This window comes from Palleronia sp. (assembly GCF_042089775.1).
Classification (GTDB): domain Bacteria; phylum Pseudomonadota; class Alphaproteobacteria; order Rhodobacterales; family Rhodobacteraceae; genus Palleronia.
Genome location: NZ_JBELKF010000006.1, coordinates 1 through 57206, shown reverse-complemented (window position 1 = coordinate 57206; position 57206 = coordinate 1). Strand labels below are relative to the sequence as shown.

The 57206-nt window shown below is 66.5% G+C and carries 48 protein-coding genes and 2 pseudogenes (1 of these 50 running past the window's edge); 19 read left to right on the top strand and 31 right to left on the bottom strand.

Annotated elements, in window-relative coordinates; all coding sequences use genetic code 11:
* From cobT to ACFDS3_RS03165, 3 genes are all read left to right on the top strand, one after another.
* On the top strand, window positions 1-98 hold the end of the coding sequence (gene cobT, locus ACFDS3_RS03175; RefSeq protein WP_375260886.1) for a cobaltochelatase subunit CobT. It extends 1783 nt beyond the left edge of the window; 98 of the gene's 1881 nt are visible here — the last part of the coding sequence; the start codon falls outside the window, past its left edge; it ends in the stop codon at window positions 96-98.
* Window positions 99-125: 27 nt separating this feature from the next.
* Entirely contained in the window at window positions 126-1928 is a 1803-nt protein-coding gene (locus ACFDS3_RS03170) for an aminopeptidase P family protein (RefSeq protein ID WP_375260885.1), read from the top strand.
* Window positions 1929-1994: 66 nt separating this feature from the next.
* Window positions 1995-2336: a DUF427 domain-containing protein gene (locus tag ACFDS3_RS03165; protein ID WP_375260884.1), complete on the top strand. Its 342-nt coding sequence runs from the start codon at window positions 1995-1997 to the stop codon at window positions 2334-2336.
* Window positions 2337-2345: 9 nt separating this feature from the next.
* Here ACFDS3_RS03165 and ACFDS3_RS03160 read toward each other — a convergent pair whose 3' ends face one another.
* Window positions 2346-4034, bottom strand: coding sequence for a chloride channel protein (locus ACFDS3_RS03160; RefSeq protein ID WP_375260883.1), 1689 nt, complete (start codon window positions 4032-4034; stop codon window positions 2346-2348).
* A 94-nt stretch (window positions 4035-4128) separates the two neighbouring features.
* Between ACFDS3_RS03160 and ACFDS3_RS03155 the strand changes: the two genes are divergently transcribed.
* Complete coding sequence (locus tag ACFDS3_RS03155) at window positions 4129-4575, top strand: SgcJ/EcaC family oxidoreductase (protein WP_375260882.1); 447 nt, start codon at window positions 4129-4131, stop codon at window positions 4573-4575.
* A gap of 48 nt (window positions 4576-4623) precedes the next feature.
* Here ACFDS3_RS03155 and recN read toward each other — a convergent pair whose 3' ends face one another.
* From recN to murB, 8 genes are all read right to left on the bottom strand, one after another.
* Window positions 4624-6270, bottom strand: coding sequence for a DNA repair protein RecN (gene recN / locus ACFDS3_RS03150; RefSeq protein ID WP_375260881.1), 1647 nt, complete (start codon window positions 6268-6270; stop codon window positions 4624-4626).
* A gap of 65 nt (window positions 6271-6335) precedes the next feature.
* The gene (locus ACFDS3_RS03145) at window positions 6336-7181 is read right to left on the bottom strand and encodes an outer membrane protein assembly factor BamD (protein ID WP_375260880.1); all 846 of its coding nucleotides are present in this window, start codon (window positions 7179-7181) and stop codon (window positions 6336-6338) included.
* A gap of 86 nt (window positions 7182-7267) precedes the next feature.
* On the bottom strand, window positions 7268-8191 hold the full coding sequence (gene lpxC, locus ACFDS3_RS03140) for a UDP-3-O-acyl-N-acetylglucosamine deacetylase (RefSeq protein ID WP_375260879.1): 924 nt from the start codon (window positions 8189-8191) through the stop codon (window positions 7268-7270).
* Window positions 8192-8407: 216 nt separating this feature from the next.
* Complete coding sequence (ftsZ, locus tag ACFDS3_RS03135; protein WP_375260878.1) at window positions 8408-10021, bottom strand: cell division protein FtsZ; 1614 nt, start codon at window positions 10019-10021, stop codon at window positions 8408-8410.
* 163 nt (window positions 10022-10184) lie between these two features.
* Window positions 10185-11513, bottom strand: coding sequence for a cell division protein FtsA (ftsA, locus tag ACFDS3_RS03130; RefSeq protein WP_375260877.1), 1329 nt, complete (start codon window positions 11511-11513; stop codon window positions 10185-10187).
* A 2-nt stretch (window positions 11514-11515) separates the two neighbouring features.
* Window positions 11516-12403 (bottom strand): cell division protein FtsQ/DivIB, encoded by an 888-nt coding sequence (locus tag ACFDS3_RS03125; RefSeq protein WP_375260876.1) that lies wholly within the window; start codon window positions 12401-12403, stop codon window positions 11516-11518.
* Window positions 12391-13305: a D-alanine--D-alanine ligase gene (locus ACFDS3_RS03120; RefSeq protein ID WP_375260875.1), complete on the bottom strand. Its 915-nt coding sequence runs from the start codon at window positions 13303-13305 to the stop codon at window positions 12391-12393. Before ACFDS3_RS03120 ends, ACFDS3_RS03125 begins: the two co-directional genes overlap by 13 nt.
* Window positions 13306-13377: 72 nt before the next feature.
* Window positions 13378-14304, bottom strand: coding sequence for a UDP-N-acetylmuramate dehydrogenase (gene murB, locus ACFDS3_RS03115; protein ID WP_375260874.1), 927 nt, complete (start codon window positions 14302-14304; stop codon window positions 13378-13380).
* A gap of 235 nt (window positions 14305-14539) precedes the next feature.
* On the opposite strand from murB, the gene ACFDS3_RS03110 reads away from it, so the two are divergent.
* A complete protein-coding gene (locus ACFDS3_RS03110; protein WP_375260873.1) occupies window positions 14540-15505 on the top strand; it encodes a L,D-transpeptidase in 966 nt (321 codons plus the stop codon).
* Window positions 15502-16290, top strand: a complete 789-nt coding sequence (locus ACFDS3_RS03105; protein ID WP_375260872.1) for an extensin family protein — start codon at window positions 15502-15504, stop codon at window positions 16288-16290. The genes ACFDS3_RS03110 and ACFDS3_RS03105 overlap by 4 nt, the downstream gene beginning before the upstream one ends.
* A 15-nt stretch (window positions 16291-16305) precedes the next feature.
* On the opposite strand, the gene purU is transcribed toward ACFDS3_RS03105, so the two are convergent.
* From purU to ftsW, 5 genes are all read right to left on the bottom strand, one after another.
* Complete coding sequence (gene purU, locus ACFDS3_RS03100; RefSeq protein WP_375260871.1) at window positions 16306-17190, bottom strand: formyltetrahydrofolate deformylase; 885 nt, start codon at window positions 17188-17190, stop codon at window positions 16306-16308.
* Between the two features lie 190 nt (window positions 17191-17380).
* Entirely contained in the window at window positions 17381-17509 is a 129-nt protein-coding gene (locus ACFDS3_RS03095) for a DUF2484 family protein (RefSeq protein WP_375260870.1), read from the bottom strand.
* A complete protein-coding gene (gene murC, locus ACFDS3_RS03090) occupies window positions 17506-18903 on the bottom strand; it encodes a UDP-N-acetylmuramate--L-alanine ligase (RefSeq protein WP_375260910.1) in 1398 nt (465 codons plus the stop codon). Before murC ends, ACFDS3_RS03095 begins: the two co-directional genes overlap by 4 nt.
* Window positions 18904-18932: 29 nt before the next feature.
* Window positions 18933-20054, bottom strand: a complete 1122-nt coding sequence (murG, locus tag ACFDS3_RS03085) for an undecaprenyldiphospho-muramoylpentapeptide beta-N-acetylglucosaminyltransferase (protein ID WP_375260869.1) — start codon at window positions 20052-20054, stop codon at window positions 18933-18935.
* A gap of 86 nt (window positions 20055-20140) precedes the next feature.
* Window positions 20141-21304: a putative lipid II flippase FtsW gene (gene ftsW, locus ACFDS3_RS03080; protein ID WP_375260868.1), complete on the bottom strand. Its 1164-nt coding sequence runs from the start codon at window positions 21302-21304 to the stop codon at window positions 20141-20143.
* 131 nt (window positions 21305-21435) lie between these two features.
* Between ftsW and ACFDS3_RS03075 the strand changes: the two genes are divergently transcribed.
* A complete protein-coding gene (locus ACFDS3_RS03075; RefSeq protein WP_375260867.1) occupies window positions 21436-22614 on the top strand; it encodes an NAD(P)/FAD-dependent oxidoreductase in 1179 nt (392 codons plus the stop codon).
* 3 nt (window positions 22615-22617) lie between these two features.
* On the opposite strand, the gene murD is transcribed toward ACFDS3_RS03075, so the two are convergent.
* From murD to ACFDS3_RS03035, 8 genes are read right to left on the bottom strand one after another with little or no spacing between them, the layout of a single operon-like run.
* Window positions 22618-24000 carry a UDP-N-acetylmuramoyl-L-alanine--D-glutamate ligase gene (gene murD / locus ACFDS3_RS03070; protein ID WP_375260866.1) on the bottom strand — a complete coding sequence of 461 codons (1383 nt, stop codon included), beginning with the start codon at window positions 23998-24000 and terminating at the stop codon, window positions 22618-22620.
* 37 nt (window positions 24001-24037) lie between these two features.
* Window positions 24038-25123: a phospho-N-acetylmuramoyl-pentapeptide-transferase gene (gene mraY, locus ACFDS3_RS03065; protein WP_375260865.1), complete on the bottom strand. Its 1086-nt coding sequence runs from the start codon at window positions 25121-25123 to the stop codon at window positions 24038-24040.
* Window positions 25124-26539 (bottom strand): UDP-N-acetylmuramoyl-tripeptide--D-alanyl-D-alanine ligase, encoded by a 1416-nt coding sequence (murF, locus tag ACFDS3_RS03060; protein ID WP_375260864.1) that lies wholly within the window; start codon window positions 26537-26539, stop codon window positions 25124-25126.
* Window positions 26536-28020 carry a UDP-N-acetylmuramoyl-L-alanyl-D-glutamate--2,6-diaminopimelate ligase gene (locus ACFDS3_RS03055; protein ID WP_375260863.1) on the bottom strand — a complete coding sequence of 495 codons (1485 nt, stop codon included), beginning with the start codon at window positions 28018-28020 and terminating at the stop codon, window positions 26536-26538. Before ACFDS3_RS03055 ends, murF begins: the two co-directional genes overlap by 4 nt.
* Window positions 28021-28032: 12 nt before the next feature.
* Window positions 28033-29823 carry a peptidoglycan D,D-transpeptidase FtsI family protein gene (locus ACFDS3_RS03050; protein WP_375260862.1) on the bottom strand — a complete coding sequence of 597 codons (1791 nt, stop codon included), beginning with the start codon at window positions 29821-29823 and terminating at the stop codon, window positions 28033-28035.
* Window positions 29823-30161, bottom strand: coding sequence for a cell division protein FtsL (locus ACFDS3_RS03045; protein WP_375260861.1), 339 nt, complete (start codon window positions 30159-30161; stop codon window positions 29823-29825). The genes ACFDS3_RS03050 and ACFDS3_RS03045 overlap by 1 nt, the downstream gene beginning before the upstream one ends.
* Entirely contained in the window at window positions 30162-31130 is a 969-nt protein-coding gene (rsmH, locus tag ACFDS3_RS03040) for a 16S rRNA (cytosine(1402)-N(4))-methyltransferase RsmH (RefSeq protein WP_375260860.1), read from the bottom strand.
* Window positions 31131-31133: 3 nt separating this feature from the next.
* Entirely contained in the window at window positions 31134-31640 is a 507-nt protein-coding gene (locus ACFDS3_RS03035; protein WP_375260909.1) for a division/cell wall cluster transcriptional repressor MraZ, read from the bottom strand.
* 807 nt (window positions 31641-32447) lie between these two features.
* Here ACFDS3_RS03035 and ACFDS3_RS03030 point away from each other — a divergent pair.
* On the top strand, window positions 32448-32663 hold the full coding sequence (locus ACFDS3_RS03030) for a DUF1127 domain-containing protein (RefSeq protein WP_375260859.1): 216 nt from the start codon (window positions 32448-32450) through the stop codon (window positions 32661-32663).
* A gap of 607 nt (window positions 32664-33270) precedes the next feature.
* Here ACFDS3_RS03030 and ACFDS3_RS03025 read toward each other — a convergent pair.
* Window positions 33271-35661, bottom strand: coding sequence for an ATP-dependent helicase (locus ACFDS3_RS03025; RefSeq protein ID WP_375260858.1), 2391 nt, complete (start codon window positions 35659-35661; stop codon window positions 33271-33273).
* Window positions 35662-35818: 157 nt separating this feature from the next.
* On the opposite strand from ACFDS3_RS03025, the gene ACFDS3_RS03020 reads away from it, so the two are divergent.
* The 8 genes from ACFDS3_RS03020 (at window position 35819) to ACFDS3_RS02985 (ending at window position 46950) form a co-directional block, all read left to right on the top strand.
* Window positions 35819-36943, top strand: a complete 1125-nt coding sequence (locus ACFDS3_RS03020) for an alpha-hydroxy acid oxidase (RefSeq protein ID WP_375260857.1) — start codon at window positions 35819-35821, stop codon at window positions 36941-36943.
* 71 nt (window positions 36944-37014) lie between these two features.
* Window positions 37015-40461, top strand: coding sequence for a pyruvate carboxylase (locus ACFDS3_RS03015; RefSeq protein WP_375260856.1), 3447 nt, complete (start codon window positions 37015-37017; stop codon window positions 40459-40461).
* A 162-nt stretch (window positions 40462-40623) separates the two neighbouring features.
* Window positions 40624-40890 (top strand): hypothetical protein, encoded by a 267-nt coding sequence (locus tag ACFDS3_RS03010; protein WP_375260855.1) that lies wholly within the window; start codon window positions 40624-40626, stop codon window positions 40888-40890.
* Window positions 40891-40994: 104 nt separating this feature from the next.
* Window positions 40995-41585: an exopolysaccharide biosynthesis protein gene (locus ACFDS3_RS03005; RefSeq protein ID WP_375260854.1), complete on the top strand. Its 591-nt coding sequence runs from the start codon at window positions 40995-40997 to the stop codon at window positions 41583-41585.
* Window positions 41586-41675: 90 nt separating this feature from the next.
* Window positions 41676-43262 carry an ABC transporter substrate-binding protein gene (locus ACFDS3_RS03000; RefSeq protein WP_375260853.1) on the top strand — a complete coding sequence of 529 codons (1587 nt, stop codon included), beginning with the start codon at window positions 41676-41678 and terminating at the stop codon, window positions 43260-43262.
* 60 nt (window positions 43263-43322) lie between these two features.
* The gene (locus tag ACFDS3_RS02995; protein ID WP_375260852.1) at window positions 43323-44288 is read left to right on the top strand and encodes an ABC transporter permease; all 966 of its coding nucleotides are present in this window, start codon (window positions 43323-43325) and stop codon (window positions 44286-44288) included.
* Between the two features lie 77 nt (window positions 44289-44365).
* The gene (locus ACFDS3_RS02990) at window positions 44366-45262 is read left to right on the top strand and encodes an ABC transporter permease (RefSeq protein ID WP_375260908.1); all 897 of its coding nucleotides are present in this window, start codon (window positions 44366-44368) and stop codon (window positions 45260-45262) included.
* Window positions 45259-46950, top strand: coding sequence for an ABC transporter ATP-binding protein (locus tag ACFDS3_RS02985; RefSeq protein ID WP_375260851.1), 1692 nt, complete (start codon window positions 45259-45261; stop codon window positions 46948-46950). Before ACFDS3_RS02990 ends, ACFDS3_RS02985 begins: the two co-directional genes overlap by 4 nt.
* Before the next feature lie 62 nt (window positions 46951-47012).
* Here the strand turns inward: ACFDS3_RS02985 and ACFDS3_RS02980 are convergent, their stop codons facing one another.
* On the bottom strand, window positions 47013-48011 hold the full coding sequence (locus tag ACFDS3_RS02980; RefSeq protein WP_375260850.1) for an ion channel: 999 nt from the start codon (window positions 48009-48011) through the stop codon (window positions 47013-47015).
* Window positions 48012-48418: 407 nt separating this feature from the next.
* On the opposite strand from ACFDS3_RS02980, the pseudogene ACFDS3_RS02975 reads away from it, so the two are divergent.
* A pseudogene (locus ACFDS3_RS02975) lies at window positions 48419-49461 on the top strand (cytochrome-c peroxidase).
* Between the two features lie 146 nt (window positions 49462-49607).
* Here ACFDS3_RS02975 and ACFDS3_RS02970 read toward each other — a convergent pair.
* The 3 genes from ACFDS3_RS02970 to ACFDS3_RS02960 form a co-directional block, all read right to left on the bottom strand.
* Window positions 49608-50588 carry a DNA topoisomerase IB gene (locus ACFDS3_RS02970; protein ID WP_375260849.1) on the bottom strand — a complete coding sequence of 327 codons (981 nt, stop codon included), beginning with the start codon at window positions 50586-50588 and terminating at the stop codon, window positions 49608-49610.
* A gap of 181 nt (window positions 50589-50769) precedes the next feature.
* Window positions 50770-51885, bottom strand: coding sequence for a S1C family serine protease (locus tag ACFDS3_RS02965; protein ID WP_375260848.1), 1116 nt, complete (start codon window positions 51883-51885; stop codon window positions 50770-50772).
* A gap of 567 nt (window positions 51886-52452) precedes the next feature.
* Window positions 52453-52620: a hypothetical protein gene (locus tag ACFDS3_RS02960; RefSeq protein ID WP_375260847.1), complete on the bottom strand. Its 168-nt coding sequence runs from the start codon at window positions 52618-52620 to the stop codon at window positions 52453-52455.
* Between the two features lie 765 nt (window positions 52621-53385).
* On the opposite strand from ACFDS3_RS02960, the gene ACFDS3_RS02955 reads away from it, so the two are divergent.
* Window positions 53386-54084, top strand: coding sequence for a spermidine synthase (locus ACFDS3_RS02955; RefSeq protein WP_375260846.1), 699 nt, complete (start codon window positions 53386-53388; stop codon window positions 54082-54084).
* Window positions 54085-54109: 25 nt separating this feature from the next.
* Here ACFDS3_RS02955 and ACFDS3_RS02950 read toward each other — a convergent pair.
* Window positions 54110-54704, bottom strand: a pseudogene (locus ACFDS3_RS02950) (transposase).
* A gap of 346 nt (window positions 54705-55050) precedes the next feature.
* On the opposite strand from ACFDS3_RS02950, the gene ACFDS3_RS02945 reads away from it, so the two are divergent.
* The gene (locus ACFDS3_RS02945) at window positions 55051-55182 is read left to right on the top strand and encodes a hypothetical protein (RefSeq protein ID WP_375260845.1); all 132 of its coding nucleotides are present in this window, start codon (window positions 55051-55053) and stop codon (window positions 55180-55182) included.
* Between the two features lie 46 nt (window positions 55183-55228).
* Here ACFDS3_RS02945 and ACFDS3_RS02940 read toward each other — a convergent pair whose 3' ends face one another.
* Genes ACFDS3_RS02940 through ACFDS3_RS02930 form a run of 3 tightly spaced genes read right to left on the bottom strand, consistent with a single transcriptional unit; the run spans window position 55229 to window position 57139 of the window.
* Window positions 55229-56557 (bottom strand): alpha-amylase family glycosyl hydrolase, encoded by a 1329-nt coding sequence (locus tag ACFDS3_RS02940; protein WP_375260844.1) that lies wholly within the window; start codon window positions 56555-56557, stop codon window positions 55229-55231.
* Between the two features lie 26 nt (window positions 56558-56583).
* A complete protein-coding gene (locus ACFDS3_RS02935) occupies window positions 56584-56718 on the bottom strand; it encodes a hypothetical protein (protein WP_375260907.1) in 135 nt (44 codons plus the stop codon).
* Window positions 56678-57139: a sensor histidine kinase gene (locus ACFDS3_RS02930; protein WP_375260843.1), complete on the bottom strand. Its 462-nt coding sequence runs from the start codon at window positions 57137-57139 to the stop codon at window positions 56678-56680. The genes ACFDS3_RS02935 and ACFDS3_RS02930 overlap by 41 nt, the downstream gene beginning before the upstream one ends.
* Window positions 57140-57206: the final 67 nt, after the last annotated feature.

The following is a 57206-nucleotide window of genomic DNA, read 5'->3' as shown; positions in this document are numbered from 1 at the left end:
AGCAGCTTGCGGGTGCGATCACCGACCAGCTTGCCGCGCTGTTCGAGGTCGACAAGCGCAAGCGCGACCGCTGGATGGGCCGCCGCCGGGTCGCCTGAAGACACACGCAATAAAGAGGGAACGCGATGTTCCAGACCTTCGAGACCGCGGGCGAGCGTGACAAGGGCCCCGAGCGGCTGGCGGCGGTCCGCGCCGCGATGGAAAAAGTGGAGATTGACGCGCTTCTGGTGCCACGCGCCGACGCGCACCAGGGCGAATACGTGGCCGACCGGGATGCGCGTCTGCGCTGGTTGACCGGATTCACCGGCTCGGCCGGGTTCTGCGTCGTGACCCGCGACGAGGCCGGCATCTTCGTGGACGGGCGCTACGCGGTGCAGGTCAAGGACCAGGTGTCCGCCTGCTTCACCCCCGTACCCTTCCCGAAGGTCAAGGCGGGCGACTGGCTTGCGGACCGGCTGGGCCAGGGGGCGCGCGTCGGCTTCGACCCGTGGCTTCACACCCGGGCCGAGATCGACGCCCTGCGCGAGCGCCTGGGCCCGGGCATCGGGGTCCTCCCGGTCGGGCCGAACCCCGTCAATGCCGTCTGGACCGACCAGCCCGCCCCACCGCAAGGGCCGGTCCGCCTGTTCCCAGACGAAATCGCCGGCAAGAGTCGGAGCCAGAAGATCGAGGAGATCTGCACCACGCTCGAGGCCGCAGGCCAGCATTTCTGCGTCCTGTCCCTGCCCGACTCGATCGCGTGGCTGCTGAACATCCGCGGCAGCGATATCCCCCGCACCCCCGTCCCCCACGCCTTCGCGCTGATCGAGGCCGCGGCCCGCGACGTGCGCCTCTTCATCGACGCGGCAAAGCTCGACGGGGTAGACCTCGGCCTGCCCGTCTTCGCGCCCGAATCCATCGTGCAGGCGCTGTCGCAAGTGTCGGGACCGGTGCGGGTGGACCGCGACACGGCGCCCTACATCTTCGGCCACGCGCTCGAGGAAGGCAGGGTCGAGATCGCGTGGGCCGCCGACCCGGTGCTCTTGCCCAAGGCCCGCAAGACCGAGCCCGAGATCGCCGCCACCCGCGCGGCCCACCTGCGCGACGGGGCCGCGATGTGCACCTTCCTGCACTGGCTGTCCGGGGCCGAGGCCCGCGTCCTACAGGGCGAGCGCGTGACCGAGATCGACGTGGTCCGCGCCCTCGAAGAGTTCCGCACGGCGACGGGCACGCTGCAGGACATCTCGTTCGAGACGATCGCCGGCAGCGGCCCCCACGGCGCCATCGTGCACTACCGGGTGACCCAAGACACCGACCGTGCCCTTGTCCCCGGCCAGCCGTTGCTGGTCGATTCGGGTGCGCAGTACGAGGACGGCACCACCGACATCACGCGCACCGTCGCCATCGGTGAGCCGACCGAGGACCAGATCACTGCCTTCACGCGGGTGCTGAAGGGCCTGATCGCCGTCAGCCGTGCCCGCTGGCCCGAGGGGCTGGCAGGGCGCGACCTCGACGCGCTCGCGCGCGCGCCGCTCTGGCTGCACGGGCAGGACTACGACCACGGGACCGGCCACGGCGTCGGCGTCAACCTGTCGGTCCACGAAGGCCCGCAGAGGCTTTCGCGCACATCGATGGTGCCGCTCGAGCCGGGGATGATCCTGTCGAACGAGCCGGGCTACTACCGCGAGGGCGCGTTTGGCATCCGGCTCGAGAACCTCATCGTGGTCGAACCCGCTCCCACCCTGCCCGGGCAGGACGACCGCAGGATGCTCTCCTTCGAGACGCTGACCTGGGTGCCCATCGACCGCCGCCTGATCGACACAGGCGCCCTGTCGGCCGAGGAACGCGCCTGGGTCGACACCTACCACGAGGGGGTCGCCACCCGCATGGCCGGCCGCCTGTCGCCCGAGGTGACCGAATGGCTGGGTCGCGCGACGGCGCCGCTCTGACCCGAGGAAAGTCTTGTGAGGACGGCCGCGGCTGCTAAGGTCGCCGCGCCTGAGAGAGGGACGATCATGGCTGCTGACATCACCATTCGAAACGCCGAAGGCACTTGGGTCGTGCGCGCCGGCGGCGCCGTGCTGGGCGAATCTTCGCGTGCGCTGCGCCTTGAAGAGGACGGCTACGACCCCGTCATCTACTTTCCACGCGAGGATCTGGCGATGGCCTTTCTCGACCCCACCGACACGCGGACGCACTGTCCGCACAAGGGCGAAGCGAGCTACTTCGCGATCCAGACCAAGTCGCTGATCATCCCCGACGCCGCCTGGTCCTACGAGGACCCGAAGGCCGGGGTCGCCCAGATCGCCGGCCACATCGCATTCGCGTCGGACGACGTCACCGTCGAACAGGTCTGATCCTGCGGGTCAGCTATGCTCTTCGGCGGCGGTGGCGGTGAGCGCCTTGTTGTACCGCGCAAGCGCGTCGACATGGTGCAGCGTCCCGAGGATCTGCGGCGGCTCGCCCTCGTCCCCGATGCGCACGACCGGTAGCCACATCCGGGCGGTCTGCTCGAACATCGGCATCGCCTTTTCCAGCGTCGCGTTCGGGTCAATGAAGACGCCGGCCTCCAGCGCCTCCCACACGTCGTCGGTCGGCACGGCGCGCGCATGGTCCGGCGCGCGCATGACGTTCGACACGCGGAACATGCACAGCAAGTAGGCCTGCGGCCCCTTCGACAGGTGGACCCCTCGGCGTTCCAGTTGCGTCAGAAAGAACGACCGGTCGACAAGCCGCGACGCCAGTGCCGTCGAAGTCGAGACCGCGACCATAACGGCAAGCCCGGTCTGCCAGTCCCCGGTCAACTCGAACACGATGAGCGTGGTCGAGATCGGCGCTCCCAGCACCGCGGCCGCAACAGCACCCATCCCCGCAAGGGCATAGAGGGTCGGGCTGCCCGACACCGTGGGAAAGGCGGCCGTCGCAATCAGCCCGAACGCCAGCCCGACCAGCGACCCCACCATCAGAGAGGGCGAAAAGATGCCGCCGCCCATCCGCCCGCCCATCGTAATCGCGACGGCCGCGACCTTGACGATGGCGATGACGATCGTCTCGCGCAGCAGAAGCTCTCCGGTCAGGGCAAGCGAGGTCGTCTCGTAGCCAACGCCGATAATCTGCGGAAAGAAGATCGCGATGCAGCCCAACAGCGCGCCGGCCACCGCGGGCCTGATCCACGGCGGCACGCCAAGCCGCGCCCGAAGCGCCTCGGCGCGGTCGTCCGTCCAGAAGATCGACCGCATCAGGATCACGGCGACCACGCCGCAGACGAGGCCGAGCATCAGGAAGGCTGGCAGTTCGACATAGAATTCCAGCGGCGACTGCTGGTTGAGGTCGAACTCGGTTACGCCGCCGAATTCCATGCGGTTGATGACCGTCCCGATCGCCGAGGCAATGACGATGGGCGCGAAGGCGTGGACCGCGAAGTGGCGCAGCACGACCTCGAGCGCGAAAAGCGCCCCCGCGATCGGCGCGTTGAACGAGGCCGACACTGCGGCCGCCACCGCACATCCAAGCAGGTCCCTGGCCGTGATGCCGCGCGCCTGGATCAAATCGTTGAGCCAAGTCGCGATCACCGCGGCAAGGTGGACCACCGGCCCCTCTCGTCCCGATGAACCGCCGGAGCCCAGCGTGATCAACGAAGCCAGCGCCGAGGCGAGGCCCGCTCTCCGCTCGACCCGCCCGTCGCGCAGCGCCGCGCCTTCGATGACCTCTGCCACCGACCTGACCCGACCACCGGGGGACAGCTTGAACAGGAGCAGCCCTACGACGAGGCCGCCCAGTGTCGGCCACAGGATGAACAGGTACCAGGGGAGGTTCCGTGCAGCGGACGCAAGCCGCGTCACATCCTCGACCCGGTATAGCGCGGATTGCAGAAGGTCGATCCCCAGTCGGAAGAACAGCGCCGCAAAGCCCGAAGCTGCACCGATCAAAAGCGCAAGGAACCAGAACTGCACCTGCCCGGGCCCCTGGTCGCGAAGCACCGCCCATCCCTGACGGCCGCGCGCCATGGCGGTGTCGATCAGTGTCCAGTTCTCTGCCGCCTTGTGAACGGCCATCTACGTCAACCTCGTCTTTCGCCTCCTTCTACCGCCGCCCTGCGCGGAGCGAAACCTGTTGGTACACGATCACCGTCCGTGTCACGCTGCCGCCATGATCGCGCACCCCGAGGACATGCCCGCCGCCTTCCGCGCCGCCTGGATGGCGCGGGACGCCTCGATGCTGGGTAGCCTCTTCGCTGAAGATGCAGATTTCGTGAATGTCGTGGGGCTGTGGTGGCAAAAACGCGAACAAATCGAGAAAGCGCACGCCTACGGGTTCGGACGGATCTTTACCGACAGCATTCTGCGCGTCGGACGCACGCGCTTGCGGCGCATGGGCGACGTCGCGGTGGTTCATGCGCGCTTCACGCTTCATGGCCAGCGGGATCCCGACGGAGAACCGCTGGGCGTGAGGCGGACCGTGATGACCTTCGTCATGTCACGGCAGGACGGCGGCTGGCTCTGCGTCGCCGCGCAGAACACGGACATCCACGAAGGTGCCGAGACGATGACCGCCAGCCCGGACGGCCTGACGCCACGCGACTATCGCAAAAATTAGTGACGTTCAGCTTTCGTAAACGCGGCCATGCCAATCTGTCCGCAGAGGTCAGGACAAGAGCGATCTTGCCGCCGCACGCGCCTCGTCCGTAACCGTGTCGCCCGAGATCATGCGCGCGATCTCGTCGACACGCTCCCCTTCGCCCAAGGGGACCACGTGAGAGGTCGTCAGCCCGTCCGCCACGCGCTTTTCGACCCGCCAGTGATGCGCGCCCTTTGCCGCCACCTGCGGCGAGTGTGTAACGACGAGCACCTGCGCCCCTGCGGCCAGCGCCTGGAGGCGCCGCCCAACGGCATCGGCCGTGGCCCCGCCCACGCCCCGGTCGATTTCGTCGAAGATGAGGGTCAGCCCTTCGGCCTCCCCGGTCAGGCAGACCTTCAGGGCCAGAAGAAAGCGCGACAGCTCGCCGCCGCTCGCAATGCGGCCAAGCGGTCCCGCCGGAGCGCCGGGGTTGGTGGCCACGGCGAATTCCACCGCGTCGCGTCCCTCCGGGCCCGGCGCTGCTGGCTCGACCCGCGTGGTGAAGACGGCTCGCTCCATCTTGAGCGGGGCAAGTTCGGCGGCCATGGCGGCATCGAGCCGCCCCGCCGCGTCGCGGCGCAGCGCACTCAGCCGGTCGGCGGCGTCAGAATATGCGGCATCGGCGCGCGCAAGCTCGGCGCGGAGCTCGGCGATGTCCCCCTCGCCCGCGTCGAGCGCGTCGAGCCGCGCCCGCAACTCGGCCGCGTGCGCACCCAGAGCCTCGGGGAGAACGTCGTACTTCCGTGCGAGGCCGCGGATGGCAAACAGGCGCTCTTCGATCCGCTCCAGCTCGGACGGGTCGAAATCCAGCGCATCCAGTGCCCGTGCCACCCCCTGTTCAGCTTCGGCCAGTTCGTTCAAAGCGCGAGCAAGCGCCTCGATCGGGGCGTCGAGCGCACCCTCGGCTCCATCCGCGGCGCCGTCGAGCCAGCGCCCTGCGTCGCCCAAGATTCCCTCGCCCCCTTGAGGCCCGAGCGCTTGGTGCGCCCGCATGATGTCCTCGCGCACCCGCTCGGCCGCCTGCATCCGACGCCGCTGGGTATCGAGCTCGGGCTCTTCGCCGGGCTGCGGGTCGAGGCGATCCAATTCCTCGACTGCATGGCGCAGGAAATCCTCTTCACCCCGAGCGGCCTCGAAAGCCGCTTCGGCCGCTTTCAGCTGGCGGGCAACCGCGGCGCGCGCGTTCCAGGTCTCACGCGTCGCAGCCAAGGCGCCATCCGTTCCCGCAAACGCGTCGAGCAGCACCCGGTGCCCCCGCGCGTCCAGAAGCCCACGATCGTCATGTTGGCCGTGCAGCTCGACTAGGCTTTCGGACACGCGCCGCAGGATATCGCCCGAGACGCGTCGGTCGTTGATCCAGGCGGTCTTTCGCCCGCTTCCGGTGTTGATCCGCCGCAGGATCAGCTCGTCTTCGGCGTCGATCCCGGCTTCGCGTAGCACGTCGCGCGCCGGATGGATCGACGGCAGGTCGAACTCGGCGGTCACCTCGCCCTTCTCGGCGCCCTGACGCACAAGCTCGGCCCGGCCGCGCCAGCCAAGCACGAAGCCAAGGCTGTCCAGAAGGATGGATTTGCCCGCCCCGGTTTCGCCCGTGAGCACGTTCAGCCCCGGCTGGAATTCAAGCTCCAGCCGGTCGATCAGAAGCATGTCCCGGATCGACAATCCGCGCAGCATGGTCGTGCCCTATCCCCTGTTCGGGGGCGGGTATCGCACGGGAGGGCGTGACGGGGAAGACCGCCTCAGAGCCACTCTCCGCGCACGACCTGCCGGTAGACGCTGTTGAGCCAGCTGTCGCCCTGAGGTTCAAGCGTCAGGCCCCGCCCGGTCAGCAGCGCGTAGGCGTCCTGGTACCAAGGCGTGGACTGGTAGTTGTAGCCAAGGATCGCGCCAGCCGTCTGCGCCTCGTCCGTCAGGCCAAGCGCGAGGTAGCTTTCGACCAGCCGCAGCAGCGCCTCTGGCGTGTGGGTCGTGGTCTGGAAATCCTCGACCACGACGCGGAAGCGGTTGATCGCGGCGGTGTAATGGCTGCGCTTGAGGTAGTAGCGCCCGATCTCCATCTCCTTCGCCGCGAGATGGTCGAAGGCGAGGTCGAATTTCAGCACAGCCGACTGCGCATATTCCGTGTCGGGATACTGCTCGATCACGACGCGCAGCGCCTGAAGGGCCTGGAAGGTCAGGCCCTGGTCGCGGCCGACATCGTCGATCTGGTCGTAATAGCTGAGCGCCAGTAGATACTGCGCGTAGGCCGCGTCTTCGCCGTTCGGATAGAACTGCAGGTAGCGTTGCGCGGCACCGCGGGCGGCCTCGTAGTCCTTGTCCCGGTGATAGGCGAGCGCCTGCATCACCAGCGCACGGCGGCCCCATTCTGAATAGGGATACAGTCGCTCGACCTCGCCGAAATACTCGGCGGCAACGTCGGGTTCGTCGGTTTCGAGTTCAAGCTCGGCCCGCTTATAGATGGTCTCGGCGTCCATGTTCTCGAGCGGTACGTCGCGCGAGGCCAATGAGCCCCCCGATCCGCCGCATGCGGTCAGAACCGCGCCCATGATCGCCACAGAGATCAACCGTACCGAAATGCTCGCCATGGACCGCTGCGCCCCATCCTGTTCTACAGACCCGGCCCGGTTAGCACAGTTGTGCGCGAGGCAAAACGGGATATGGCGCCTGCCGCTCATGCCGCGAAGGCGGGGGCGTCCTCGGGGCTGAGTCCGGCGCCGGGCAGCCGGGCCAGCATCGCACTGTCGGCCTCGACCATCCGGATCGCGTCGGGGCGGGCGAACAGCGCACGCAGCAACGCGTTGGTCAACGCGTGGCCTGCCCGGACACCGGTGTACCGCCCCAGGATCGGCGCGCCCGCGAGCGCAAGATCCCCGAGCGCGTCCAGCATCTTGTGCCGCACAGCCTCGTCCGCGTGGCGTAGCCCGCCGGGCGACAGAACGACTGCACCGTCCACGACCACCGCATTCTCGTAAGTGCCGCCAAGCGCGAGGCCGCGGGCATGCATCGCCTCGACATCCGAGGCGCGGCAGAACGTACGGCTGTCGCAGAGTTCATGCACGAAGGTGCCGTTGGCGAGGCTCAGGCGCTTTGCCTGTCGACCGATCGCGGCGTCCGAGAAGTCGATCTGGAAGTCAATCTCGAGCGCCTCGGCCGGTTCGAGCCGGGCATAGGCGGGGCCGTTGCGCACCTCTATCACGTCACGCACCTGGATCGCGCGCAGTCCGCCCGCCTGGTCTTCGAGACCGGCGGCGAGGATCGCTTCGACGAAAGGTGCGGACGACCCATCGAGGATCGGGACCTCGGGGCCGTCGATTTCGATGGTCAGGTTGTGGATGCCGCAGCCGGCAATGGCGGCCATGACATGCTCGATCGTCGAGACTGTCACGCCGGCGGCATTGCGGATACGGGTGCAGAGTTCGACCTGCTCGACCGCGTTCCAGATTGCCGGGATCCACGCAATGTCGGGCGCCACGTCGGTCCGTCGGAACCAGAGACCCCGGCCGCTTTCGGCAGGAACAAGGCGCAGCCGGACCGGCGCACCGGAATGCAGACCCACTCCGTCGAACGAGATCGCGGATCGAAGCGATTTCTGCATAGCTCTGCCCTTCAGCTTTTGTTGACGTTTCTCAGGCAGGCTCAGTTACGCATCAGGTGCCCGCGGCACAAATCACCTGTTGCAACGCTTTGTAACAGCCCAAGCGTCCAGCCGGCATGTCACCGCGCACGGACTCCAGGAGGAGCAGCAAGTTGCTGATCAGAAACGAAAAAGGCCGGCGCGAGGCCGGCCTTCCGTGATAGGGTTCGTGAGGGATCAGTTCGCCTGGCGGCGCAGGAAGGCCGGGATTTCGATCCGATCTTCGGCGGCCTGATCGGCCTCTTCCTCATGGCGGGGCAGCGGGGGCGTGCGGCGACGCGCGGCGGCAGCGGCCGTGGCGCGCTCGGAGCCACCGTCGTTGCCCGATGCGGCCTCTTGTCCGCCCATCCGGTTGATGAGCGAGTTGATCCCGAAGCGCGGCTTCTCGACCGGAGCGGCCTGACGGGGTTCGGGCGCACGCTGCGTCGGCGCGGCTGCGGCCGGACGCTGCGGAGCCGCGGGACGCGGAGCCTCGGGCACATGACGGGCGGCCGTTTCGAGCCGTGCCATCACTTCGGGGGTCGGGCGACCTGGCTGCGGACGAGGCTGCTGCGCTTGCGGCTGGGGCTGGACCGACTTTGCCGGAGCGGTCTCACGCTCACGACGGGCACGCTCCCAATCGCCGAAGAAATCGTCTTCTTCGTCAACGACGTCCGACGCCGCAGGGCGCGTGGTCTGGGGGCGCTGCGCAGCGGCAGCCTGCTGAGTGGTGGGCTCATCAAAGGCCAGCTCGGGCTCTTCCTGCTTGGCCGGCTGCTGGGCGGGCCGCGCGATCGGCTCGGACATGGACCGGCGGGGCATCGGCGTTTCGCCAACATCGTGAGCCGCGTCGATACCGGTCGCGACGACCGAGACGCGCATCCGGCCGTTCATGTCGGGGTCGAGGGTCGAGCCTACGATGATGTTCGCGTCGGGATCGACCTTCTCGCGGATCACGTTGGCGGCCTCGTCCAGTTCGTAGAGCGTCAGGTCCTCGCCGCCGGTGACGTTGATCAGCACGCCCTTCGCGCCGTGGAGCGACACCTCGTCGAGGAGCGGGTTCGCAATGGCCTTCTCGGCCGCCTGCGGCGCGCGATCCTCGCCCTCGGCCTCGCCGGTGCCCATCATCGCCTTGCCCATCTCGTCCATGACGGCGCGGACGTCCGCGAAGTCGAGGTTGATGAGGCCCGGACGGACCATCAAGTCGGTCACGCCCTTCACGCCCTGGTAGAGCACGTCGTCGGCCATCGAGAACGCGTCGGTGCAGGTCGTCTTTTCGTTGGCGAGACGGAAGAGGTTCTGGTTCGGGATGATGATCAGCGTGTCGACCATCTTCTGAAGGTGCTCGATCCCCTCTTCGGCCTGGCGCATGCGACGCGGGCCTTCGAACTGGAAGGGCTTGGTCACGACGCCGACAGTCAGCACGCCCAGCTCGCGCGCGGCCTGCGCAATGATCGGGGTAGCGCCGGTGCCGGTGCCGCCGCCCATGCCGGCGGTGATGAAGCACATGTGCGCGCCGGCCAGGTGGTCCACGATCTCTTCGATCGACTCTTCCGCGGCGGCGGCGCCGATATGGGCCTTGGCCCCCGCCCCGAGCCCCTCGGTCGCCTTGACGCCCATCTGGACGCGGTTCGGCGCGGCGGATTGCGCGAGCGCCTGCGCGTCGGTGTTGGCGACGACGAACTCGACGCCCTCGAGCTGCTTGGCGATCATGTTGTTGACCGCGTTGCCGCCCGCGCCGCCGACACCGAAGACGGTGATCCGCGGCTTCAGTTCGTCGTGCTGGGACGCCATGGTGAGATTCAGAGTCATCGCTTGATTCCGCCTGTCATTTGTGGGCCCGCTATTCATTGCGAGTTGTCTGCTTGGTTTCCCTGACTGTATCCGGGCACATTTCGCGCGTCATCCGAAAAAACGCATTTATGCCACGATCCGCCGAGTGATTCAGGAAAGTCACACGGCAGATGTTCGAATTCTACCAGTTTTCCTTGAACCACCGCATCGCGCGACGGAGCGATTTGGTGCCGTGTCGCTCGGGCAGGATGTCGAAATCCCAGAACTCGTCCTGCGGATGCGCAGCGAAAAGGCAAAGCCCAACGGCGCTGGCAAATGCCGCGCCGGTCGCCTTTTCGGGCAGGCCCGCGACGCGCAACGGGCGGCCGATGCGAACCTGCTGGCCCAGGATGCGGGGCGCCAGCGTATCGAGGCCGGGGATTTGGCTGCCGCCGCCGGTCAGGACGATCTGCTGCGACGGAAGCGCCTCGAACCCGGCGGCATCGAGACGGGCGCGGGCCTCTTCCAGGATCTCTTCGACGCGGGGGCGCATGATGCCGATCAGTTCGGCGCGGCTGACGGTGCGTCGGTCGATTTCGAAATCGCCGGTCTCGCCGCCCAGCTCGATCATGTCGCGGTCGTCGATCGAAGTCGCCACCACCCCGCCGTGCAGGGTCTTGAGACGCTCGGCCGTCGCCAGCGAGACCTGAAGCCCTTTCGAAATATCCGACGTCACATGGTCCCCGCCCATCGCCACGGCATCGGCATAGATCAGGTGCTTGCGCCAGAAGACCGACAGGCCGGTCACGCCGCCACCCATGTCGATGCAGGCCGCGCCCAATTCCTGCTCGTCCTCGACGAGGCTGGAAATCCCCGAGACGTAGGCCGCCGAGGCGAGCCCCGCGAGCTCCAGATCGCAGCGCTTGACCGCGTGGAGCAGGTTCTCGACCACGTGGCCGTCGACGGTCAGCATGTGCATGTCGCAGGCCAGCACGTCGCCCACCTGCCCGCGCGGATCGTTCATCCCCGAGCGGTGGTCGAGCGCGAAGTTCACCGGCTGGGCGTGCAGCACCTCGCGGCCCTGGCCGATATCGGGCATCTCGCAGGCCGACAGGACCTCGGCCACGTCATGCTCGGCCACTTGCGCACCGCGCAGTTCGATCTCGCCCGCCAGCCCGTAGCTGCGTGGCCCGCCGCCCGAGACGGTGGCGATGACGTGGTCCACCCGGACCTGCGCCATCTTCTGCGCGTTCTGGACGGCGGTGCGGATGGCACGTTCGGTCTCGTGCATCGCCTCGATCTCGCCGAAGCGGACGCCGCGAGAGCGGGTCGTCGCCGCGCCGATGATGCGGAAGGCCGATTGCCCCGCCATCGGCCCCACCCCGTCCGTAGGCGCGGGCGCGGGGTCAAACCGCAGGATCAGGCAGGCGATCTTGGACGTCCCCACGTCCAGGATGGCGACCACCCCGCGCTGCATCGCGCTTTGACGCATCGCGCGCATGGCGCGCTGAGACCTGTAGAGGTCGAACATCTTCAGTCGTCTCCCAACTCAGTCATCTTCACCTGCCGCAGCGTCTCAGCCGCCTCTTGCCGGATGCGCACCGTGGGCCGCCGGGGCACCCGCATATCCACGAGGATCACGTCGCGCGCAAAGAGGTCCTGCGCCTCGTCCACCGCCAACACCTGTTCGAGCGCCTGAACAGGGCGCAGCTCGGGCAGCCGGATCTTCTGCCCCTCGTCGAGGATCACGTCCCAGCGCCGTTCTCCGATCCGCACGAGGCCCCGCAGGCGCGGCAGGATCGGGCCGGAGGCACGAATGAGTTCGAGCGCTTCGGGCGCCGCCATGTCGGCGCCGACGCCGGACAGAAGCGGCAGGTCGCCCCGCTCGGCCCGGGTGGCGATGTCGGTCACCGGATGGCCGGCGGCGTCGATCAGCAACAACTCGTCGCCGTTGCGCCAGACGAAATTCGGCACGCGCTCGACGATGCGGATGTCGAGGACACCGCCCGGACGAACCCGCAGGCTGGCATCCTGGACCGCGTCGAGCGTGCGGACGGCATCCTGCATGGCCGCAAGGTCGAGGTCGAAAGACGAGACCGGGAAGTCGATGGGCAGCAGGTCACGAATGTCTGCGGAAAGCCGATCCGACGCGCCCTCAATCGACATGAGGCGGACCATGAATTCTTCGCGGCTTTCGATCTGGGAGCGCATGTTGTCGACCCAGGTGGTGATCTGCGCGCGCCGCGCCTCGTCGGCGAAGGTCAGCGTACCGATCACGGCGACGGCGGCCAATGGCATCCCGAAGGTAAAGCCGCGCCGGACCGCCGGGGTCAGCGCGAGGCGCTGCAGGCGGTAGGACAGCCGCGACGGTGCGGGATCGGTGCCGCGGGGCGAGCGGCGGCGTCGGCTCAACGGTCGCATGAGGCATCCTCCAGGATCCAGCGGCAGAACTGTCCGAAGCTCATTCCGGCATGGGCCGCCTGCTCGGGCGAGAGCGATGTCGGCGTCATGCCGGGCTGGGTGTTCGTCTCGAGCAGGACGAGGCCGCCTGCCCCCCTGCCCTCATCCCAGCGGAAATCGGTGCGGCTGATCCCGCGGCACCCCAGCACCCGATGGGCCGTTAGCGCATGACGCAGGCACAGGTCCTCGATCTCGGCCGGAATGTCGGCGGGAACGACATGGCGCGAGCCCCCGGCCTTGTACTTGGCGTCGTAGTCATACCACCCGTCCGACAGGATGTCGGTCACGCCCAGCGCCCGGTCGCCCATCACGGTCACGGTCAGCTCGCGACCCGGCGCATAGCGTTCGACCATCACCGTCCCAGGCATGTCGGGGGAGAGCTGCGGCGGGCCGTTCGCGGCCTCTTGCACGATGTAGACGCCGACCGAGGAACCTTCGTTGTAGGGCTTCACCACGTAGGGCGGTTCCATCACGTGGGCCGCGCGCACCTCGGCGGACGACGCCAACTGTGAGGGCACCATCGGAAGACCGGCGGCGAGGTAGACAGCCTTGGTCCGCTCCTTGTCCATCGCGGTGGCCGAGGCCAGCACGCCGGAATGGGTGTAGGGGATGCGCAGCCATTCGAGCAGGCCCTGGACGCAGCCATCCTCGCCCCGGCGACCGTGGAGCGCGTTGAAGACGGTACAGGGGGAAAGTTCGGACAGACGCGTGGCGAGATCTGGCCCAGCGTCCAGTTCGACGACCTCGAAACCTTCACCCCGCAGCGCGGCGGCGCATTCGCGCCCGCTCGACAACGACACCTCGCGCTCAGCCGAGGGGCCGCCCATCAAAACCACAACCTTGGGGTCTGTCCTGCTCGACATACCCGCGATCTCTTATGTTTGCCGACCCTTGTGAACGGGTCTTGTGCCTGCCTCGGCGCGGTGTGTTCACCGTCACCCGGCGCGCCGGGTCTTGCCCACGCGCCGTATTTCCCACTCTAACTGAATGCCCGAGTGTTGGAATACCCTTTCGCGCACAAATTCGCCCAGTGTCTCCAAATCCTCAGCGCTGGCGTCCTCTGCGTTGAGCAAAAAGTTCGGGTGTTTCTCGGACATTTGCGCTCCGCCAAGGCGATGGCCGCGCAACCCTGCATCGTCGATCACCTTCCACGCCTTCAACTCATGCGTGTCGTCGGCACGGCCCGTCGAACTGTGACCAGCCGGGTTGCGGAAGGTCGATCCCGCGCTGCGCTCTTTCGTCGGCTGGCTTTCGTCGCGCTTGGCCATCTGTTCGTCCATGCGCGCCTGCAACTCGTCGAGATCGCCCGATTCGGCCGCAAAGACCGCGCGCGTGACGACGCAGCCCTCCGGCAGATCGCTGGAGCGGTAGGCCAGATGCAGGTCGGCGGCGGGGATAGTGATGATCTTGCCGTCGCGCGTGACGGCCTCGACCTCGACCAGGTGGTCCGCAACGTAAGTGCCGTAGCAGCCCGCATTCATCCGGACCGCGCCGCCGATGGCGCCCGGGATCGTGCGCAGGAAAGTCAGGTCCAGCCCGGCCTGCGCCGCCTTGCGCGCCACATGCGCGTCCAGCGCCGCCGCCCCGGCGAGCACCCGGCCGTCGCCACATTCGATGTCGTTGAACCCACGCCCGAGGCGGATCACCACGCCTTCGATCCCGCCGTCCCGCACGATCAGGTTCGATCCCACCCCCATCGGAAAGACCGGCACCTCGGGGTCAAGCGCACCGAGGAAGGCGGCCAGATCCTCGACATCGGCGGGCTGGAACAGAACCTCTGCCGGGCCGCCGATGCGCAGCCACGTCAGTCCCGATAGGTCGTAATCCGGCGTCAGCCGGCCGCGCACTTCAGGCAGATCCATGTCCCCTCCTTCACCCTTGCACAACGATACCGGGGACAGCGAACCCGCGGGCAGCGCACTCCCGTTTCGTTGAATATCCCGTTGCAGCGGTAGCCTGTTCCACCGTTTTTCTCCAGAGGTCCGCTTTCGCCCGCCGCGCCCCCTTGGCCGTGTCCGACTTGGGCATCCATTCAAGGACCTGAAACCGGACCGGCCCCAGGGCGTTGGCTCGTGAAGACGAAAGGAAGACGATCCCGTGCAAATCTCGCGCCTCATCTGCTGCCTCGCCCTCTTGCCCGCCCCGGCTCTCGCCCAATCCGTCCCCTTCGACGCTGCCGCGCTCGACTCGGCCACGTTCGACGGCGGCGACCTTCCCGACGGGCAGAGCGCGCTGACCGTGAAGGTGCAAACGCTGCTCGACCGCGCCGGCACGTCGCCCGGCGTGATCGACGGGTGGAAGGGCGGCATGTCCACCACTGCCCTCAAGTCATTCGAGCGCCGCCACGATCTGACCGTCGACGGCGTGCTGGACCAAGAAGCATGGCAAGAGATGGGCGGACCCGACGCCGCCCCCATCGTCCAAAGCTACACCATTACCGAAGAGGACGCCTCTGGCCTCGTCGACTCGATTCCCGACGATTACTCCGAGCAGGCCAAGATGGACCGTCTCGCCTATCTCCGTGTGACCGAGAAACTGGCCGAGCGCTTCCACATGGCCGAGGAGTTCCTGATCGCCCTGAACGGCGGCGGCTCTTTCGACCCCGGTCGCACCATCACCGTTGTCGATCCCGGCGAGGACGTGCAGGCCAAGGTGGCCCGGGTCGAGGTGGACAAGCCGAACCAGAGAGTTTCGGGCCTGGATGAAGAAGGCAACATCGTCGTCGACTATCCGGTAACCGTGGGGTCCGGGCAGCTCCCGTCGCCCTCGGGCATTCACGAGGTCGAGGCCATCGCGATCGAGCCCACCTACACCTACCGCCCCGACGAGAACTTCCAGCAAGGCGACAATGACGAGCGGCTGATCCTGCCGCCGGGGCCCAACAACCCCGTGGGCCGCGTCTGGATCGACTTGTCGAAGGATACCTACGGGCTTCATGGCTGGCCCCACCCCGCCGAGCTTTTCACGGCCGCCAGCCACGGCTGCGTGCGCATGACCAACTGGGATGCGACCGAACTGGCCCACCTTGTCTCGCAAGGCGTGACCGTGGAGTTCCTGGAATGACCCGCCTGGTCCACGCGGTCTGCCTGGCGATGCTGGCCGCCCCGGCCTTCGCGCAAGAGACACCGATCGCCGAGGCCGCGCCCGCGGCCAGCGCCGCGCCCGAAGCGCGGCCCGACCCCGAGGATCGCGCACCAGAAGTCGCCCCCGATGCGCCCGGCGAAGCCCCCGAACCCGAGACTGCGGAGGCGCAGGACGGTGCGCCGCATTGGCAGTCGCTGCGTGAGACGCCGGACGCCTATTCCACCTGCCTTGCCGCCCTGCGCGACTATGGCACGGTCTTCGAGGAGCGCGAGCCCATGACCGGGCAGAACCCCGACTGCGGCATCGCCAACCCCGTCGAGGTGACCGAGATCCTCCCGGGCGTCGCCCTGCGCCCCGAGGCCGTGATGCGGTGCGAGACCGCCCGCGCGCTTGCCTCGTGGGTCGAAGGCACGGTCGTGCCCGCTGCCGAGCGGGTCGGCATCCTGTCACCGATTGCCGCGATCAACCACGGCTCGACCTATGTCTGCCGCAACCGCGGCGGGGTCGCCTCGGGCAAGGTCAGCGAGCACGCCTATGGCAACGCGGTCGACGTCATGGGCTTCCGGTTCGAGGACGACAGCTCGCTCGCGATCGAGCCGCGTGCCGACGCCGGCACGATCGAGGAAGCGTTCCAGCGGGCCTCTCGCGGCGGCGCCTGCCTCGACTTCACGACGGTGCTGGGGCCGGGCACGAACGCGGCTCATGCCAACCACCTTCACCTCGACATCAAGCAGCGCAACGGCGGCTACCGCATCTGCCAGTGACGGAAGCTTTCCCGCTCAGCCCATGCGGTCCGACGTGTAGGAGCCGGGCGACGGCGGAAAAACCACGGTCTTGTTGCCATTGAGAAAAACGCGGTGGTTGGCGTGGGCGTGGATCGCGCGCGCCAGCACCTGCGCCTCCACGTCGCGACCGAGCGAGACGTAATCGTCGTTCGACTGGGCGTGGGTGACGCGCACGGTGTCCTGTTCGATGATCGGACCTTCGTCGAGGTCGCTCGTTACGTAGTGCGAGGTGGCGCCGATCAGCTTCACACCACGCTCAAAGGCTTGCCTGTATGGATTGGCGCCCTTGAACGAGGGCAGGAACGAGTGGTGAATGTTGATGATCCGGCCGGAATACTCGCGGCACATCCGTTCGGACAGAACCTGCATGTAGCGCGCCAGCACGATCAGCTCAGCGCCCGCTTCCTCGAACACCTCCATCTGCTTGGCCTCGGCCTCGGGCTTGTTCTCCTTCGTCACCCGGATGTGGTGGAAGGGAATGTCGTGGTTCACCACCAGCTTCTGGTAGTCGAGGTGGTTCGACACCACGCCCACGATGTCGATCGGCAATGCGCCGATCCGCCAGCGATAGAGGAGGTCGTTCAGGCAGTGCCCGAAGCGCGACACCATGACCACCGCGCGCATCTTGCGGGCTTCGTCGTGAAAGGCGTAGCCCATGTCGAACCGCTGGGCGACGGGGGCGAAGGCCTCGGAAAGATGCTCGACCGAGGCGCCGGTCTCGGGCTTGAAGCTGAGGCGCATGAAGAAGTTGCCGGTCTTCAGGTCGTCGAACTGCGCCGAGTCCGAGATGTTGCAGCCCTGCTCGGCCAGGAAGGTGGCGATGGCGGCCACGACGCCGCGGGCCGTCGGGCAGGTGACGCGAAGTGCGATGGAAGACATGGGACCCTCGTTCTGTTCTGCCGCCCCGTGTGCCCCGAAACGCGACCCGCGGCGAGACCGGATGCGACCTAACGGCCGCGCCCGCCGACGCCCGCGACGCGGCGGAACAGACGCTTCAGCGGCCAGCGCAGGATCGACGCCGCCGCCAGCGCAAAGGCCGCCCCCAGAGCGGCCCTTCTGTCACGGAGACTCAAGCGTCCAGTGGCGGCGCGGTGAGGATCAGTGCCACCGCCCGGCGGCGGTGTCCGTTGCGCGAGGGGATCATCCCCGCGATGTTGGCCGCGACGAGCCAGAGGCAGGCCGCGACCAGAGCGCTCATTTCATCCGGTCGGGCAGGTTGTTGGCCCAGGTGCTGATCGTGCCGGCGCCGAGGCAGACAACCATGTCGCCCGGCCGCGCCTGTTCGCGCACCAGCCGCTCCAGGTCATCTTCGGACAAGAGCGCGCGGGCGTCGCGGTGGCCGTGGCGGATCAGGCCGGCCACCAGATCGTCGCGCGTGGCGCCCTCGATCGAGTCCTCGCCAGCGGAATAGACCTCGGCGATGGCGACCACGTCGGCCTCGCTGAAGCAGCCGCAGAAATCGTCGAACAACGAGTGCAGGCGCGAATAGCGGTGCGGCTGGTGGACGGCGATGACCCGCCCGGTCGAGGCATGGCGGGCGGCTTTCAGCACGGCCGCGATCTCGACCGGGTGGTGGCCGTAATCGTCGATGATCGTCACGCCGTCGACCTCGCCGACGCGGGTGAAGCGCCGCTTGACGCCGCCGAAATTGGCGAGCGCGGTCCGGATCTCGTCATGGCTCAGGCCAAGGTGGCGGGCGACAGCAACGGCTGCCAGCGCGTTCGACACGTTGTGATCGCCCGGCATCGGCAGCGAGCAGCCCTCGATCCGCGCGTCCTCGTCCCGGAACACGATGTCGAAATGGGCGATGCCCTTGTCGTAGCTGAGGTTCGTCGCGCGCACGTCGGCCTGCGCGTTGAAGCCGAAGGTGACGACGCGGCGGTCGGTGATGCGCCCGACGAGGGTCTGCACTTCGGCATGGTCGGTGCAGCAGACGGCGATCCCGTAGAACGGGATGTTCGACACGAAGTCGTAGAAGCCCTGGCGCAGCTTCTCGAAATCGCCCCAGTGGTCCATGTGCTCGGGATCGATATTCGTCACGATGGCGATGGTCGCGGGCAGGCGGTTGAACGAGCCGTCGCTCTCGTCCGCCTCGACCACCATCCACTCGCCCTGCCCCATCCGGGCGTTCGAGCCGTAGGCCTGGATGATCCCGCCATTGATAACCGTGGGGTCCACGCCGCCGCCGTCTAGCAGGGCTGCGACCATCGTGGTGGTCGTGGTCTTGCCGTGGGTACCGCCGACGGCGACGTTCGACTTCAGACGCATCAGCTCGGCCAGCATCTCGGCGCGGCGGACGATCGGCAGGCGGTTCGCGCGGGCTGCATCAAGCTCGGGGTTGCCGGGCTTGATCGCGGACGAGATCACGACGACCTCGGCTTTCCCGAGGTTCTCGGCCGCCTGACCGACGAATACCTCGGCGCCCAGCTCGACCAGCCGGTCGGTGATCGGAGACGCCTTCAGGTCCGAACCCTGAACCTTGTATCCATGCTCGAGCAGCACTTCCGCGATGCCGGACATGCCGATGCCGCCGATCCCGACGAAATGGATCGGACCCATCTGCGTGGGCAATTTCGTGGGGCGGGCGGCCATAAGCTGCAGCTCCTCGGATGTGTGATCTTTCACTCGGTCTCTCCGTTCACTCGTGAATTGTCCAGTCTGGCCATCTGTTCGACCAGGTCAGCAAGGTCGCGCGCCGCGGCGGGCCGGCCAAGCGCCGCCGCAGCCGCCGCCATTCGAGTTGCCGCCTCGGGTTGTCCCAGGATCGCGGCCACCGTCTCAGCCAGGTTGTCAGGGGTCAGCTTTGTCTCGGGGATTACGGCCGCTGCTTCGGCTTCGGCCAGGGCGCGGGCGTTCGCGGTCTGGTGATCGGCGGTGGCGTGCGGGAACGGAACCAGGATCGATGGACGCCCGATCGCGGTCAGGTCAGCGATCGAGGACGCCCCTGCCCGGCTGATGACCAACTGCGCCTCGGCCATGCGGGCGGGCACGTCGTCGAAGAAGGGGCGAACCTCGGCATCGAGGCCGTTCTCGGCATAGAAGGTCGACACCCGCGCCTCGTCCTCGCCCCGCGCCTGGTGCGAGATGCGCAGGTTGCGGCGCATGTCATCGGGCAAAGCGGCGAGCGCAGGGGGCACGTTGTCCGACAGCGCCCGCGCGCCTTGACTGCCCCCGATCACGAGGATCGACATCGGGTAATCTCCGGGCGGTATGTAACTCGCCCCTGCCCGTGCCTGCACGGCGGCCCGAACCGGATTGCCCAGGTGCAGCCCCTCGACCCCGTCGGGCAGTTCGGTCGGCCAGACGCCGCAGGCGACATGTGTGACGCGGGGCGCGAATAGCTTGTTGACCCGGCCGAGGACGCCGTTCTGTTCATGGATCATGCGCGGCAGCTTCAGGATCGTCGCCGCCGACAGCGCCGGAATCGAGGGGTAGCCGCCAAAGCCCACCACCGCCGCCGGACGATCGCGCCGCATCGCTCGGACCGCCTGCAGCACGCCGCCGCCGATGCGGAACGGCACGCCGACCCTGGCCAATGCCCCGCCGCGGGCGAAGGTGGCGCTGGCGACCTGCGCCACGGGCACCTCGTCCGGGAAACCGCCGGCATAGCGCGCGCCGCGTGCGTCGGTCGACAGCGTCACCCGCCAGCCGCGCGACAGAAGCGTCTCGGCCAGGGCCTGGGCTGGGAACATGTGCCCCCCGGTCCCGCCGGCGGCGATCAGGCAAAGCGGCGCTGTGGTCATCGGTCAGCCTCCGAAGCGTGTGTGACGCGGCACCCGGTGCCCGGTTCCGCGCAGGATCGCCACCCGTTCGTTGCGGACGTGGCGGATCAGCGCCGACCCCGCAGGATGTCGCGAATCTCGCCCTGCGGCCGGGTGCGCGTGAAGGCCAGCAGCATCCCCACCGAAATCCCCATCGCGATGATGGACGAGCCCCCGTAGCTGACGAAGGGCAGCGTCATTCCCTTGGCGGGCAGCAGGCGCACCGCGACGCCCATGTTGATCATCGCCTGAACGCCGAACGTGCAGGCCAGGCCGGTGCCGGCGAGGCGCAGGAACGGGTCGCGCTCGCGCATCAGCCGCACCAGCGACCGCGCCACGATGATCGCGTAGAGCGTAATGATGAAGAGGACGAGGATCAGCCCGTACTCTTCGGCCGCAACCGCGATAATGAAGTCGGTATGCGCGTCGGGAAGCCAGTTCTTCACCTGCCCCTCGCCGACGCCGACACCCAAAAGCCCCCCCTCCTGGATCGCGTTCGCGGCATAGCCAAGCTGGGTGCGGGGGTCGAGATCTGGTGACAGGAAGCCGTCGATCCGGCGGGCGAAGTGTTCGGAATTGGCGTAAGCAAAGCTGCCCCCTGCCAGGACCGCGCCGCCCAGGATCAGCAGGAGCAAAAGCGGCGCGCCGGCCACGAAATACATCACGCCCCACGAGAACAGGACAAGGCAGGCTTGTCCGAAGTCGGGTTGCAGCGCCAGGAAGACGACGATGGTCATGCACAGGACGAAGCTCATCATCTTGCCCGGCGGGCCGTTGATCTCCTGGCTGGCGGCTATCATCCACGCTGCCACGACGACGAAGCCGGGCTTGAGGAATTCGGATGGCTGCAGCGAGGCGAAGCCCAGCGAGTACCACCGGACCGCGCCCTTGCCGAAATCGGTGCCGAAGAACGGCAGGCCCATCAGCGCGACGAACGAGATCAGGAAGCCGATCACCGCAAGGCGCCGCACCAGCTTGGGCGACATCATCGTGGTGATCAGCAGCGCAAGGAAGGCGACGCCGCCAAAGAACCCCTGCCGGATCACGTAATAGAACGGTTCGAACCCGTTGCGCGCGGCCAGCGGCGGAGATGCCGCGAGGCCCAGCAGGATGCCGGTACCGAACAACAGGATCACGCAGGACAGCGACCACTTGTCGATGGTGCGCCACCACTTGGGAAGAATCGGCTCGCCAGGCGCTGCCGGCGCCGCGCCAAAGACCATCTCGGTCATGGGAATACTGCCTCTGCCTCTGGTCGCCCGGTTTGTCCGGGTCTGACCGCGAGCGTAGCGCGCCCGCGGTCACTTGGCCAGTTCGAATACACCCGCTTGCGCTTGCGATGCAGCCGCGCCACGAGGGCCCCATGGATGTGCAGACCCTGATCCTTGGCGCGGGCGCCGCCGGCATGATGTGCGCCGCATTTGCGGGCGCCGACGTGCTGGTCGTGGACCACGCGAAGGCCCCGGGCGAGAAGATCCGCATCTCGGGCGGGGGGCGGTGCAACTTCACCAACATGGGGATCGAGCCCGAGCGGTTCCTGTCCCGCAACCCGCATTTCGCCAAGTCCGCGCTCAGCCGCTACACCCAGTGGGATTTCCTGGGGCTGGTGCAGCAGCACGGGATCGCGTGGCACGAAAAGACGCTGGGGCAGCTGTTTTGCGACGGCAAGGCCACCCAGATCGTCGAGATGCTGCGCAGCGAGATGGGCGAGGCGCGGCTGTGGCTGTCAACCACCGTGGACGAGGTCGGCCATGACGGCGCGGGGTTCCGGGTCCGCCTGACGCGCGAGGGGCGGGTGGTCGACGTGTCGGCGCGCAACCTGGTTCTGGCGACGGGCGGCTTGTCGATCCCGAAGATGGGCGCGACCGGCCTCGCCTACCGGGTCGCACGGCAGTTCGGTCACGCGCTGGTCGAGACGCGGCCGGGCCTGGTCCCCTTCACCTTCAGCGGCACCGTGCTGGACCGCCTTCAGGCGCTCGCGGGGGTGGCGACACCGGCGCGCGTCCGGGCCGGAGGCGCGGCGTTCGACGAGGCGTTGCTGTTCACGCACCGGGGGCTGTCCGGCCCTGCGGTCTTGCAGGCGTCGAGCTACTGGACGGAAGGCAACCCGGTCGCGCTGGACCTCGACCCTAGCGGCGCCCTGCTGCCCGCGTTGAAGGACGCGCGCAGCCGTGAGGGGCGGAAGGCACCCGCCACGCATCTGGCGGCGCACCTGCCCCAGCGGCTTGCGGCGGCGTTGATCCCCGACGGGACACCCCCGCGCCTCGCCGACTGCTCGGACGCGGTGCTCGAGGGGATCGTGGCCGGCCTGCGGGACTGGCGGCTGACCCCCGCGGGAACCGAAGGCTACCGCACGGCCGAGGTCACGTTGGGCGGCATCGACACGGATGGACTGTCGTCGAAGACCATGGAGAGCCGCCACCTGACGGGCCTCTTCGCCATCGGCGAGGCGGTGGACGTGACCGGCTGGCTCGGGGGCTACAACTTCCAATGGGCGTGGTCGTCGGGCTGGGCGGCGGGGACCGCCATCGCCGCCCGCTGAGCGTCAGCCGAAGCGCGCCGTCACCAGCCTCTTGAAGTCCTCGCCGCGCTTTTCGAAGTCGGGATACTGGTCGAAGCTTGCCGCGGCGGGTGCCAGAAGGATGGTCTCGCCCGGTTCGGCCTCGGCCCCGGCGCGTTCGACGGCCGTTGCCATGTCCTCGCAGATTTCGACCGGAATCGAGGTCAGCTGCACCGCGAAATCCCGCGCCGAGTGGCCGATGAGATACGCCTTGGTCACGCTGCCGAGGAACGGTTCCAGCGCGGCCACGCCGCCCTCCTTGCCCAGCCCCCCGGCGATCCAGCGGATCCGCTCGAACGCCTGAAGCCCCTTGGCGGCCGCGTCCACGTTCGTCGCCTTGCTGTCGTTGACCCAACGCACGCCGTCCCGCTCGGCCACGAGTTCGGACCGGTGCGGCAAACCGCCGAAGCTGTGGAAGGCCTCCTCGATGGTCTTGGGGCTGAGGCCCAGGGCGCGCACGGCGGCATAGGCCGCGCAACCGTTCTGGTGGTTGTGGCTGCCCGGAAGCCCCTTGACCGCGCGCAGGTCGATGCTGCCGACCTGCCGGCCCTTGCGCCACTCGGCAAGGTAGCCCTTGCGCGCCACGACCGACCATCCCGGCCCCGGCAGGCGCCGCTCGACGCTGACGCGGATCACGCGGTCGTCGCCTGCGCCTTCGGACATCTGGCCGGCAAGGAACTGCCCCTCGACCTCGTCCACGCCGATCACGGCTCGGTCGGGCCCGCCTTCGGAAAACAGGCGCCGCTTGGCCGCGTAATAGCCGCCCATCCCGCCGTGCCGGTCGAGGTGATCGGGCGAGAGGTTGGTGAACACGGCCACATCGGGTGTCAGCGCGCGCGCCAGCTCGGTCTGGTAGGAGGACAGTTCCAGGACCACCACGTCGCCCTCGCCCGGCATGTCGATGTCCAGCACGCCGCGCCCGATATTGCCCGCGAGTTGCACCGGCCGCCCGGCCTCTTTCAGGATATGGGCAATCAGGGCCGAGGTGGTGGATTTCCCGTTCGAGCCGGTGACCGCGACGATCTTCGGCAGCCCCTCGACCCCGACCGAGCGGAAGAATAGCCCGATATCATTGTCCACCGGCACGCTGGCAGCCAGCGCCGCAGCCACGACCGGGTGCGGGCGCGGGTAGAGATGCGGGATACCGGGCGACACGATCAACTCGGCCACGCCTTCGAAAGCGCCGGATCGCGTCAGGTCGTGGGTCTCGAACCCCTCGGCCTCGGCCCGCGCGCGTCCCTCGGCGCCGTCGTCCCAGCAGATGGGCGTGCCGCCGCCGGCGCGGATCGCGCGCGCCGCCGACAGGCCCGAACGGCCCAGACCCAGAACGGCGATGCGGCGACCTTCGACTCCGGTGACCGGGATCATGCGACCCTCTTTCCTATGCCTGTCTCCGCGCCAGCCATCAGCGCAGCTTCAGCGTGGCAAGGCCGATCAGCGCGAGGATCAGCGAGATGATCCAGAACCGGATCACGATCTGCGCCTCGGGCCAGCCGCGTTTCTCGAAATGGTGGTGGATCGGCGCCATCAGGAAGACCCGCCTTCCGGTCCGCTTGAAATAAAGCACCTGGATGATGACCGAAAGTGCCTCGACCACGAAGAGGCCGCCGACGATGGCCAGCACCAGCTCGTGCTTGATGGCCACCGCGATCGCGCCGAGCGCCCCGCCAAGGGCCAGCGACCCCGTGTCGCCCATGAACACGGCCGCCGGGGGCGCATTGTACCACAGGAACCCCAGGCCGCCGCCGATCAGGGCCGAGCAGAAGATCAGGATCTCGCCCGTTCCCGGCACGTAATGCACGTCGAGGTACTCAGTGAAGTCGACGCGGCCGACCGTGTAGGCGATCACGCCCAGCGTCGCACTCGCGATCATCACCGGCATGATCGCAAGCCCGTCGAGCCCGTCCGTCAGGTTCACCGCGTTCGCCGCGCCCACGATCACGATCATCGCGAAGGGCAAGAAGAGGATACCGAGGTTCAAAAGCACGTTCTTGAAAACCGGGAAGGCCAGTTGCCAAGCCAGCTCGGGCGGGTGAAACCACGCGGCCCAGAACCCGGCGATGCCGGCGATGGTGAAGCCGATCAACAGCCGCACCTTGCCTGATAACCCGGCATGGCTGTTCTTGGTCACCTTCGCGTAGTCGTCCATGAAGCCGATGGCCCCGAACCCCACGGTCACGAAAAGCAGCATCCAGACATACGGGTTGTCGAGCCGCCCCCAGAGCAGGGTCGAAAACAGAAGCGCGCCCAGAATCAGCACGCCGCCCATGGTCGGCGTCCCCGTCTTGGTCTGGACGTGGCCTTTGGGACCGTCGGTGCGGATCGGCTGCCCGTAGCGCTGGCGCTTGCGCAAGAGGTCGATCAGCGGCCGGCCAAACACGAAGCCGAAGACCAGCGCGGTAAAGAACGCGGCACCCGCGCGGAAGGTGATGTACTGGAAAAGGTTGAACAGATCTCCGCCATCGGAGAAAGTCGAAAGCCAGTAGAGCATTCAGCGCGCCTCTGCTGCGGGTCGGCGGCCGCGATGGCCCAATTCCCGGATCGCGTCAACGACAAGCGCGGCCCTAGAGCTTTTCGAGCCTTTGACAAGCACGATATCGCCGGAATGGACCAGGTGCCGGACCTCGCGCACCAGCTCCTCGGCAGTTTCGGCCCATTGACCGCGCTGATCGGACGGCAGCGCCTCGTGCAGCGCGCGCATCAGGGGACCTGCGGTGTGGACCTGTGCGAGACGGTTCATCCCAGGATGGTCGGCCAACGCGCGGTGGAGCGTGGTCGCGTCGGGCCCAAGTTCGAGCATGTCGGTCAGGATCGCGATGCGCCGCCCCCCCTTGGGCGGCTCGGCCGCGGCGACCCGGTCGAGCGCGGCCGCCATCGAGGCTGGATTGGCGTTAAAGGCATCGTCGATAAGCGTGAGGCTGCGGCCCTCGACCTCGTCCAGCGTCACCGTCTCGCGCGTGCCGCGGCCCGCGGGCGGCTGCCACTTCGTGATGGCCTGCGCGGTGACGTCGGGATCGGCGCCCACGGGTTCGGCCGCGAGGAGGATCGAGGCCGCGTTCAGCGCAAGATGCCGGCCCGGCGCGGAGACGCGATAGAGGATATCGTAGTTCTCGTGCCTTGCCTGCACGATGGTGGCATCGTCGGCGAGCGTGATGTTCGTGATGCGCAGATCCGCGCCCTCGGCCTCGCCGAAGGACAGCCCACGCTCGCCCGCCGCGGCGGCGAGGATCGGCGTCGTCGGAAGGTCCGCGTTGTAGATCGCCGCGCCGCCGGGCTCGAGCCCGTCGAAGACCGACGCCTTCTCGGTTGCGATTCCCTCGAGGCTGCCGAACGCCTCGAGATGCGCGGCGGCGACGGTGGTGACGATGGCGACGTGCGGGCGCGCCATGCGCGACAGCGGCGCGATCTCGTCCGGGTGGCTCATCCCGATCTCGACGATCAGCAGATCGGCTTCGGGCGGGGTGCGCGCAAGGGTCAGCGGCACGCCCCAGTGGTTGTTGTAGCTGGCGACGGCGGCCTCGATCGCGAACTGGCCTGCGAAGGCCACGCGCGCCATTTCTTTCGTGGTGGTCTTGCCGACCGAACCGGTGATGGCGAGCACCCTGCCCTGCAGCCGGTCGCGCGCAAACCGCCCGAGCCCTTCGAGAGCGGCCTGCACGTCGTCCACGACCAAGAGCGGCGCGTCCTCGGCGATGCCCTGGGGAATGTGCGAGACCAGCGCGGCCGCAGCGCCCTTCTCCAGCGCCTGCGCCACGAACTCGTGCCCGTCCCGCGCGGCTTTCAGGGCAACGAACAGGTCACCGACCTGCAGCGTGCGCGTGTCGATGGAGACGCCGTTCGCAGTCCATTCCGTCGTCGAGCGACCGCGCGTGGCGCGGGCGGCATCGGCAGATGTCCAGAGGCTCATGCGACGCGTCCATCCAGTGCGGCCACGGCAACGCTTGCCTGCTCGGCGTCGTCGAAGGGGTAAATCGTCTCGCCCACGATCTGGCCGGTCTCGTGCCCCTTACCGGCAATCAAAAGGGCGTCGCCCTCTTCCAGCATGTCCACTGCGCGCAAGATCGCTTCGGCGCGGTCGCCGATCTCGATCGCCTCGGAATCGGCGGCAAGGATCTCGGCCCGGATCGCGGCGGGTTCCTCGGAGCGCGGATTGTCATCCGTCACGATACGCAGATCCGCGTGATCGCGCGCGGCGGCCCCCATGAGCGGCCGCTTGCCCCGGTCTCGGTCGCCGCCGGCACCATAGACCACGACGAGCCGCCCCATCGCGTGGGGGCGCAGCGCCTGCAGCGCAGTTTCCAGCGCGGCGGGGGTGTGGGCGTAGTCCACGAACACGGCAGCACCGCTTTCGCGGGTGGCAGCAAGCTGCATCCGGCCGCGCACGGTGGTGAGCTGCGGCAGCACCTCGAACACGTCGCGCGGCTCGCAGCCGCTGGCGATGGCGAGGCCGGCGGCGAGCAGCACGTTCTCGGCCTGGAATCCGCCGATCAGGCCCAACCGCACCTGCCGGGGCTCGGCGCTCCAGGCAAAGCGGAGGTGCTGACCAGTGGGATCGAAGCGTTGCGCGATGACGCGAAGGGCCGCATCGGGGCGGCGGCCGACGGTCAGGATGTCCTGGCCACGTGCACCGGCAATGGCGCGCATCGCGTCGCCCTTCGGGTCCTCGACATTGATGACGGCGGTGCCATCCTCGGGCAGGACGCGGTCGAAGAGCCCGGCCTTGGCCGCAAAGTACTCTTCGAAGTTGGCGTGATAATCCAGGTGATCCTGGGTGAAGTTGGTGAAGCCCGCTGCCCGCAGCGTGACCCCGTCCAGCCGATGCTGGTCGAGCCCGTGCGAGCTTGCCTCCATCGCCGCATGGGTGATCCCTTCCGCCGCGGCCTCGCACAGAACGCGGTGCAGCGTCACGGGCTCGGGCGTCGTGTGGCGGAGCGGCGTCTCCCACGCGCCCTCGACGCCAGTGGTGCCAAGATTGATCGCCCGGTGGCCGAGCGCCATCCAGATCTGACGCGTGAAGCTTGCCACCGATGTCTTGCCGTTGGTCCCCGTCACCGCGACCATCGTTTCGGGCTGGGTGCCGAACCACAGCGCCGCGGCATAGGCGAGCGCCTGGCGGGGGTTCTCGGTCACGACCACGGCCACGTTTGTCCGGTCAAGTGCCGGTCGCGCGATTGCCAGCCCTTCGCGGTCGGTCAGGATCGCCGCCGCGCCCATCTGGACCGCGGCCTGAACGAAGGTCGCCCCGTGCGAGCGCGTGCCCGGCAGCGCGGCGAAGAGATGCCCGTCCCGCGTCTCGCGGCTATCGACGGAGATGCCGGTGATCCGGGCGTCGCGGCCGCCCTGCGCGCTGAGGCCCAGGTCGGCCAGTGTCCTCGTGCGGTGTGCCATGTCGGCCCCCCTTCAGTTCGAGGCGGGTATTAGCGCGGATGTCTCGACGGGTTCAATGATCGGCCTGAGGCCAAGAAGCGGGGCCGAACGCCGGATGATCTCGGCCGAGACCGGAACGGCCGTCCAGCCCGCGGTGCGGCGCGGTTCCGAGCCCGAATTGTCCGATGCCTCGTCGAGCGAGACGACCAGCACGTATTTCGGGTCCGATGCGGGGAAGACGCTGGCGAAGGTATTGATGTTCTTGTCCTGGTAATAGCCCCGGCCGTTCTCGAGCGGCTTGTTCGCCGTGCCGGTCTTGCCCCCGACCTCGTAGCCCGGAACCGCGCCGAAGCTTGCCGTTCCGCGCAGCACGACCTGGCGCAGCATCTCGGCCGACGCCCTGGACACCTCCGGCCGGACAAGGCGCGGCCCCGGCTCGACGCTGTCGCGTTTCAGCAGGGTCGGCGTCACCTTGGTGCCGCCGTTCAGCAACGAGGAATAGGCCGTTGCAAGGTTAAGCGGAGACGACGCAAAACCGTGGCCGTAGGAGGCCGTGATCGTGACGATCTCGGACCAGTTCTCGGGCACCAGCGGCTTGGCGTAGGGGGCCTCGACCAGCTCGACCGGCGACGGATCGAAGACTCCGAAGCTGCGCAGGAACTCCTGCTGGCGCTCGCCCCCGATCTCGAGCGCGATATTCCCCGTGCCGACGTTCGAGCTTTTGACGATCACGTCGGTGACCGAAAGCAGGGGGCCGTAATTTTTGCGCTCGAACTCCTGGATCGTGAAACGGCCCCATCTCAGCGGCGCGTCGGCATCGACCATGGTGTCGGGCGTGACGAGGCCAAGCTCCATCGCTTGCGCGACCGCGAGAATCTTGAAGGTCGAGCCCAGCTCGTAGACCCCCTGCACCGCCCGGTTGAAAAGAGGGCTGTCCCCGGCATCGCCCGTGGTCAGCGGGCGGGGGCGGTCGTTCGGGTCGAAATCTGGCAGCGAGACCATCGACAGGATCTCGCCCGAGTGGATGTCCATCAGTACGCCCGCAGCTCCCTTGGCGTTCATCAGGCGCATGCCGCCATAGAGAACCTCGCGCATGGCGGACTGGACGCTGATGTCGATCGACAGCGCCAGCGGCTCTCCCGCGCGGGCCGGATCGCGCAGCTCGTCATCCATCGCGCGTTCGATGCCGGCAACGCCCACGACCTCGGCCGAGGCCACGCCTTCCTTGTCAAAGCGCGCCCCGCCGAGGATATGGGCGGCGAGCTTCCCGTTCGGATAGAGGCGCATCTCGCGCGGCCCGAAGAGTAGGCCGGGGTCTCCGATGTCATGGACGGCCTGACGCTGCTCGGGGCTGAGCTTCTTCTTGATCCAGAGGAACTTCCGCTTGCCCGTGAAATCCTCGTAGAGCTCCTTCTCATCGAGGTCGGGGAAGATCGCAGCCAGCTCGCGCGCGGCGCGCGCCTTGTCCGTCATGTGCGGCGGTTGCGCATAAAGCGCGTAGGTCGCGAGGTTCGTCGCCAGCGTCCGACCCTGGCGATCGACGATGTCGGCGCGTTGCGGCACGGCGGAGGACCCTTCAACCTGGCTTGTCGGTTCGGTCGGCTCGGCCACGGCCATCATGCCCATGCGCACACCGACCACGGCGAATGCACAGATGAAAAAGCCCGCCATCAGCACCAGCCGCCCCTCGGCCCGCCGGCGGGCCGTGTCGCGCATCTCGTCGTGGCGGCGGCGCAGGTTCTCACGCTCGATCGCGTCGGGGTTTTCGCCCTTCTGGCGGGCGTCGAGGACACGGGCGAGCGGGCGGAGCGGAGTGCGGGTCATCAGGGCAGCTCTCCCTTCAGCGGAATGACGTCGACGATGTCCTCAAGATCCGGCGTCGGGTACGGGATCTGATCCACATCGGCAAAATGAAACGGTTGCAGCGGCAAGAGCGCGAGGCGCTCGAAGTTCAGGTCCACCAAGGCGCGCAGGCGTTCAGGCCGGTTCAGGTATGCCCACTCGGCCTTGAGGATGGCCAGCGTCTCACGCTCGGCTCCGATCCGGCGCTGCAGGTCGCGCACATGCGCAAGCGATTCCTGCGTCTCGTAATTCTCGGAATAGGCCCAGAAGGCGAGGGCCATCACGGCGAAGCCCGGCAACACAAACAGGATCGTGCGCATCTATAACACTCCGGGATCGAACTTGGGCAGGCCGAGCGCCTTCCGGTCGCTGGGACCGGCCGGGGCGTCGGTGCGGCGCGCGATCCTCAGACGCGCCGAACGTGCCCGTGGATTCTGATCCACTTCGCGATGATCCGCGACAATCCCCTTGGAAAGATCTGCAAAGCGTGGCGTCGCTGCATCGACCGCCGGCGCATAGCGGTTGCCCCCGCCCCCCTTGCTCGACCGCGCCTGCAGGAACCGCTTGACCACCCGGTCCTCGAGCGAATGAAAGCTGACCACGGCGAGCCATCCGCCCGGCTTCAGCGCGCGTTCCGCCGCCTCGAGTCCCTCGACCAGCTGCCCGAACTCGTCATTCACAGCGATGCGCAGGCCCTGGAAGGTGCGCGTGGCGGAGTGGCTTTGGCCAGGCTTCGGACGCGGGAGGACACGCTCGACGATCGCGGCGAGCTGCCCGGTCGTGACGATGCGCGACACCGCCCGCGCCTCGACGATGGCGCGCGCGATGCGGCGGGAGGCGCGGTCCTCGCCGTAGTGGTATATGATGTCGGCCAGCACACCCTCGGGCGCGTCGTTGACGATATCGGCCGCGGTCATCCCCTCGTCGCCCATCCGCATGTCGAGCGGCCCGTCGCGCATGAAGGAAAATCCGCGCTCTGCACGGTCAAGCTGCATCGACGACACGCCCAGATCCAGCACCACCCCGTCAGCTTCTTCGCCCGCCAGCGTGTCGAGATCTGAAAACGTGCCCTGCACGAGGTGAAGAGCGTCGCCGTACTCGTCCGCCCATTCTTCGGCCATGGCAAAGACGGTCGGGTCCCGGTCTATGCCGATGACGCGGTCGGCGCCGGCGGCTAGAAGGCCGCGCGCATAGCCGCCTGCCCCGAACGTACCGTCGATCCACAGGCCGCGGATCGGCGCGCAGTGGGTGATGATCGAAGATAGAAGAACTGGAATGTGCGGCGCCATGAATCAGTCCTCGTCGTCTTCGTCACCATCGAGGTAATCCATCGGATCCTTGCCGGGATCGTAGCCAAGCTCCGGATCCGCGGGCGGCCGTGCCGTGGCCGTCACATGCGCCTCGGGCTTCCAGACGCGGAAGCTGTCGCCACGACCGGCAAAGACAACCACCTCGTTGGCAGAGAGCCCCAGCTTTTCGCGCCCCCGCGCCGGCAGGACGATCCGCCCCGTGTCATCGAGGACGAGTTGCTGGGCCTTTTCGTAGATCGTCTCTTCCAGCTGGTTGCGGCGGGGATCCGACTTGGACATCCGCCGGATCTGCTTGGTGATCTTCTTGAGCCGGGAAAGCGTCATCCCCTCGAGATAGGGCGTGCGCTCGTCACCGAAGACCAGCAGGAACGTAGCGGGCGTGCCCGGCTCGCGATCCTGGTGACCGTGATCGATGACCTTGCGAAAATCGGCAGGGATGGAGAGACGCGCCTTCGCGTCGATCTTGTTCTCGTGTTGACCTATGAACACGTCGAACAAAGAAGCTTCTCCTTGACCGACCAGCTGACGCGTGATTCAGCTGATTCTTGAATTGCCCCCGCGCAACGGAAAGCGGCGATCCGAACTGCTGCCACGGTTCGGATCGCCGTCCAGAATTCCCGTTTCCGGGTTCGTCCGATAGCGCGCGCCACCTTGGGGGATGTCTGCTCGCTTGCGCACCGGATCTTTTTGTCGAAGTGACCGCGTGGTGTTTTTTGTTGAGCTGCCTGTATGAAGCCTGCCATTTTTTGATTTCGACGTTCAGGTCTTGTTGCCCGTTCCGCCTACCGCCCTTCGATGACTTAGGTATTCCATGGGAAATCATGGGCGACAACCTTAAAAGTTGTCCAACCGCGGCCCCGGCCGGGAAACTATGGCCTTAAGCACACAGTCCCGTGATTCCCGCGCCGCGAGCGGCGAACATGTTGCATCGCTCGATCCACCGGATACCAGATCTGGTTGAATTTTTTCCGGCCCCAGAAGGCTTATAAGCAGGGCGACCAGCCGCAGCGCAGCCCATCGCCCACGGAAATCGGTCCGGCGTCACCCGAAACCGCTGCGAATCCCGGGATCGTCCCACGAATTCCCAAAGCCTCCGACACACCCGATTCCACCAAAGCGTCCTGCCCCATGGGAAGAATCATGTACGGGCCGGTGAGGTGTCGGAAGAGCGCGCGGGGCGTTGCGTTTGCTGCATAGCGGCATTGACGACGCCCCCGATTGTGCACCCGCAGCAATCGTCTATCTATGGGTCAACGCCGGCGACGACGAGACGCCGACACGCTGACAAGAGGCCCGATGACGATGACCCTGACGAACATCATTCCTGCTCCCTTCGCCCTGAACCGCTTCGAAGGGTTCCGCTCCGATCTCCGCGCTCGCTACGGCGCCTGGAAGGTGTATCGCCAGACCCGCGACGAGCTGAACGCTCTTTCGGACCGTGAACTCGCCGATCTTGGCATGCACCGCTCCGGCATTACGGCCGTTGCGATGGAAGCTGCCTACAACAACTGACTTTCGATTTCGGGCCGTGCGGATCTCCTCCCCCGCGCGCCCCGGATCAAGCGGCGGCACCGACCTCCTCCCCGGTGCCGCCGCGCAAGGAACAAGATTGCGAGCGCCAACCTCCTCCCAGGCGTGAGCATCCGGCGGCGACGTCCACCTCCTCCCGGACGTCGCCGCCATACGAGACATACGAGCGCCCACCTCCTCCCGGGTCCCTCGTATTCGGCGACGACACCGACCTCCTCCCCGGTGTCGTCGCCACGCTGAACACGCAGCGCCGACCTCCTCCCCGGTGCTGTGTTTCAGGCGGCGATACCCACCTCCTCCCGGGTATCGCCGCCGAACCTGACATACGGGCGCCGACCTCCTCCCCGGCGTACGTATCTGGCGGCGGCGCTCACCTCCTCCCGAGCGCTGCCGCCACAACGGACATGGAATGCGTGCCGCCCACCTCCTCCCGGGCGAGCGTATATGGCGGCGACGTTCCCCTCCTCCCGAACGTCGTCGCTGCAAAATTCGGATACGTTGCGCCGACCTCCTCCCCGGCGCACGTCAATGGCGGCGATACCCATCTCCTCCCGGGTATCGCCGCTTTTCTGTTTTCAGGCCGACAGTTTCAGAACGGCACGTCGCCCGCTTGCGCGGCTTCGACGAGAAACTTGCCTACGACTTTCTTGGCGCCTGCCTTGTCGAAGGCGACGTCGATCTTGTCCCCCTCGAATGCCGTGACGGTGCCGTAGCCGAACTTCTGGTGGAACACGCGGTCGCCTTCCGCGAAGGCCGAAATAGCCTCGGCATCCACGACCATGTTCCGCGATTCCCGCGGCTGGCTCATCGGGCGGTTCTGGCTGCGCGCCTGCATCCGCCGCCAGCCCGGCGAATTGTACACGTCCGCCCGGCTCGCCCGATCGTGCAGGTCGGACTGCTGGCTCGCCATGATCTGCGGGGAGGTGCTGGCCGCCATGCCGGCCGCTCCGTAGCCGCCGCCGTAAAGGCCCGGAGGCGTCAGCACCTCGACATGATCCTCCGGCAGTTCGTCGATGAATCGCGAGGGAAGTGACGACTGCCACTGGCCATAGACCCGCCGGTTCGCGGCGAAGGAGATCGTGCAGAGCTCTTCGGCGCGGGTGATGCCGACATAGGCCAGACGACGCTCTTCCTCGAGGCCCTTGAGCCCCGACTCGTCCATCGACCGTTGCGAGGGGAACAGCCCGTCCTCCCACCCCGGCAGGAATACGGCGGGAAATTCCAATCCCTTCGCCGCGTGCAGCGTCATGATCGACACCTTGGCACCCTCGGCCTCGCTCTCGTTATCCATGATGAGCGCAACGTGCTCGAGGAAACCCTGCAGGTTCTGGAATCCTTCGAGCGCCTTCACCAACTCCTTCAGGTTCTCCAGCCGCCCCGGTGCATCCGGGTCCTTCGCCTCTTGCCACATCGCGGTGTAGTCGGATTCGTCCAGGATTGCCTCGGCCAGCGCGATGTGATCGCCGTCGGGATCACGGACAGCGTCATGCCACCGGGCGATGCCTTCGACCAGCACGCGCAGTTCCGCACCGCCCTTGCCGCCAAGCCCCTTGTCCTGAAGCAGGATGCGCGCGCCGTCAACGAGGCTGACCCCGTTGTCCCGCGCGGCCATCTGGATCTTCTGCTGCGCCTTGTCGCCGAGACCCCGCTTGGGCGTATTCACGATCCGCTCGAACGCGAGATCGTCGTCGGGCGAGACGGCGAGCCGGAAATAGGCCATCGCGTCCCTGATCTCCATCCGCTCGTAAAAGCGCGGGCCGCCGATGACGCGATAGGGCAGCCCGATGGTCAGGAAGCGGTCCTCGAAGGTCCGCATCTGGTGCGACGCGCGCACGAGAATCGCCATCTCGTCCAGGCTGACAGGCCGCATCCGGCGGGTGCCCTTCGCCAGCGCCTCGATCTCTTCGCCCACCCAGCGGGCCTCTTCGTCACCGTCCCAATGGCCGATCAGCCGGACCTTCTCACCCTGGTCCTCGGCCGTCCAGAGCGTCTTGCCGAGCCGCCCCTTGTTCGCGTCTATGACCCCGGAAGCGGCGGCAAGGATATGGGGGGTGGAGCGATAGTTCTGCTCCAGCCGGACAACCTTTGCACCGGGGAAGTCGGTTTCGAACCTAAGGATGTTGCCGACCTCGGCCCCGCGCCAGCCATAGATCGATTGATCGTCATCGCCCACGCAGCAGATGTTCTTGTGCCCCTGCGCCAGCAGCCGCAGCCAGAGGTATTGGGCGACGTTCGTGTCCTGGTACTCGTCGACCAGGATGTAGCGGAACCGCTGCTGGTACTGATGCAGCACATCGGGATGTGCCTGAAAGATCGTCACCATGTGCAGCAGCAGGTCGCCGAAATCGACGGCGTTCAGCTCTTTCAGGCGCTGCTGATAGTAATCGTAAAGCTCGGTGCCGCGGTTGTTGAAGGCGCTCGCCTCGCTCGCCGGCACCTTGCTGGGCAGCAGAGCGCGGTTCTTCCAGCTGTCGATCAGGCCAAGAAGCATCCGGGGCGGCCAGCGCTTCTCGTCGATACCTTCGGCAACGATCAGTTGCTTGAGCAGCCGCAACTGGTCGTCCGTGTCGAGGATCGTGAAGTTGGACTTGAGGCCCGCCAATTCGGCGTGGCGGCGCAGCAGCTTGACGCAGATCGCGTGGAAGGTGCCGAGCCACGGCATTCCCTCGACCGTCTGACCCAGAAGGCGGCCGATGCGCTCCTTCATCTCACGCGCGGCCTTGTTGGTGAAGGTCACGGCAAGGATCTCGTTCGGGCGGGCGCGGCCCGTCGTCATGAGGTGCGCGATTCGCGCGGTCAGCGCGCGGGTCTTGCCCGTCCCTGCCCCCGCCAGCATCAGGACTGGACCGTCGAGCGTCTCGACCGCCTCGCGCTGCGCAGGGTTCAGACCATCCAGATAGGGCGCGGGACGTGCGGCAGCGGCGCGCTGCGACAGCGAAACGGCGGCATCGAACGCATCGGACTCGTCGTAATTATGCATGACCCCAACCTAGCGCTTCCGGTGACGGAAAGGAAGCACGACGTTCCGCATACGTTCTACGCTGTTCTTCACACGCGCGTCACGCTACGCAGAGGCATGATTATTCGCAGCATTGGCCGGAGCGATTATCGCGCATGCTGCCATCCGAGGGCGCGAGATGACGGACCTGGACGATCACTACCCCGCGCTGTCAGACCTCTACGACCGGGCGCGACGGCGGGTACCGCGATTCGTGTGGGAATACCTCGACAGCGCGACCGGCGGCGAAAGCGCCAAACATGCCAACACGGCGGCGCTCGACGCGATCTGCCTGACGCCGCGCATCCTGTCGCCGGTCGAGCCCGACCTGACCACGACCCTCATGGGGCGGAAATGGTCGCTGCCCGTCGGCATCGCGCCGGTGGGGATGTCCGGGCTGATCTGGCCAGGAGCCGAGGTCGAGCTTGCCCGCGCGGCCGCTCGCGCCGGCATCCCCTACTGTTTGTCCACCGTTGCCGCCGCCACCCCGGAAGAGGTCGGCTCCGCAACGGCCGACCACGGTTGGTTCCAGCTCTATCCGCCGCGGGATCCCGGCATCCGCCGCGACATGCTGTCCCGCGCGCGGAATAGCGGGTTCAAGACGCTGATCCTGACGGCCGATGTGGGCACGCCGTCGCGGCGCGAACGCCAACGGCGCGCGCGGCTGACCAACCCGATGCGCCTGACCCCCCACATCGTGGCGCAGGCGGCGCTGTGTCCAGCCTGGTCGTTTGCCACGCTTCGCTCTGGCACCCCCCGCCTCAGGACGCTGGAGCCCTATGCGCATGGCGGCGCTGGCGGGACCACGGGGCATATCGGTTACCAGCTCCGCGTCTCGCCGGATCGCGCGTATCTCGAGGCGCTGCGGGCCGAATGGGACGGGCCGCTGGTGGTGAAAGGCGTGCTGCATCCCGATGACGCCGCGTCGCTTGATGGGATTGCCGACGCAGTCTGGGTGTCGAATCACGGCGGGCGCCAGTTCGACGCCGCGCCAGCCGCCGCCCGCGCCCTCCCGGCCATCCGTGCCGCTTTGCCTGATATGCCGCTGATCGCCGATGGAGGCGTGCGGTCGGGCACCGACGTGCTGCGCCTGATCGCCCTTGGTGCGGACATGGTCATGCTGGGGCGGGCATTCCACCACGGGTATGCGGCGCTTGGACCCGCGGGGATCGACCACGCCATCCATATCCTGCGCACGGGGATGCTCGCCGACATGGGCCAGCTTGCCATCGTCACCCCGCCCGAGGTGCGCGCCCGCCTCTAGGGGTTCGATGGACAGTGCGGCGGCCGCGCACTATCGTTTCGCTGCAACTGCGAAATGAGAGCTTTTCGACCATGACCGATTTCAAGAAGATCCTCATCGCCAACCGGGGCGAGATCGCGATCCGCGTCATGCGCGCGGCAAATGAACTCGGCAAGCGGACGGTCGCGATCTATGCGGACGAGGACAAGCTTTCGCTGCACCGTTTCAAGGCCGACGAGGCCTACCGGATCGGCGAAGGGATGGGTCCGGTCCAGGCCTACCTGTCGATCCCCGAGATCATCCGCGTTGCCCGAGAATGCGGCGCCGATGCGATCCATCCTGGCTATGGCCTGCTGTCAGAAAACCCCGACTTCGTCGACGCCTGCCGCGAAGCCGGAATCACCTTTATCGGCCCCAAGGCCGAAACGATGCGCAAGCTGGGGGACAAGGCTTCGGCCCGGCGCGTCGCGATCGAGGCGGGCGTGCCGGTCGTTCCCGCCTCCGAAGTGCTGACGGGCGACATGGACGCTGCGCGCGCCGCCGCCGAAGAGATCGGCTATCCGCTGATGCTGAAAGCCTCGTGGGGCGGTGGCGGTCGCGGGATGCGCGCGATCCTCGGCCCCGACGAGCTGGAAGAGAAGGTGCGCGAGGGCCGGCGCGAGGCAGAGGCCGCCTTCGGCAACGGCGAGGGCTATCTGGAAAAGATGATCCAGCGCGCCCGCCACGTCGAGGTGCAGATCCTCGGCGACAGCCAAGGCCACATCTATCACCTGTGGGAGCGTGACTGCTCGGTCCAGCGCCGCAACCAGAAGGTCGTGGAGCGTGCCCCCGCCCCCTACCTGTCCAGCGCGCAGCGCGAGCGGATCTGCAACCTTGGCAAGAAGATCGCCGAGCATGTGGGCTACGAGTGCGCCGGCACCATCGAGTTCCTGATGGATATGGACACGGGCGAGTTCTACTTCATCGAGGTGAATCCCCGCGTCCAGGTCGAACACACCGTGACCGAGGAAGTCACCGGCATCGACATCGTCCGCGCGCAGATCCTCATCGCCGAGGGCAAGTCGCTGATGGAGGCCACCGGGACGGCCAGCCAGTACGACGTCGAACTGTCGGGCCACGCGATCCAGTGCCGGATCACCTCGGAAGACCCGACCAACAACTTCATCCCCGATTACGGCCGCATCACCGCCTATCGCGGTGCGACCGGCATGGGCATCCGCCTCGACGGCGGCACGGCCTATTCGGGCGCCGTCATCACCCGCTACTATGACTCGCTGCTGGAAAAGGTCACCGCCTGGGCCCCCACCCCCGAGGCCGCGATCGCCCGTATGGACCGGGCCCTGCGCGAGTTCCGCATCCGCGGCGTCAGCACGAATATCGACTTCGTCATCAACCTGCTGCGGCACCCGACCTTCGTGAACAACGAATACCACACCAAGTTCATCGACCAGACGCCCGAGTTGTTCGACTTCGCGCCGCGCCGCGACCGGGCGACGAAGCTTCTGACCTACATCGCCGACATCACCGTGAACGGTCACCCCGAGACCGAAGGCCGCGCCCTGCCACCGGCCGAGGCCAAGGCTCCCGTCGCGCCGCGCCTTCGCACGAACGGCCCGGCGTCGGGCACGCGCCAGATCCTCGACGATTTCGGGCCGCAGGCAGTGGCCGACTGGCTGGCCGATCAGCCGCAGCTGCTGATTACCGACACCACCATGCGCGACGGGCACCAGTCGCTGCTGGCCACAAGGATGCGCGGGATCGACATGATCCGCGTCGCGCCGACCTATGCTCATAACCTGCCCGAGCTCTTCAGCCTCGAATGCTGGGGCGGCGCGACCTTCGACGTGGCCTACCGCTTCCTGCAGGAATCCCCGTGGGAGCGGCTGCGCGGCATCCGCGAGCGGGTGCCAAACATCATGACGCAGATGCTGCTGCGCGGGTCGAACGGGGTCGGCTACACGAACTATCCCGACAACGTGGTGCAGGGCTTCGTCAAGCAGGCGGCGATCAGCGGGATCGACGTCTTCCGCGTGTTCGACAGCCTCAACTGGGTCGAGAACATGCGCGTCGCGATGGACGCCGTGATCGAGCAGAACAAGGTCTGCGAAGGCACCGTCTGCTATACCGGGGACCTGCGCGATCCGAACCGCGCGAAATACGACCTCGACTACTACGTCCGCACGGCGAAAGAGCTGAAGGCGGCCGGCGCACATATCCTGGGTGTCAAGGACATGGCGGGCCTGATGAAGCCGGGTGCCGCGCGGATCCTGTTCAAGGCGCTGAAGGAAGAGGTCGGCCTGCCGATCCACTTCCACACCCACGACACCGCCGGCATTGCGAGCGGGACGATCCTTGCCGCGTCTGACGCCGGTGTCGATGCGGTGGACTGCGCCATGGACGCGCTGTCGGGCAACACCTCGCAGGCAACGCTCGGCACCGTGGTCGAGGCGCTGGCCGGGTCCGAGCGGGACACCGGCCTCGATATTGACGCGATCCGCGAGATCTCGAACTATTGGGAAGGCGTGCGCAACCACTACGCCGCTTTTGAGTCGGGCATGCAGGCCCCCGCGTCCGAAGTCTACCTGCACGAGATGCCGGGCGGGCAGTTCACTAACCTCAAGACGCAGGCGCGATCGATGGGGCTGGAGGATCGCTGGCACGAAGTCGCGCACACCTATGCCGCGGTGAACCAGATGTTCGGCGATATCGTGAAGGTGACGCCCTCGTCCAAGGTGGTCGGTGACATGGCCCTGATGATGGTGGCACAGGGCCTGACACGCGAGCAGGTCGAGGACCCGAAGACCGAGGTCACGTTCCCCGATTCGGTGGTCGACATGATGCGCGGCGCGCTCGGCCATCCGCCGGGGGGCTGGCCCGAGACGATCCAGAAGAAGATCCTTAAGGGCGAAAAGCCGATGGAGGACCGCCCGGGCAAGTACCTCAAGCCCGTGGATCTCGAAGCCGCGCGCGCCGAGGCCTCCGAGAAATGCGGCGGGGTCGAGATCGATGACGAGGATCTGTTCGGCTACCTCATGTATCCCAAGGTCTATGTCGATTACCGCAAGCGGCACGAGGAATACGGCCCCGTCCGCACCCTGCCCACGCCCACCTTCTTCTACGGGATGGAGCCAGGGCAGGAGATCTCGGCCGAGATCGACCCCGGCAAGACGCTCGAGATTCGGTGCCAGGCCATGGGCGAGATCACCGAGGACGGGCTGGTCCGCGTCTTCTTCGAGCTGAACGGCCAGCCCCGCGTGACGCGCGTGCCGAACCGAAAGCTGGCCGGTGGCGCCGCGGCCAAACCCAAGGCCGAAACCGGCAATCCGGCCCATGTGGGCGCGCCGATGCCCGGCGTCGTCGCCTCGATCGCAATCGAGGCCGGCAAGGCGGTCAAGCAGGGCGACATGCTCCTGACCATCGAGGCGATGAAGATGGAAACCGGCCTGCACGCCGACCGCGACGGTGTCATCAAGGCCGTCCATGTGACGCCCGGCTCGCAGATCGACGCAAAGGACCTGCTGGTCGAGTACGAAGGCTGAGCGATGGACCGGCGGCGCAAACCTTGTGCCGTCGGAACTCGTCCCGGCGAAGGGAGCACCCGGCTCGATTGCACTCAGTCCGGTAGAGCATCAGATCCAAAGCCTTTCGGGAACGACTGTTCGCGCCGGTCGTTTGAAGGACGACTTCATAAGGATCAGACAATGGCTCAGAGCACGACAGACCACGACACGATACGCAAATGGGCAGAGGGCAAAGACGGCAAGCCCGCGGCCGTGGACAGCACTCACTCCGGCGACGACGTGGGCATCGTCCGCATCATGTTTCCGGACGCGCCGAATTCCGAGCACGACTCGCTCGTCGAGATCTCCTGGGACGAGTTCTTTGAGGAGTTCGAGAAGCGCAAGCTTGCCCTCATCTACGAAGAGGACAGCATGTTTTCAAAGATCGTCAGTCGGGACAGCGTCTGAATCCAAAGCGGCCGGACCGGGCTCCGGTTCGGATGGATCGGGCGAATCCTGTGTGAGACGCAGTCAACACGCGTGCGGGCGCTTGGCTGGACTTGAGGTGATACATGGCAAAGCAACGAACCCACGCCCTGAGCGACGTCCTGGACCAGCTCGAGTCCGCGACGCACGGCGACAGCATCAGAGTTCAGGAGGTGATCGAGAAGCTCGGTCACCGGTCCTTCGCTTCGCTGATGCTGGTCTTCTCGCTCATCTCGACGTCCCCGGCGAGCGCGATCCCCGGCATCACGTCGATCGTGGCTGCAATCGTCTTCATCCTCGTCGTGCAGATGATCATCGGCCGCGACTGTGTGTGGCTGCCTGCCTTCATCACCCGCCGGCGGATGTCGACCGCCAAGCTTTGCAAGGGGATCGGATGGCTACGCAAGCCGGTTCACTTCGTGGAGAGATTCCTGAAGGTGCGCATGACGTTCCTCTTTCACCGGCCTTGGCTCTGGCTGCCGCTCATCGCCATCCTCGGGCTGACAATTTTCATGCCGCTGATGGAGATCATTCCGACATCGGGCTCCATCGCGTCTGCGGTGATCGCACTCTTCGCGGCAGGGCTGCTGACGCGCGACGGCAGGGTCGTCGTGCTGTCGCTCATCCTGCTTCTCGCCGTCCCGATATCGGTCTGGTATTTCGGTTTCCGCGGCTGACCGACCCGGTTGTGCGGCGGACGGCGCCCTTCGGGCTTGAACAGCGTCACGCGCCGGTTAGCTCTCATCCCGACAGCCAGGGAGTTGACCATGAAATTCGCGAGTACCGGGCTCACAGCCCTTCTGCTGGCCTCCGTGGCCGTGCCTGCCTCGGCCGAGACGCTCCGTTGGGCGCGCGCGGGCGACGCGCTGACACTTGATCCGCACGCCCAGAACGAAGGGCCGACACATACGCTCAACCACCAGATCTACGAGCCGCTGGTGCTGCGCGACGAAGAGGGGACACTGGTCCCGGCGCTCGCCACCGACTGGCATGTCAGCGAAGACAATCCGAACGTCTGGGTGTTCGAACTGCGCGAGGGCGTGACCTTCCACGACGGCGCAGAGTTCACGGCCGATGATGTCGTGTTCAGCCTGAACCGTGCCATGACAGAGGACAGCGACATGAAGGAGCTGCTGTCGAGCGTGAAGGAAGTTCGGGCCGCCGACACCTACCGGGTCGAGATCGAGACCGAGGGCCCGAACCCGATCATGCCCGCGAACCTGACCAACATGTTCATCATGGATCAGGAATGGGCAGAGGCGAACGACGCCGTCGAGGTGCAGGATTACGAAGGCGGCGAGGACACCTACGCCGCAAGCAATGCCAACGGGACCGGCGCCTACAGGCTCGTGAGCCGCGAAGCCGATGTCCGCACCGTGCTGGAGCAGAACGAGGAGTATTGGGGCGCGGACCAGTTCCCGATGGACGTGACCCGGATCGAATACACGCCGATCCAGAACCCCGCGACGCGCGTCGCGGCACTTCTGTCGGGCGAGGTGGACTTCATCCAGGATGTCCCGGTGCAGGATCTGGGGCGGGTCAGCCAGGCGCAGGGTCTTGAAGTCGAGACCGCGCCGCAGAACCGGACGATCTTCTTCGGACTGAACGTCGGCGCCGACGACCTGCAGACCGACAACATCGAGGGCGAGAATCCGCTGGCAAACAGGCAGGTCCGCGAGGCCATGAACCTCGCCATCAACCGCGATGCGATCCGTCAGGTCGTGATGCGCGACCAGTCGATCCCGGCCGGCGTCATCGCGCCGCCGTTCGTGAACGGCTGGACGGAAGAGCTCGACCAGATCTCGACGGACGTGGACCGCGCAAAGGCGCTGATGGAAGAGGCCGGCTACGGTGACGGGTTCTCCATCCAGCTCGACTGCCCCAACGACCGCTACGTGAACGACGAGGCGATCTGCCAGGCCGCGGTGGGGATGCTGGCGCAGATCGGGATCACGGTGAACCTAGACACCAAGCCCAAGGCCCAGCATTTCCCCCTGATCACCGGCTTCACCGGGGACGAGACCGACTTCTACCTGGTCGGCTGGGGCGTTCCGACCTTCGACAGCGCCTACATCTTCGACTATCTCGTCCATTCCCGCGACGAGGAATACGGGTCGTGGAACGCGACCGGCTACTCGAACCCCGAGCTTGATGCCAAGATCGAGGGGCTGGCGTCCGAAACCGACCTCGAGGCGCGCAACCAGGCGATCGCCGAGATCTGGGAGGTGGTCCAGGACGAGACGATGTACCTGCCGCTGCACCACCAGGTCCTAAACTGGGGCATGACGGACAATATCGACGTGCCGGTCGACCCCGAGGACCAGCCGAAATTCAAGCGTTTCGCGCTGAACTGAGGCTGTCGGTCGGCCCCCATCCGCGGGGGCCGGCCGTCCGGGTGAAGAAAGAAGCAGCCCATGATCGGCTACATCCTCCGGCGGGTCTTCCAGTCGCTCCTCGTCCTTCTCGTGGTGGGGCTGGTTGCATTTTCGATGTTCCGCTTCGTGGGCGACCCGATCGAGAACATGCTGGGCCAGGAGCGTACCCAAGCCGACGTGGAGAGATTGCGCGAGACGCTGGGCCTCGATCAACCGTTCCCGGTCCAATACTGGCGCTTCTTGCAGAACGCCGCGCAGGGTGACTTCGGCATGTCCTACCGGCAGGGGCGGCCTGTCGCCGACATCCTGATGGAGCGCGCTCCGGCGACGCTTGAACTCGCGGCGGTGTCGGGTTTCCTCGCGGTCAGCCTCGGCATCATCCTGGGCGTCTTTACCGCCATCAGGCGCGGCGGCTGGGCTGCGGGCACGATCATGACCCTCAGCCTGATCGGGGTGTCGCTGCCGACATTCCTGATCGGGATCCTGTTGATCTACGTCTTCTCGGTCGAACTGGGGTGGCTTCCCTCCTTCGGGCGGGGCGAGGTCGTGCGCATCGGCGACTGGTGGACCACGGGCTTTCTGACGCAATCGGGCCTTGCGGCGCTGATCCTGCCGTCGATCACCCTTGGCCTTTACCAGCTGACGCTGATCATGCGGCTGGTGCGATCCGAGATGATGGAGGTCCTGCGCCAGGACTACATCCGTTTCGCCCGCGCCCGCGGCTTGCCAGAGCGCAAGGTGAACTTCCGCCACGCCCTCAGGAACACGCTGGTGCCGGTCATCACCGTGACGGGCCTGCAGCTGGGATCGATCATAGCCTTCGCGATCATCACAGAAACCGTCTTCCAGTGGCCCGGCGTCGGCTTGCTGTTCATCAACGCGATCCAGTTCGTCGACATCCCCGTCATGGCCGCCTACCTGATGCTGATCTCGGTCATGTTCGTGGGCATAAACCTGATCGTCGACCTGCTCTACGTCGCCATAGACCCGAGGCTGCGCACGTGATCGTTCCCGCCGGCAGCAACACGCGCCAGACAGAAGCCGAGGTCGTGGCCGAGCGTCCGCCGGGCCGCATCACCCGCATGTGGCATAGCGACCTCGGCTGGAGCTTCCGCCGCTCGCCTGTCGCGATGCTGGCCGCAGCGGTCGTGCTGCTTCTGGTCCTCAGCGCCCTCTTCGCACCGTGGATTGCGCCGCACGATCCCTTCGATCCGGGCTCGCTCAACCTCATGAACGGGTTCACCCCGCCGATGGAGCCGAATGCCTTCACGGGCGAGGTCTTCTGGCTGGGCGCCGACGATCAGGGGCGGGACGTGTTCTCGACCATCCTGTTCGGGATGCGGATCTCGCTCTTCGTTGGCGCGGCGGCCGTGGGCCTCGCGATGTTCATCGGCATCCTTCTGGGGCTTCTGGCGGGATATGCCGGGGGGCTGGTCGATGCCGCGATCATGCGGGCCGCCGACGTGCAATTGACCTTTCCGGCGATCCTCGTGGCGATGTTGATCTTCGGGATTGCGAAAGGGATCACGCCTGTCGAATACCGGGACCAGATGGCGATCTGGGTGCTGATCCTCGCCATCGGCCTGTCGGACTGGGTGCAGTTCGCGCGGGTCGTGCGGTCGGCCACGATGGTCGAACGGTCCAAGGAATACGTGCAGGCGGCCCAGCTTATCGGGCGGTCGCGCAGCGCGATCATGCTGCGTCACATCCTGCCGAACGTCCTGTCGCCGGTTCTGGTGATCGCCACGATCTCGCTCGCGCTGGCGATCATCGCCGAGGCAACGCTGTCGTTCCTGGGCGTCGGGGCTCCTCCGACGCAACCATCGCTGGGCACCCTGATCCGCATCGGCCAAGGGTTCCTGTTCTCGGGCGAGTGGTGGATCCTCGCCTTCCCGGCGGCCACGCTGCTGGCGCTTGCCCTGTCGGTCAACCTGCTGGGCGACTGGCTGCGCGACGCCCTGAACCCGAGGCTGAAATGAGCCTGCTCGAGCTTCACGACCTCTCGGTCGTCTACCCGAGCCGCCGCGGCCTTCTCGAGGCGGTGAGCGAGGCCGATCTCGCGATCGAGCCGGGGCAGATTCACGGGCTCGTCGGCGAAAGCGGTGCCGGAAAGTCCACGGTGGGTGCTGCGATCATGGGGCTCATCGACCCGCCGGGCGGCATCTCGGGCGGGACCATCCGGTTCCGGGGCGACACGATCTCGGCCTTCGACGCGCGCGCGATGCGGCGGCTGCGCGGTTCTGGCATCTCGATGATCTTCCAGGACCCGCTGACGGCGCTGAACCCGCTGCTGACGGTCGGAGACCAGATCGTCGAGACCATGCGCCAGCACCTCGACCTGTCGCAATCCGAGGCCGAGGACCGCGCGCGGGACCTTCTTGCCCGGGTCGGCATTCCCGACCCGAAGACCCGGATCGACCAGTATCCGCACCAGTTCTCGGGCGGGATGCGCCAGCGCGTGGTGATCGCCCTCGCCCTCTGCTCCGAGCCCGAGGTCATCATCGCGGACGAGCCGACGACCGCGCTCGACGTGTCGATCCAGGCGCAGATCCTCGAACTGCTCCGCGACCTCGCGCGCGAAAGGCAGGTGGGCATCCTGCTGGTGACCCACGACATGGGCGTCATCGCCGAGGTCACCGATGTCGTCACTGTCATGTACAAGGGACGCGTCGTCGAATCCGGGCCGACGGCGAAGATCCTTGGACAGCCGGATCACCCTTACACGCAGGCGCTGATCGCGGCCGTTCCCCGCCCCGACAAGAAGATGCACCGCTTCCCGCTGATCGCCTATGGCGGCGGTCTGCCCCGGATCGACGTGAACGAGCTGGGAGGCGGCTGGACGGCCCCCGACACCGACGGCCCGCTGGTCGAGCTTCGGGGCATCACGAAGCGTTTCCTCGAACGGGGCAGCATCATCCCCTCTCGCCGCCGCCATTTCACGGCCGTGGACGACGTCAGCTTCGACATCCGGACAGGCGAAGTCTTTGGCCTCGTCGGCGAAAGCGGCTCGGGCAAGTCGACTATCGCACGGATGATCGCGGCGCTCTATCCGCTGGACGGCGGCGAGGTGCGCTTCGACGGCACGCCGGTGCACAAGGGTGCCGACCGCGCGACACTCGACCTGTATCGCCGGCAGATCCAGATGATCTTCCAGGACCCGTTCTCGAGCCTCAATCCCAGGATGCGCGTTGCGGACATCGTGGCGGAACCCCTGCGGCACCTGGCGGGCCTGTCCGGACGCGACGTGCGGAAGCGGGTCGACGGCCTTCTCGACGGGGTGGGCCTCGGCACCGCAGCGGGCCCGCGCTATCCGCACGAGTTCTCGGGCGGACAGCGGCAGCGCATCTCGATCGCGCGAGCTCTTGCGACGCGCCCGCGCTTCCTGATCTGCGACGAACCGACCTCGGCTCTGGACGTCTCGATCCAGGCGCAGATTCTCAACGTCCTGAAGGACCTCCAGGAAGAGCTGAACCTGACGATGCTGTTCATCAGCCACGACCTGCCCGTGGTGCGGCAGATGTGCGACCGGATCGGCGTCCTCAAAGACGGCCGCCTCGTCGAGCTTGCCGAGACCGAAACCCTGTTCCGCGCGCCCCAGCACCCCTATACGCAAGAGCTTCTTCGCCTCATGCCCAAGTTCGCGGGGCCTGACACAGAGCTCGGCTGACGATCTGGAAAGAGGCCGCAAGACCCGGCCAACACGACCATCAGGCCCGTTGGTCGGCGATCTCACGTCCTTGTAGCGTCCCAGCTCCAGCCGTTGTTCCTGACCAGTCCCAGCATCTTTTTGCGCCTCTCGCAGAGGTCCCGCACACTCAGCAGGAACTCCTCTTCGGGAAGGGTCGGAATGCCGGCGCGCGCCACGCCCGACAAGTTCAGATCCGGCGGCGGTTCGGGGGCGGGTTCGATCAAGGCGGGGGGGAGCGTGTCGAGAAGGCTCCGAACGGCAGCGCGCGCCGAGCGAAGGACGGCGCGGCTCGGCCGCTGTTCGGGCGGAACGCCGTACCGGATGAGCGTGAGCGCATCATCGAAGAGGGCCGCCGCGACCATCGGCGACTTCTCGGGACGAGCCGGGTGGTAGTACTGGAGCAGAGGATAGGTCCGGTATTGCTCGGAAACCTGCGTCAGCTGCGAGCCGATCGCGCTCAGAGGAAGATCAAGGTCGTGGAGGTCGCGCCCATTCCAGCCGGACTCGACGATCTCTTCCGCCGTTCGCCCTAGGCCGCTGACCTGGCTGGCGAACGCCCTTTTCTGAACCACGGCCGAAATGATTGACAGGACGTAGGTGATGGACAGCGTAGCGAGCAGCAGGCCCGTCAGGTTCGTCAGGACCGCCATGATCTGCCACGCGTCACCGTTGGGGACGTAATCTCCAAGACCGGCCGTGAAGAGAAGGTAGCCGACGCAATAGAAGCGTGCAGGCCAGTCAGCCGGCGTGCTGGTGCTCGCGTGCATGATCGAGCGCTCATCCCCGCTGAAGATCAGGGTCCAGCCGAGCCACAGCATCGTTATCCAAAGGAAGACTATGATCGACAGGAGAAACGGGCCAACCACGCTCAGCGCCCGGTGACGTTCGCCGCACCAGGACTGTGCGCGCCTCCAGCACCACGCAGCGACGCGGGAGGATACGGGGCCGGCGCTGTTGTCGATCCAGAGCGTGGTCGAAAGCGCGTCCAGGAACACGAGGATGACGAGAGCGGCACCGATCAGAACGCAAAGCACATTCACCAGGCACCTCCGCTGCCCAGTGCCCCGGGCGCTCCGACAGACCCGCAGAGCGTGCCATTGTTCCTCTGACTATCCTGCATGCCGCACCTTCCGTCTTTCGGACCGTCAACGCCGCATGGCCATCCCGGTTCATCAGGAGGTTTCCGCCGCGCCAAGCCGCCGTCGCCTGGACCCTCATGTCCGAGCAACTCAATCAGGCGGCGGGCACCGGCGGGGGATCGGCGTCAGTCGCAAGTCTCTCCCGTCTTCGGCACCGGTTGCAGGATGCTGACGCGCACTGTTCGGCGGAAGGCCTTTTCCTTGATAGAGGAACCGGGCGGGCTGCGAAGCGTCAGGAAAGCTGTTGATGGAGCGCAGCTTGAGGATCAGGGCGGAACTCAGTTCCCATAGAACAACAGGTTTTCCCGATGAGACTTTTCGCAGCTGCCCTCGCAATCGCGACGTCCGCTGGCGTCGCCGCTCAGGCTGATGAGCTACAGGATCTGGCGCTGGAGTTTTTCCAGCCCCTGCCCTCGACCATCCCTGCCGTGTCGAACAAGCGCATCACGCCCGATAAGGTCGAGCTTGGGAAGGCGCTGTTCTTCGACCCGCGCATGTCTTCGTCTGGCGTCTTCAGCTGTGCGTCTTGCCACAACCTCGCCACGGGCGGGGACGACAACATGCTGACGTCGATCGGGCACGGCTGGCAGCGGGGCCGCGGAACGCTCCGACGGTCCTGAACTCGGTTCTGAACGCGGCGCAGTTCTGGGACGATCGTGCCGCTGACCTGATGGAGCAGGCCCAAGAACCCATTCAGGCCGAGGTCGAAATGGCAAACACGCCCGACAACGTCGTCGCGATGCTGGAGTCGATGCCACAATACGGCGAGTGGTTCCAGAATGCCTTTCCCGCGGAAGAGGAGCCGGTCACGTTCGAGAACATGGCTCGCGCGATCGAAGCCTTCGAGGCGACGCTCCTCACGCCTGCTCCTTTCGACGCCGATCTCAACGGTGAGGTGGAAGCTCTGACGGGCGACCAGAAGGCGGGCCTCCAGCTCTTTATCGACAAGGGCTGTGTCGCCTGCCATGCCGGCGTCAATGTGGGCGGTCACGGCTACTATCCCTTCGGCCTCGTCGAGCGGCCGGGCGCAGAAATCCTGCCGGCCAATGTCAAGGATCGCTACGCAGTGACGGCGACGGTCGATGACGAGTACGTTTTCCGCGCCGCACCATTGCGCAACGTGGCCGTGACGGCACCTTGTTTCCACTCGGGCGTGGTCTGGGATCCGAAGCCGGCTGTCGAGATCATGGCAGAGAGCCAGTTCGGTGAAGATGTGACGGACCAGGAGGCCGACCAGATCGTCGCGTTTCTGGAGACGCTCACCGGTGAGGTCTCGGACGTCACGCTGCCCGTCCTTCCGCCTGAGACAGAGTCCACCCCCCGTCCGACAAGCGAGGTTTTTCGCGACTGAGCCCGTCGCTATGGGCAAGGGAGGGACCTGCGATACAATGCCACGACCAGATCCCACGATGGCGGGAGAGGGTCATGCGTGAGCTGCTGATCTCTCCGCCTCCCCATGCAAAGGCGCCATGAAGCGAACCGCGCTCTGATCGACAACTACGGCGACAGGAACCCGAGGAGTGTTCGCTCGCCGACGCGAAGCCCCCTGTGCTCGACCGCGTCCTGCGCGAGGCGCTGACGTTCGGGCAGAGGCGTGTCGGCGAGATCGATCACATCGGGATGGATGTAGCTGTTCCGCGCGATTGTCGGCGTGTTTCCAAGCGTCTCTGCGGCGGCCTCGGCCATCGCCTTGATCGTCAGAGTCTCGTCCTTCATTGCGGTTTCCATCGCGGCGACCGTGCCGTTCCAGGTGCGGAAGGTCTTGGCCGTGTAACCATCCTCGCCCGTGATATCATGCAGCAGCTCGTTCACCTGCGTCGACGTCACCTCGTGCGTCTTGCCAAAGTCGTCGACCCAGCTCACGAAAGTGGCGCCCGGCAGATCGTCGAGCCGGTGAAGCACCTGGGCCAATCGCTTGTCCCGCAGCGTTCGCCGGATCTGCGCGCCGCCCTTGCCGCGGTAGTCGAGGCGCAGGCTGTCCTGCGTCAGTTCCACGTGGCGCGGGCGCAAGGTGGTGGCTCCATACGCACCGTGCCTGGCGTTTTCGGCGTGCCCGACGCGCAGCGACAGCCGGTCGATCATTGCCAGAACGGCCGCGATCGCGAAGGAGCGGTCTCCGGCGTCGTTATGAAGATCGCGGCGGATGCGGCGGCGAATGGCGGGAAGATGGGTGCCGAACGACGGCAGGTCGGCATACTTGCGCCGCGCGCGATAGGCGGTCCAGTTCTCGTGATAGCGGTATTGCTTGCGGCCCTTCGCGTCGCGCCCCGTGGCCTGAAGATGGCCATCCGGGCGGGGGCAGATCCATACATCCGTATAGGCCGGGGGTACCGCCAGAGCGTTGAGCCGGTCGCGCTCGGCCCTGCGGGCAATGCGCGTGCCGTCGGGCGCGATGTACGTCCAGCCGCGGCCGGCCCGCCTGCGGGTTATGCCGGGGTAGCTGTCAGGGTAATAAACCAGGTCGGGGATGCGCGTCATGGTCACCCTAAACCAGCGGGTGCGACGACAGGTTCCGCGGGAAACAGTCATGCCGTCAATCGTGCGCTGAAACGGGGCGCAGACAGTGCTCGGCGCACATCTTCGGGAGGCGCTTGACCCGTTGCTCCCCGGTTCGTCGCGATGCGAACAGCCCCCGCGGACGCTTTTCCGTCGCCGTCGGCTACCGGCCCGGATCAAGAGTGACTTGGGCCGTGTGTCGCTGGCCGTTTCGAACGTAGGCCACCTCGACTTCGCTGCCCGCCTCATGGGCGTCAAGGGCGCCCAGCAGCTCTTCGGTCGTGGTGACCGGCACGCCATCCAGCCCGACTATGATGTCGCCCGGCACCAGGCGACCGTCAGCGGTGATACGCGCCGGCTGAAGTCCGATTTCCTCCGCCGCTGAACCGGCTCTTACCGCCAGCACAAGAACCCCGTTGAAACCTTGGCGCCGCGCCAATTCGTTGATCCGCTGGTCGAACTCGATCCCGAGTTCCGGCGGCGTGTAGCGGCCGTTCTCGATCAGTTGCGGCACGACGCGGTTCACCACATCGACAGGGACGGCAAAGCCAATCCCCGCACTACCACCTGACGGGCTGTAGATCGCCGTGTTGACCCCGATCAACCGTCCCGCGCTGTCCAGGAGCGGACCTCCCGAGTTGCCGGGATTGATCGCGGCGTCAGTCTGGATCAGTCCCCGCAGTCCGCTGCCGCCCGCCGCCGGCAGCTCGCGATCCAGCGCCGAGACAACGCCCGTGGTCAGTGTCCAGTCCAGCCCGAACGGATTGCCGATGGCCAAGACTTTCTGCCCGACCTGTATGTCTGCGCTCCTCCCGACGGGGAGCGGCGGCACCTCTCCGCCCTCAATCCTGAGAACGGCGAGGTCGTGGGTCAGATCGGTGCCAACCAGCTGCGCACGATGGGTCTCGCCATCGGCAAGCTGGACCATGGCGCTGTCGGCCCCCGCGATGACGTGGTTATTCGTGATGATGTGTCCCTGCGCGTCCCACACGAAGCCCGATCCGCTCCCCTGCGGCACGTCGGCGGAGCGCCTGCTCCAAGGATCGATGATCCGCGATGAGGTGGTGATGAAAACGACGCTTTCGCGTGCCGCATGAAAGGTCTCGACCACCGAGCGTTCATCCGCCGGCAGGTCGGTGCGAGGAACGACCGCCCGCGGCTGAGCCGGGGGCACGAGAAAGCTCTCCACGATTTCGGGACCGCTTTGCCAGGCAATGCCGACGAAGATCGCCGCGAGCGATGACAGGAGAAGTCGGGAGTGGAAGCGTCGATCGTCCATCGTTTTCGCCGTTGTTGTTCTGCCGTCGGCACGGGAGCCGATCACCATGTCGCACCGCGCCCGAGTCGCGGATACCGCATAGCTCCGTTCGGGCTAAGGGGCATTATGATCCGTCCGCTGCGCCATCAGCGCACTTACATCCCGGCCATGCATCCTTAGGGTCTCTGGATCCGGGTGTCTGTCTTTTCGATCGAGCACTCTCCTTGGGCTCCACCTTGTCCCGGAGCCGTTGGAGGTAGTTCACAGATGATGGAGTGACTCTCGGGTCGTTCTACCCGCGGCGAGACTGACTCCAGGTCTTCCAGCTTGCGGCGGCAAGAGGCGCACCCCAAGGTTTCGTGCATGGTAGCCGATGTACGGCACCCTGTGCGACTGCAGATTGCATGTCAAACGGACTGTCACAGGCTAGGCGGCTGAAGAAGTATGTGTCCGCAAGCAGCAAGCTTCGTCATCGTCGAAGCCTTCGTGGACTCGAAGATCTGTCCGCCGCACAAGCTCCGAACCCAAGGACGCGCCGCCCGCGCGGCGTTCGCGCCAGATCGCCGGACGGGCGATTCCTGGGCAAGCTCAAGGTCCGCCGGCGACCGAGCCCGCGACGACCATGACGATGGCATCCACGTCTATCGGCCCGTGGACGACCACGCTGTCGCCCTCCTGCCGAACCTCGAGATCGTCGCGTCCCTCCGCCTGACGCTTCATTTCATCGATGATCGCCGCCCTGAGCTGCTCTTCCATGCCGGTCCCTTTCTTGCCGCTTCCGTGCCATCCGCAGAACGGACGGATCACATAGTTACTGCAGGCAGAATGATCGGAGAGCGCGTTCGTTCCTCAGCGCGCACTCGCGCCCCGACCGCACTTTCGCATCACCGGCGAAGATGAGACGGATGCCCCACGCGCGCTCCAGGTGGTCCCGTCACAGGACGAACCGAACATACCTAGTCAAGCTTGATGACTGAGCGGTATGCCCTCAGGCGGCGGTTTGGGGTAGAATGATCCATTCGGAACTGTCGCCGTCAGGTTCAGCGCGCGGGGCACCACCCATTACCCGCGTGGGAAGGACCCGATCCTGACGCTATACGCAGCAGATGGGCAGACGCAGTGCCGAAGCGGGAGCGCACCGATCAAGCAGGAAGAGTCCATGGGCAACATGCATGAAAGAAATGAACTGAATGAGCATTGAAAGTCGCGGGTGACGTCCCAGATTGCTCGCGCCGGCTGCGGCGGAGCTTGCGCCCCCGCTCCACTCCAGCACTCAACGGATACCTCGCGCAAACGTTGAGTTCCTCAAGATCGTCTGGATGGTGCGCACACTGCCGCCGACCGTATGGTTGCCTTAGATCCGCAAAATGCTGACCCATGCGGCGCCTGATCGCCCGGAGGCCATCACTTAGCCGGCGCGTCATGCACATTGCGGGCTCCGCGGCGTGCTTGTGAGGTACGAGGTCCTTCAACTGCCATCGTCGATCGGGTACGCGACAGGCCAACTCAAAGGTCTTCTCCATGCTCCCCTGGATTCATTTGGCGACGGCAACCACGCCGGAAGGCGATACCCTCAGGCTCCTGCGGCGGGGGGAGGAGTTCTCGATCCGCCTCGAAGGCGGGAACGAGTTGATGAACAGCCGGCTCGGCGGATCGGAAGAGGCGCTTGCCACGCTGGCCTTCGACCACTTGGGCGGGCGCCCCGCGCCACGCGTTCTGATCGGCGGCCTCGGCATGGGCTTCACGCTCCGCGCCGCGCAAGGGGCCGCCCCCCCGGATGCGCGCCTGGTCGTGTCCGAGATCGTGCCTGAACTGGTGGACTGGGCAACGCAGCACATGGCGACCGTCTTCGAGGACTGCCTCGCCGATCCGCGGGTCGAGGTGCGGACGGGGGATGTCGCGCAGATGATAGGCGAGGCGGCAGGCGCGTTCGACGCCATCCTGCTCGACGTCGACAACGGCCCTAATGGCCTCACGCGGGCCGAGAACGATGTGCTCTATGGCGAGGCGGGGTTGCGCGCGGCACGACGGGCGCTCAGCGCCGGTGGCGTGCTTGCCATCTGGTCCGCCGCGCCGGATGCCGGATTCTCCAGACGGCTGTCGAAATGTGGCTTTTACGCAACCGCGCATACCGTCCGCGCCGGCCGGACAAAGCGGGGTGCCCGCCACACCATCTGGATCGCCTTCCAATCTGCGCTCACGTCCGTCAAGCTGGTGTAATGTCCCGGATGGCCTGAGGGCATGATCAGGCGGCTTTTGTTGTTATGCTGAGAAGGGGGTCGATCTCCTCCTTGTCGATCTGAGCGAAGGCCTCGACCATCATGTAGCGGCTCGAGGTCTGCCATGCGTCATTCTGCTCGAACAGCACCGCGCCGATCAGGCGCATGAGGGAGGCTGCGTTCGGAAAGATCCCGACGATATCGGCGCGGCGCTTCACCTCCTGGTTCAGCCGATCGATCGGGGGTGCCGTGCAGCTTTGTCCGGTGCTGACGCGGGAAGGTCATGTATGCCAGCACGTCGTGCTCGCTGGCGTCCATGAGATCCGCCAGCTTGGGCTTGGGCTTCGGCCACCTTGCGCCATGTCGTGCTTCGAGCAAGCCCGGAAAACAGCTCCCCTGCCGCAGCTTCGGCACCCGCAGCTTCGGCGTGCCCGGACGGGTATCGAGCGCGCGATCGCGATACCCGTTTCTTCAGGTCGTGCGCTCTTTGCTGCGCGCGTGCCTGCCCGCGCCGATCAGGCCTTCGACATCGGCCTCCATGATCAGTTGAAGGACAGCCTCGGCGATGCTGCGAAGAAAGCCGCCGTGATCGGGCTTGGCCAGAAGCTCGGACAGGTCCATGACCGTCCTGGTCACCGGGGTCTCCGCGTGGTCCGTGGTTGAAGTCGCCAAACTCCACCTCGACCATACACTTCGATGGCCGCCCGGGATCGCACCGTTGTCGGCGCTGAAATTACACCAGCTCCTCGGACGCTACCAAATCCGCCTGACGTCGCACCGCATCGGAACATCTTGTGAGCGAGCCTGCCGCATCATAGATTGGCAAGGCGCGCAGCGACCGTGAGCCGGCGATGCACGCACCTCATCGAGATCATCGCCCTGACGCAGGTCAGGCAACCCTGGTTTTCCTGAGAGACGGCCCGTTCGGCATGTCGCCGGACGCGGAATGTAATTGCGTGAGGTCGTGATGGGAAAAGGCAACAACAGACGCGGAAACAAGGAAATCAAGAAGCCGAAGCAGGAAAAGCCGAAGGCTCCTGTTTTCGCCGGTGCCGGGATCATCAATTCGGTTCTTCCCGGCCAGAAGAAGAACAAGTAACCGCGCCAGCGGGCGGGCCGTGTCCGCCCGCCCAATCCTGCGCCTACTAGGTAGACAGGATCGCCCAGCCATGTGCTGGAATGGCGATCTGCGCGTCCTGGCGCTCTGCCTGCATCAGGTCTCCACCTCCTGCCTCGATCCGTCCCGCCGCGGAGACAGGCAGCGTCACCGCCTCGTCGGCGAGGTTGAGGCAAAGAAGCAGCCGCTCCGCATCCTGCGCGACCGAAAACACCAGGTGCTCGTTCGTGAGGTGGAGGATTTCGGCTCGGGCACGATGCAGCCACGGATGCCGCCGCCGCAATCGGATCAACTGCCGGTGCAGGTCGAACACCTGCGCGTCCCCGGCCTCGAAATCGTCCGGCGTCGGGGGAAAGACCGGCCGCACTGCGTCGTCCCCGCCCACCCGGTCCTCCTTTGCACCCCTGAAGCCCTGCTCATCGCCGTAATAGACCGACGGCGTGCCCCCGCAGGTGAAGAGGATCGCGAGGGCGTGCGGCAGGTGCCGGTCGTCCGCAAGCAGACTGGCGATGCGTGTCACGTCGTGGTTGCCCACGAAGGTGAGCGGCACGAAGGTGTCGAGGAACGCGTTGTGACGCTCGAGCGCGTGAGACAACTCGAACAGGTTCCGGTCGTTCAACGAGCTCCAGATCGCCTTCCAGAGCTCGTACTGCGTGACCGCGTCCACGCCTGTGTCGCGGACGAAGGCGGTATAGTCGCCGTGGATCAGCTCGCCGAAGATGTAGGCGTCCGGATGCGCGGACCGCACGCGCGGCAGGACCTTCGCCCAGAACTGCGCCGGAACGGCATAGGCCGCGTCGAGCCGCCAGCCATCGGCTCCACGGTCGAGCCAGTGGGTCATGACCGTGGCGACATACTCGACGACTGCAGGGGTGCCGTGGGCGAGGGTGACGAGGTGTCGGTGCCCCTCGAAACAGGCATGGTCCGGCTCGGCGCCCGGAGCCGTGCCGCGCGGCCAGGTCAGCTGGAACCACGAGGCGTGTTCGGCCTCTGGCCCAGCCTGGAGGACTTCCTGGAATGCAGGGTGCATCTGCCCGACGTGATTGAACACCCCGTCGAGGACTACCTGAAGACCGCGGGAATGAGCGGCCTCGATCAGCGCATCGAAGTCCGAGTCGTCGCCCAGGCGCGGGTCGATCCGGAAGTGATCGGCTGTATCGTAGCCGTGCGTCGACGAGGCAAAGATCGGGCCCAGGGCGAGCCCCGAGACACCCAGCTCGACCGCATAGTCCATCCATAAGTTCAACTGGCCCAGCCGGTGCACGATCGGGCCGTCGAACGATCCCTTCGTCTCTGCGCCCACGAAGCCGAGCGGGTAGACATGCCACCAGATCGCGTTTTCTGACGATGTCGACATCGCTTCCCCCTCTTCTCTCGTCTGGCTCAGATCGAAGGCTTTGCGGCCGTCTGCGGTTCCCCAGCTGAGCGGTCCGTGTGAACCAAAGGCATCTTCATGGTAAAACTGATGGTCCCGCTTTCAGACACCGCGGTCAGCGTGCCGCCATGCGCCTTCGCAATCTCGGACGCGATATAGAGCCCAAGGCCCAGGCCTTTCCCGCCCGCGGCAGGCTGACCGCGTGAAGGGCTTGAAGAGCGAGCGCATGATCCGCTTTGGAATCGGCTTGCCGGCGTTCGTGACCGAGACGACGAAGTGCCCGTCCTCCTCGGCCGCCCTCACATGGATCGGTGCGCCCCGCGTACCGTGCGTGACGGCATTACCCAGTAGATTCGACAGCAACTGCCCCATGCGCTGCCGGTCGCAGGGCAGAGCGCCGCAATCCAGTTCCGCAAGGATCTCGCGACCAGAGGCTGTCTCGATCTCGGAGATGACCTGCTGGAACCCCGTCTTCATGTCGGCCCCGGGGTCGATCCGGACCGGGATCCCGCCGCCAAGCCGCCCGCGGGCAAGATCCAGAAGGTCGCGCACAAGGTCGTCCATGCGGACAGGCCTCTAGGCCCTGGACTCATAACCAGAAGATGACGGTAGCGGCGAGGGCGATGGCCGA

Excerpts from the sequence above, each read along its gene's own strand:
- ACFDS3_RS03170 (WP_375260885.1), top strand. The coding sequence starts at position 126 with ATGTTCCAGACCTTCGAGACCGCGGGCGAGCGTGACAAGGGCCCCGAG.
- ACFDS3_RS03165 (WP_375260884.1), top strand. The coding sequence starts at position 1,995 with ATGGCTGCTGACATCACCATTCGAAACGCCGAAGGCACTTGGGTCGTG.
- ACFDS3_RS03160 (WP_375260883.1), bottom strand. The coding sequence starts at position 4,034 with ATGGCCGTTCACAAGGCGGCAGAGAACTGGACACTGATCGACACCGCC.
- ACFDS3_RS03155 (WP_375260882.1), top strand. The coding sequence starts at position 4,129 with ATGATCGCGCACCCCGAGGACATGCCCGCCGCCTTCCGCGCCGCCTGG.
- recN (WP_375260881.1), bottom strand. The coding sequence starts at position 6,270 with ATGCTGCGCGGATTGTCGATCCGGGACATGCTTCTGATCGACCGGCTG.
- ACFDS3_RS03145 (WP_375260880.1), bottom strand. The coding sequence starts at position 7,181 with ATGGCGAGCATTTCGGTACGGTTGATCTCTGTGGCGATCATGGGCGCG.
- lpxC (WP_375260879.1), bottom strand. The coding sequence starts at position 8,191 with ATGCAGAAATCGCTTCGATCCGCGATCTCGTTCGACGGAGTGGGTCTG.
- ftsZ (WP_375260878.1), bottom strand. The coding sequence starts at position 10,021 with ATGACTCTGAATCTCACCATGGCGTCCCAGCACGACGAACTGAAGCCG.
- ftsA (WP_375260877.1), bottom strand. The coding sequence starts at position 11,513 with ATGTTCGACCTCTACAGGTCTCAGCGCGCCATGCGCGCGATGCGTCAA.
- ACFDS3_RS03125 (WP_375260876.1), bottom strand. The coding sequence starts at position 12,403 with ATGCGACCGTTGAGCCGACGCCGCCGCTCGCCCCGCGGCACCGATCCC.
- ACFDS3_RS03120 (WP_375260875.1), bottom strand. The coding sequence starts at position 13,305 with ATGTCGAGCAGGACAGACCCCAAGGTTGTGGTTTTGATGGGCGGCCCC.
- murB (WP_375260874.1), bottom strand. The coding sequence starts at position 14,304 with ATGGATCTGCCTGAAGTGCGCGGCCGGCTGACGCCGGATTACGACCTA.
- ACFDS3_RS03105 (WP_375260872.1), top strand. The coding sequence starts at position 15,502 with ATGACCCGCCTGGTCCACGCGGTCTGCCTGGCGATGCTGGCCGCCCCG.
- purU (WP_375260871.1), bottom strand. The coding sequence starts at position 17,190 with ATGTCTTCCATCGCACTTCGCGTCACCTGCCCGACGGCCCGCGGCGTC.
- ACFDS3_RS03095 (WP_375260870.1), bottom strand. The coding sequence starts at position 17,509 with ATGAGCGCTCTGGTCGCGGCCTGCCTCTGGCTCGTCGCGGCCAACATC.
- murC (WP_375260910.1), bottom strand. The coding sequence starts at position 18,903 with ATGGCCGCCCGCCCCACGAAATTGCCCACGCAGATGGGTCCGATCCAT.
- murG (WP_375260869.1), bottom strand. The coding sequence starts at position 20,054 with ATGACCACAGCGCCGCTTTGCCTGATCGCCGCCGGCGGGACCGGGGGG.
- ftsW (WP_375260868.1), bottom strand. The coding sequence starts at position 21,304 with ATGACCGAGATGGTCTTTGGCGCGGCGCCGGCAGCGCCTGGCGAGCCG.
- ACFDS3_RS03075 (WP_375260867.1), top strand. The coding sequence starts at position 21,436 with ATGGATGTGCAGACCCTGATCCTTGGCGCGGGCGCCGCCGGCATGATG.
- murD (WP_375260866.1), bottom strand. The coding sequence starts at position 24,000 with ATGATCCCGGTCACCGGAGTCGAAGGTCGCCGCATCGCCGTTCTGGGT.
- mraY (WP_375260865.1), bottom strand. The coding sequence starts at position 25,123 with ATGCTCTACTGGCTTTCGACTTTCTCCGATGGCGGAGATCTGTTCAAC.
- murF (WP_375260864.1), bottom strand. The coding sequence starts at position 26,539 with ATGAGCCTCTGGACATCTGCCGATGCCGCCCGCGCCACGCGCGGTCGC.
- ACFDS3_RS03055 (WP_375260863.1), bottom strand. The coding sequence starts at position 28,020 with ATGGCACACCGCACGAGGACACTGGCCGACCTGGGCCTCAGCGCGCAG.
- ACFDS3_RS03050 (WP_375260862.1), bottom strand. The coding sequence starts at position 29,823 with ATGACCCGCACTCCGCTCCGCCCGCTCGCCCGTGTCCTCGACGCCCGC.
- ACFDS3_RS03045 (WP_375260861.1), bottom strand. The coding sequence starts at position 30,161 with ATGCGCACGATCCTGTTTGTGTTGCCGGGCTTCGCCGTGATGGCCCTC.
- rsmH (WP_375260860.1), bottom strand. The coding sequence starts at position 31,130 with ATGGCGCCGCACATTCCAGTTCTTCTATCTTCGATCATCACCCACTGC.
- ACFDS3_RS03030 (WP_375260859.1), top strand. The coding sequence starts at position 32,448 with ATGACGATGACCCTGACGAACATCATTCCTGCTCCCTTCGCCCTGAAC.
- ACFDS3_RS03025 (WP_375260858.1), bottom strand. The coding sequence starts at position 35,661 with ATGCATAATTACGACGAGTCCGATGCGTTCGATGCCGCCGTTTCGCTG.
- ACFDS3_RS03020 (WP_375260857.1), top strand. The coding sequence starts at position 35,819 with ATGACGGACCTGGACGATCACTACCCCGCGCTGTCAGACCTCTACGAC.
- ACFDS3_RS03015 (WP_375260856.1), top strand. The coding sequence starts at position 37,015 with ATGACCGATTTCAAGAAGATCCTCATCGCCAACCGGGGCGAGATCGCG.
- ACFDS3_RS03010 (WP_375260855.1), top strand. The coding sequence starts at position 40,624 with ATGGCTCAGAGCACGACAGACCACGACACGATACGCAAATGGGCAGAG.
- ACFDS3_RS03005 (WP_375260854.1), top strand. The coding sequence starts at position 40,995 with ATGGCAAAGCAACGAACCCACGCCCTGAGCGACGTCCTGGACCAGCTC.
- ACFDS3_RS03000 (WP_375260853.1), top strand. The coding sequence starts at position 41,676 with ATGAAATTCGCGAGTACCGGGCTCACAGCCCTTCTGCTGGCCTCCGTG.
- ACFDS3_RS02995 (WP_375260852.1), top strand. The coding sequence starts at position 43,323 with ATGATCGGCTACATCCTCCGGCGGGTCTTCCAGTCGCTCCTCGTCCTT.
- ACFDS3_RS02990 (WP_375260908.1), top strand. The coding sequence starts at position 44,366 with ATGTGGCATAGCGACCTCGGCTGGAGCTTCCGCCGCTCGCCTGTCGCG.
- ACFDS3_RS02985 (WP_375260851.1), top strand. The coding sequence starts at position 45,259 with ATGAGCCTGCTCGAGCTTCACGACCTCTCGGTCGTCTACCCGAGCCGC.
- ACFDS3_RS02970 (WP_375260849.1), bottom strand. The coding sequence starts at position 50,588 with ATGACGCGCATCCCCGACCTGGTTTATTACCCTGACAGCTACCCCGGC.
- ACFDS3_RS02965 (WP_375260848.1), bottom strand. The coding sequence starts at position 51,885 with ATGGACGATCGACGCTTCCACTCCCGACTTCTCCTGTCATCGCTCGCG.
- ACFDS3_RS02960 (WP_375260847.1), bottom strand. The coding sequence starts at position 52,620 with ATGGAAGAGCAGCTCAGGGCGGCGATCATCGATGAAATGAAGCGTCAG.
- ACFDS3_RS02955 (WP_375260846.1), top strand. The coding sequence starts at position 53,386 with ATGCTCCCCTGGATTCATTTGGCGACGGCAACCACGCCGGAAGGCGAT.
- ACFDS3_RS02945 (WP_375260845.1), top strand. The coding sequence starts at position 55,051 with ATGGGAAAAGGCAACAACAGACGCGGAAACAAGGAAATCAAGAAGCCG.
- ACFDS3_RS02940 (WP_375260844.1), bottom strand. The coding sequence starts at position 56,557 with ATGTCGACATCGTCAGAAAACGCGATCTGGTGGCATGTCTACCCGCTC.
- ACFDS3_RS02930 (WP_375260843.1), bottom strand. The coding sequence starts at position 57,139 with ATGGACGACCTTGTGCGCGACCTTCTGGATCTTGCCCGCGGGCGGCTT.